56 protein-coding genes (1 of these 56 running past the window's edge) are annotated in these 56,302 nt (G+C 64.3%); 40 read left to right on the forward strand and 16 right to left on the reverse strand.

The features are described from left to right. Window positions 1-70: 70 nt before the first annotated feature. A complete protein-coding gene (locus ENE74_RS06165; RefSeq protein ID WP_127689917.1) occupies window positions 71-2,452 on the reverse strand; it encodes a TonB-dependent receptor in 2,382 nt (793 codons plus the stop codon). Between the two features lie 202 nt (window positions 2,453-2,654). Here ENE74_RS06165 and ENE74_RS06170 point away from each other — a divergent pair, with 202 nt between their 5' ends. From ENE74_RS06170 to ENE74_RS06225, 12 genes are all read left to right on the forward strand, one after another. Further along, on the forward strand, window positions 2,655-4,712 hold the full coding sequence (locus ENE74_RS06170) for an alpha-glucosidase (protein ID WP_127689919.1): 2,058 nt from the start codon (window positions 2,655-2,657) through the stop codon (window positions 4,710-4,712). Window positions 4,713-4,723: 11 nt separating this feature from the next. Beyond that, window positions 4,724-5,740 (forward strand): LacI family DNA-binding transcriptional regulator, encoded by a 1,017-nt coding sequence (locus ENE74_RS06175; protein ID WP_127690564.1) that lies wholly within the window; start codon window positions 4,724-4,726, stop codon window positions 5,738-5,740. Window positions 5,741-5,757: 17 nt separating this feature from the next. After that, window positions 5,758-6,675: an aldo/keto reductase gene (locus tag ENE74_RS06180; RefSeq protein WP_241241857.1), complete on the forward strand. Its 918-nt coding sequence runs from the start codon at window positions 5,758-5,760 to the stop codon at window positions 6,673-6,675. Beyond that, complete coding sequence (locus tag ENE74_RS06185; protein ID WP_127689921.1) at window positions 6,672-7,751, forward strand: LLM class flavin-dependent oxidoreductase; 1,080 nt, start codon at window positions 6,672-6,674, stop codon at window positions 7,749-7,751. Before ENE74_RS06180 ends, ENE74_RS06185 begins: the two co-directional genes overlap by 4 nt. A gap of 175 nt (window positions 7,752-7,926) precedes the next feature. Further along, complete coding sequence (locus ENE74_RS06190) at window positions 7,927-9,408, forward strand: glycerol kinase (protein WP_127689923.1); 1,482 nt, start codon at window positions 7,927-7,929, stop codon at window positions 9,406-9,408. Between the two features lie 667 nt (window positions 9,409-10,075). Continuing rightward, on the forward strand, window positions 10,076-11,932 hold the full coding sequence (locus ENE74_RS06195; RefSeq protein WP_420902575.1) for a ribonucleoside-diphosphate reductase subunit alpha: 1,857 nt from the start codon (window positions 10,076-10,078) through the stop codon (window positions 11,930-11,932). A 40-nt stretch (window positions 11,933-11,972) separates the two neighbouring features. Next, window positions 11,973-12,401, forward strand: coding sequence for a plasmid mobilization protein (locus ENE74_RS06200; protein ID WP_164847386.1), 429 nt, complete (start codon window positions 11,973-11,975; stop codon window positions 12,399-12,401). After that, on the forward strand, window positions 12,398-12,589 hold the full coding sequence (locus tag ENE74_RS06205) for a hypothetical protein (protein ID WP_127689929.1): 192 nt from the start codon (window positions 12,398-12,400) through the stop codon (window positions 12,587-12,589). The genes ENE74_RS06200 and ENE74_RS06205 overlap by 4 nt, the downstream gene beginning before the upstream one ends. Before the next feature lie 47 nt (window positions 12,590-12,636). Continuing rightward, entirely contained in the window at window positions 12,637-13,689 is a 1,053-nt protein-coding gene (locus tag ENE74_RS06210) for a ribonucleotide-diphosphate reductase subunit beta (protein WP_127689931.1), read from the forward strand. Next, window positions 13,690-14,073 (forward strand): GrlR family regulatory protein, encoded by a 384-nt coding sequence (locus tag ENE74_RS06215; RefSeq protein ID WP_127689933.1) that lies wholly within the window; start codon window positions 13,690-13,692, stop codon window positions 14,071-14,073. 40 nt (window positions 14,074-14,113) lie between these two features. Further along, window positions 14,114-14,761: an MT-A70 family methyltransferase gene (locus tag ENE74_RS06220; RefSeq protein ID WP_127689935.1), complete on the forward strand. Its 648-nt coding sequence runs from the start codon at window positions 14,114-14,116 to the stop codon at window positions 14,759-14,761. Continuing rightward, window positions 14,758-15,498 (forward strand): BglII/BstYI family type II restriction endonuclease, encoded by a 741-nt coding sequence (locus ENE74_RS06225; protein ID WP_241241858.1) that lies wholly within the window; start codon window positions 14,758-14,760, stop codon window positions 15,496-15,498. Before ENE74_RS06220 ends, ENE74_RS06225 begins: the two co-directional genes overlap by 4 nt. Window positions 15,499-15,663: 165 nt before the next feature. Here ENE74_RS06225 and ENE74_RS06230 read toward each other — a convergent pair whose 3' ends face one another. Beyond that, a complete protein-coding gene (locus ENE74_RS06230) occupies window positions 15,664-15,978 on the reverse strand; it encodes a hypothetical protein (RefSeq protein ID WP_241241859.1) in 315 nt (104 codons plus the stop codon). Window positions 15,979-16,173: 195 nt separating this feature from the next. Here ENE74_RS06230 and ENE74_RS06235 point away from each other — a divergent pair, with 195 nt between their 5' ends. Together ENE74_RS06235 and ENE74_RS06240 are read left to right on the forward strand one after the other, a co-directional pair. Beyond that, window positions 16,174-16,473, forward strand: coding sequence for a glycine zipper 2TM domain-containing protein (locus ENE74_RS06235; protein ID WP_127689937.1), 300 nt, complete (start codon window positions 16,174-16,176; stop codon window positions 16,471-16,473). Between the two features lie 132 nt (window positions 16,474-16,605). Beyond that, window positions 16,606-16,986: a PH domain-containing protein gene (locus ENE74_RS06240; RefSeq protein WP_206517657.1), complete on the forward strand. Its 381-nt coding sequence runs from the start codon at window positions 16,606-16,608 to the stop codon at window positions 16,984-16,986. Window positions 16,987-16,999: 13 nt separating this feature from the next. Here ENE74_RS06240 and ENE74_RS06245 read toward each other — a convergent pair whose 3' ends face one another. After that, window positions 17,000-17,335, reverse strand: a complete 336-nt coding sequence (locus ENE74_RS06245) for a DMT family protein (RefSeq protein WP_127689939.1) — start codon at window positions 17,333-17,335, stop codon at window positions 17,000-17,002. Window positions 17,336-17,513: 178 nt separating this feature from the next. Between ENE74_RS06245 and ENE74_RS06250 the strand changes: the two genes are divergently transcribed. Next, window positions 17,514-18,803, forward strand: coding sequence for an adenylosuccinate synthase (locus ENE74_RS06250; RefSeq protein ID WP_127689941.1), 1,290 nt, complete (start codon window positions 17,514-17,516; stop codon window positions 18,801-18,803). Here the strand turns inward: ENE74_RS06250 and ENE74_RS06255 are convergent. Together ENE74_RS06255 and ENE74_RS06260 are read right to left on the reverse strand one after the other, a co-directional pair. Next, window positions 18,781-19,977, reverse strand: a complete 1,197-nt coding sequence (locus ENE74_RS06255) for an FAD-dependent oxidoreductase (protein WP_127689943.1) — start codon at window positions 19,975-19,977, stop codon at window positions 18,781-18,783. The genes ENE74_RS06250 and ENE74_RS06255 overlap by 23 nt on opposite strands. Window positions 19,978-20,033: 56 nt before the next feature. Further along, window positions 20,034-21,152: a DUF3667 domain-containing protein gene (locus ENE74_RS06260; protein WP_127689945.1), complete on the reverse strand. Its 1,119-nt coding sequence runs from the start codon at window positions 21,150-21,152 to the stop codon at window positions 20,034-20,036. A gap of 107 nt (window positions 21,153-21,259) precedes the next feature. Here ENE74_RS06260 and ENE74_RS06265 point away from each other — a divergent pair, with 107 nt between their 5' ends. The 16 genes from ENE74_RS06265 (at window position 21,260) to ENE74_RS06340 (ending at window position 37,244) form a co-directional block, all read left to right on the forward strand. Further along, entirely contained in the window at window positions 21,260-22,525 is a 1,266-nt protein-coding gene (locus tag ENE74_RS06265) for a glutamate-5-semialdehyde dehydrogenase (RefSeq protein WP_127689947.1), read from the forward strand. Between the two features lie 78 nt (window positions 22,526-22,603). Beyond that, window positions 22,604-23,644, forward strand: coding sequence for an aldo/keto reductase (locus ENE74_RS06270; RefSeq protein WP_127689949.1), 1,041 nt, complete (start codon window positions 22,604-22,606; stop codon window positions 23,642-23,644). 154 nt (window positions 23,645-23,798) lie between these two features. Beyond that, window positions 23,799-25,106 (forward strand): chromate efflux transporter, encoded by a 1,308-nt coding sequence (gene chrA, locus ENE74_RS06275; protein ID WP_127689951.1) that lies wholly within the window; start codon window positions 23,799-23,801, stop codon window positions 25,104-25,106. Between the two features lie 36 nt (window positions 25,107-25,142). Further along, complete coding sequence (locus ENE74_RS06280) at window positions 25,143-25,772, forward strand: nicotinate-nucleotide adenylyltransferase (protein WP_127689953.1); 630 nt, start codon at window positions 25,143-25,145, stop codon at window positions 25,770-25,772. Window positions 25,773-25,782: 10 nt separating this feature from the next. Then, on the forward strand, window positions 25,783-26,202 hold the full coding sequence (gene rsfS / locus ENE74_RS06285) for a ribosome silencing factor (RefSeq protein WP_420902565.1): 420 nt from the start codon (window positions 25,783-25,785) through the stop codon (window positions 26,200-26,202). Between the two features lie 129 nt (window positions 26,203-26,331). Then, entirely contained in the window at window positions 26,332-26,754 is a 423-nt protein-coding gene (locus ENE74_RS06290) for a 23S rRNA (pseudouridine(1915)-N(3))-methyltransferase RlmH (RefSeq protein ID WP_127689955.1), read from the forward strand. Window positions 26,755-26,773: 19 nt separating this feature from the next. Then, window positions 26,774-27,991: a murein hydrolase activator EnvC family protein gene (locus ENE74_RS06295; protein ID WP_241241860.1), complete on the forward strand. Its 1,218-nt coding sequence runs from the start codon at window positions 26,774-26,776 to the stop codon at window positions 27,989-27,991. Window positions 27,992-28,071: 80 nt separating this feature from the next. Further along, window positions 28,072-29,883 (forward strand): DUF885 domain-containing protein, encoded by a 1,812-nt coding sequence (locus ENE74_RS06300; protein WP_127689959.1) that lies wholly within the window; start codon window positions 28,072-28,074, stop codon window positions 29,881-29,883. A 120-nt stretch (window positions 29,884-30,003) separates the two neighbouring features. Further along, window positions 30,004-31,359, forward strand: coding sequence for a S41 family peptidase (locus ENE74_RS06305; RefSeq protein ID WP_127689961.1), 1,356 nt, complete (start codon window positions 30,004-30,006; stop codon window positions 31,357-31,359). A gap of 151 nt (window positions 31,360-31,510) precedes the next feature. After that, a complete protein-coding gene (locus ENE74_RS06310) occupies window positions 31,511-31,996 on the forward strand; it encodes a disulfide bond formation protein B (RefSeq protein ID WP_127689962.1) in 486 nt (161 codons plus the stop codon). Next, the gene (locus ENE74_RS06315) at window positions 31,993-32,538 is read left to right on the forward strand and encodes a demethoxyubiquinone hydroxylase family protein (protein ID WP_127689964.1); all 546 of its coding nucleotides are present in this window, start codon (window positions 31,993-31,995) and stop codon (window positions 32,536-32,538) included. Before ENE74_RS06310 ends, ENE74_RS06315 begins: the two co-directional genes overlap by 4 nt. Before the next feature lie 12 nt (window positions 32,539-32,550). Continuing rightward, window positions 32,551-33,072 (forward strand): hypothetical protein, encoded by a 522-nt coding sequence (locus ENE74_RS06320; RefSeq protein ID WP_127689966.1) that lies wholly within the window; start codon window positions 32,551-32,553, stop codon window positions 33,070-33,072. A 124-nt stretch (window positions 33,073-33,196) separates the two neighbouring features. Continuing rightward, window positions 33,197-33,547, forward strand: coding sequence for a hypothetical protein (locus ENE74_RS06325; RefSeq protein ID WP_420902576.1), 351 nt, complete (start codon window positions 33,197-33,199; stop codon window positions 33,545-33,547). 154 nt (window positions 33,548-33,701) lie between these two features. Next, on the forward strand, window positions 33,702-34,214 hold the full coding sequence (locus ENE74_RS06330; RefSeq protein ID WP_164847387.1) for a Csu type fimbrial protein: 513 nt from the start codon (window positions 33,702-33,704) through the stop codon (window positions 34,212-34,214). Window positions 34,215-34,225: 11 nt separating this feature from the next. Then, entirely contained in the window at window positions 34,226-34,909 is a 684-nt protein-coding gene (locus ENE74_RS06335; RefSeq protein WP_127689972.1) for a fimbrial biogenesis chaperone, read from the forward strand. Further along, window positions 34,881-37,244 carry a fimbria/pilus outer membrane usher protein gene (locus ENE74_RS06340; RefSeq protein ID WP_164847388.1) on the forward strand — a complete coding sequence of 788 codons (2,364 nt, stop codon included), beginning with the start codon at window positions 34,881-34,883 and terminating at the stop codon, window positions 37,242-37,244. The genes ENE74_RS06335 and ENE74_RS06340 overlap by 29 nt, the downstream gene beginning before the upstream one ends. Here ENE74_RS06340 and ENE74_RS06345 read toward each other — a convergent pair. After that, the gene (locus ENE74_RS06345) at window positions 37,241-37,558 is read right to left on the reverse strand and encodes a FecR/PupR family sigma factor regulator (protein ID WP_241241861.1); all 318 of its coding nucleotides are present in this window, start codon (window positions 37,556-37,558) and stop codon (window positions 37,241-37,243) included. The genes ENE74_RS06340 and ENE74_RS06345 overlap by 4 nt on opposite strands. Further along, entirely contained in the window at window positions 37,536-38,126 is a 591-nt protein-coding gene (locus tag ENE74_RS06350; protein ID WP_127690570.1) for a sigma-70 family RNA polymerase sigma factor, read from the reverse strand. Before ENE74_RS06350 ends, ENE74_RS06345 begins: the two co-directional genes overlap by 23 nt. A gap of 474 nt (window positions 38,127-38,600) precedes the next feature. On the opposite strand from ENE74_RS06350, the gene fghA reads away from it, so the two are divergent. Further along, entirely contained in the window at window positions 38,601-39,437 is an 837-nt protein-coding gene (gene fghA, locus ENE74_RS06355; protein ID WP_127689977.1) for an S-formylglutathione hydrolase, read from the forward strand. Window positions 39,438-39,733: 296 nt separating this feature from the next. On the opposite strand, the gene mmsB is transcribed toward fghA, so the two are convergent. The 5 genes from mmsB to ENE74_RS18385 all read right to left on the reverse strand — a co-directional run bounded on the left by mmsB (window position 39,734) and on the right by ENE74_RS18385 (window position 44,522). Next, window positions 39,734-40,612 carry a 3-hydroxyisobutyrate dehydrogenase gene (gene mmsB, locus ENE74_RS06360; RefSeq protein WP_127689979.1) on the reverse strand — a complete coding sequence of 293 codons (879 nt, stop codon included), beginning with the start codon at window positions 40,610-40,612 and terminating at the stop codon, window positions 39,734-39,736. Between the two features lie 159 nt (window positions 40,613-40,771). Next, window positions 40,772-41,548, reverse strand: a complete 777-nt coding sequence (locus tag ENE74_RS06365; RefSeq protein WP_127689981.1) for an enoyl-CoA hydratase-related protein — start codon at window positions 41,546-41,548, stop codon at window positions 40,772-40,774. After that, window positions 41,545-42,636 (reverse strand): enoyl-CoA hydratase/isomerase family protein, encoded by a 1,092-nt coding sequence (locus tag ENE74_RS06370; protein ID WP_127689983.1) that lies wholly within the window; start codon window positions 42,634-42,636, stop codon window positions 41,545-41,547. Before ENE74_RS06370 ends, ENE74_RS06365 begins: the two co-directional genes overlap by 4 nt. Before the next feature lie 220 nt (window positions 42,637-42,856). Further along, window positions 42,857-43,999 (reverse strand): acyl-CoA dehydrogenase family protein, encoded by a 1,143-nt coding sequence (locus tag ENE74_RS06375; RefSeq protein WP_127689985.1) that lies wholly within the window; start codon window positions 43,997-43,999, stop codon window positions 42,857-42,859. Window positions 44,000-44,027: 28 nt separating this feature from the next. After that, window positions 44,028-44,522, reverse strand: a complete 495-nt coding sequence (locus tag ENE74_RS18385) for a hypothetical protein (RefSeq protein WP_206517658.1) — start codon at window positions 44,520-44,522, stop codon at window positions 44,028-44,030. 84 nt (window positions 44,523-44,606) lie between these two features. On the opposite strand from ENE74_RS18385, the gene ENE74_RS06385 reads away from it, so the two are divergent. Continuing rightward, window positions 44,607-44,918: a GIY-YIG nuclease family protein gene (locus ENE74_RS06385; protein WP_127689987.1), complete on the forward strand. Its 312-nt coding sequence runs from the start codon at window positions 44,607-44,609 to the stop codon at window positions 44,916-44,918. Between the two features lie 43 nt (window positions 44,919-44,961). Here ENE74_RS06385 and ENE74_RS06390 read toward each other — a convergent pair whose 3' ends face one another. Then, a complete protein-coding gene (locus tag ENE74_RS06390; protein ID WP_127689989.1) occupies window positions 44,962-46,464 on the reverse strand; it encodes a CoA-acylating methylmalonate-semialdehyde dehydrogenase in 1,503 nt (500 codons plus the stop codon). Window positions 46,465-46,710: 246 nt separating this feature from the next. Here ENE74_RS06390 and ENE74_RS06395 point away from each other — a divergent pair, with 246 nt between their 5' ends. The 5 genes from ENE74_RS06395 to ENE74_RS06415 all read left to right on the forward strand — a co-directional run bounded on the left by ENE74_RS06395 (window position 46,711) and on the right by ENE74_RS06415 (window position 51,970). Continuing rightward, window positions 46,711-47,604, forward strand: coding sequence for a LysR family transcriptional regulator (locus ENE74_RS06395; protein ID WP_127689991.1), 894 nt, complete (start codon window positions 46,711-46,713; stop codon window positions 47,602-47,604). Window positions 47,605-47,650: 46 nt separating this feature from the next. Beyond that, entirely contained in the window at window positions 47,651-48,274 is a 624-nt protein-coding gene (locus tag ENE74_RS06400) for a class I SAM-dependent methyltransferase (protein WP_127690572.1), read from the forward strand. Continuing rightward, window positions 48,271-49,446 (forward strand): BaiN/RdsA family NAD(P)/FAD-dependent oxidoreductase, encoded by a 1,176-nt coding sequence (locus ENE74_RS06405; RefSeq protein ID WP_127689993.1) that lies wholly within the window; start codon window positions 48,271-48,273, stop codon window positions 49,444-49,446. Before ENE74_RS06400 ends, ENE74_RS06405 begins: the two co-directional genes overlap by 4 nt. Window positions 49,447-49,616: 170 nt before the next feature. After that, a complete protein-coding gene (locus tag ENE74_RS06410; RefSeq protein WP_127690573.1) occupies window positions 49,617-51,503 on the forward strand; it encodes a DEAD/DEAH box helicase in 1,887 nt (628 codons plus the stop codon). 11 nt (window positions 51,504-51,514) lie between these two features. Then, complete coding sequence (locus tag ENE74_RS06415; protein WP_127689995.1) at window positions 51,515-51,970, forward strand: YaiI/YqxD family protein; 456 nt, start codon at window positions 51,515-51,517, stop codon at window positions 51,968-51,970. A gap of 99 nt (window positions 51,971-52,069) precedes the next feature. Here ENE74_RS06415 and ENE74_RS06420 read toward each other — a convergent pair whose 3' ends face one another. Continuing rightward, entirely contained in the window at window positions 52,070-53,218 is a 1,149-nt protein-coding gene (locus tag ENE74_RS06420) for an alpha/beta hydrolase (RefSeq protein ID WP_164847389.1), read from the reverse strand. Between the two features lie 146 nt (window positions 53,219-53,364). Between ENE74_RS06420 and ENE74_RS06425 the strand changes: the two genes are divergently transcribed. Then, window positions 53,365-54,312, forward strand: coding sequence for an ABC transporter ATP-binding protein (locus ENE74_RS06425; RefSeq protein WP_127689999.1), 948 nt, complete (start codon window positions 53,365-53,367; stop codon window positions 54,310-54,312). Beyond that, complete coding sequence (locus tag ENE74_RS06430) at window positions 54,309-55,079, forward strand: ABC transporter permease (RefSeq protein WP_127690001.1); 771 nt, start codon at window positions 54,309-54,311, stop codon at window positions 55,077-55,079. The genes ENE74_RS06425 and ENE74_RS06430 overlap by 4 nt, the downstream gene beginning before the upstream one ends. Window positions 55,080-55,203: 124 nt before the next feature. Here the strand turns inward: ENE74_RS06430 and glpX are convergent, their stop codons facing one another. After that, the gene (glpX, locus tag ENE74_RS06435; RefSeq protein ID WP_127690003.1) at window positions 55,204-56,175 is read right to left on the reverse strand and encodes a class II fructose-bisphosphatase; all 972 of its coding nucleotides are present in this window, start codon (window positions 56,173-56,175) and stop codon (window positions 55,204-55,206) included. Window positions 56,176-56,261: 86 nt separating this feature from the next. Further along, window positions 56,262-56,302 carry the 3' portion of a homoserine dehydrogenase gene (locus ENE74_RS06440; RefSeq protein ID WP_127690005.1) on the reverse strand. It continues 1,303 nt past the right edge of the window, so 41 of the gene's 1,344 nt are visible here — the last part of the coding sequence; its start codon lies off the right edge, out of view; its stop codon occupies window positions 56,262-56,264.

Here is a 56,302-nt window from a genome sequence, read left to right on the forward strand (position 1 = left end):
CAGAGGCCGCCAGCCCGGCATTGCCGGAAGCGCGTGATAGCGTCGCGCCTCCGGCAATTGCGTCCTTGTATCAGCGTTCGCTGCCGAAATTGACCTTGGCGGTCACCCCGAAATAGCGATCCGCTTCACGCGGAATGATGTAACGATAGGAACCGCCAGGGCCGCCCGAGACGATCGACGAGGCGAAGCTCTGGTCGAACAGATTCTTCACCTGCGCGCGAACGCTCCACCCGTTATCGGCATCGACCAGACCGGCGCTGACATCGACGATGCCATAGCCCTTCACCGTGGTAGCCGCGCGCACCGCGGCATTTGGGCTGAGCTCATAGAGCTGGCTGGACTGATAGCTGCCCTGCGCGCCCAATTCGACATTGGCAAAGCCGCCCGTCTCGATCGTGTAGGTTGCGCCCAGCGAGCCTTTCCACTTCGGCGCATTGGCCAGCCGCGTGCCGTTGGGCACCCGCTGCGCTTCGGTCGCGCCGGGGGGCAGGCGGAACTGGTCAACCTTCGCGTCAGTATAGGCGAGGCCGCCGCTGATGTTGAAGGCGCGGCTTGGCTGCCACAATATGTCCGCTTCCACGCCGCGCGTCGATACGCTGCCCGCGTTGGTCAGCCGCGTAACCACCACGCCCGCCACCAGATCGGGGTTGTTCGCCTGGTAATTCTTGTACTTGGCGTAGAAACCGGTGAGGTTGAGGATCAGCGTGTTGTCGAGGAAGCGGTTCTTCAGGCCGACTTCATAGGCATCGACGGTTTCCGGCTCGATCACCCCTGCGCCATTGGTGTTCAGGTTGAAGAACAGATTATAGGCCGGGCCCTTGTACCCGCGCGTGTAGCTGGCATAGCCCATGGTGCCGTCGCTGATGTCATATTGCAGCGCCGCCTTGCCCGACCAGTTGTCGTTCACCTTCTTCAGCTTCACGGGCTGGCCGTTCGACACGCCTGCGACCGGGCTGCCGTTGTTGTAGATGCCTGCGTCGAAATTGCCGTTCACGCCCGGTCCCGCAAGCCGCGTCGTGCGCAGGATGTTGCCGTCAAGCTGATCCGCCGTGTAGCGCAGGCCGCCAATGGCACGGAACCGGTCCGACACGTTGAACGTCAGCTGGCCGAATGCCGCCATGTTGGTGAACACCGATCCGTAATCGGTCGATCCGAAGGGGTTGGTGAAGGTGGAAACGCCCCCTGTGGTCGCGCAGGGCACGAGGCCCGGGGCGACCGCAGGCAAGGTGGAGGCAGTGCAGACGATGACGTCGCGGCTGAAAACCCGCTGCGATTCGGCGCGCGAGTAATAGAGGCCCGCGACATATTCCAGCACGCCGCCGGCCGGAGACGCGAGGCGCAATTCCTGGCTGAACGTCTTGGACGTCTGCGGGCCGACATCGTGCAACTGGTTGAGGCCGACATAAGGCCGGTCGAGCCAGTCGCCGTCGCGGATTTCGGTATTGTCCCAGTTGCGATAGGCGGTGATCGAGGTGATGATCTGGTTCCCCAGTTCCGCGTCGATCTGCATCGACACGCCCCAGCTTTCTTCCTTCGTCTGGGTCAGCAGATTCTGGTTGATCCGGCGCGTCTCGTCGCCTGAAATGTTGGTGCCCGACAGTGCCGTCGCGGCGGCATTGCTTGGCGTGGTGCCGATGATTTCGGCGCAGCAATCGTCGTTCGCCTTGCGCCAGTCGCCGCGCAGAATGACGGTTACGGCATCGGACAGATCGGCTTCGATAACACCGCGCACGCCATAATGCTTGTATCCGTTCACCGTGCGGTTGAGCGCGATGTTGCGGATATTGCCGTCATATTCGCTGTAAAAGCCGGTGAAGCGCGAGCGAACGTCCTGGCCCAGCGGAATGTTGATCGTGGCGCGGGCGCGATATTCGTCGGCATCGAAATAGCTGGCTTCGATGGTGCCGCCGAATGTGTCCTGCGGGGCCTTGGAGACCATGCTGACGACCCCGGCCGACGCGTTCTTGCCAAACAATGTGCCCTGCGGACCGCGCAGCACTTCGATGCGTTCGATATCGACCAGATCGCCGAAGCCTTCGCCCGCGCGGCTCAGCACCACGCCGTCGATGACCGCCGCGACCGAAGGCTCCGCCGCGATCGAAAAGTTGATGGTGCCCACGCCGCGCAGGAACAGGGCCTGGTTGAGGCTGGTGCCCGATTTGCGGAAGTTCAGCGAAGGGACCAGATATTGCGCGTTTTCAAGATTGACGCCGCCCTGTGCGGCAATCGCGTCGCCGCTCACCACCGAAACCGACAGCGGCACGTTCTGAAGATTTTCCTCGCGCTTCTGGGCGGTTACCACGATGTCGATGCCGGTCGATTCCTCTGCGGCACCGGCGGGGGTTGCGGGGTCCTGCGCCAGCGCGGGCTGCGCCAGAGCGGTCAGGCTGACGCCTGCCATCGTTGTCAGAAAAATGGAACGGATATGCGGGGCACAGGTGCGGCTAATCATGGGATCCTCCCGTTTTGCGTAGATTATGCTCTTTATCCGGCATTCTCATGCCGGTTTGGAGCAGTAATAAGAGTGTCGCGGCGCCATTGTCAATCTTGAACAGGGGGAAGGACTGTGGCATTGTCCATCGCTGTCATAAATATGTGACACCCGGCAGGGGCGGCCGCGCTGCCTGATCGGGCTGTCGATCGAGAGAGGTTCCATGGCGACTATCGCGCCGATCGTCCGCATTACCGATGATGGCTTCGCGCTTTGGCAGGGCGACCGTCTGGTGGCTGCGCACAGCGCCGACATGCCGATGGTGACGGTCGGCCGCGGCACGGCGGATATCGAGATGTTTCGCGGCAATTTCCGTCTCTCCGATCATGTGGAAACCCGCACCCCGCTCGCCCATGCGCGCGTCATCGAGGCGCAAGGGGACGATGCCCCGGTGCGGATCGATCTTGCCGAGAGAGAAGGAGCACCGGTGGCGCTGTCGCTGGTCGTCCAGTCCGACGCTCTCCTGCTAGAATCGCATGACAGCGCCGTCAATCGCTGCTGGCTAAGATTTTCTACTGATGGAGTAGAGAAAATCTTCGGGCTGGGCGAGCAGATGTCCTATCTCGATCTGCGCGGGCGCGTGTTTCCGGTCTGGACGTCCGAGCCGGGAGTCGGGCGGGACAAGACGAGCGCCTTCACGCAGGCGATGGACGCAGCGGGCAATGCCGGGGGCGATTACTGGACCACCAATTATCCGCAGCCCACGATCCTGTTTGAGCGGGGCACCGCCCTGCATGTCGACACCCATGCCTATTGCGCGTTCGATTTCATGGCAGCGGATCATTTCATCATCGAATGCTGGGACATTCCGGCAAAGATCGAACTGTTCGCCGCACCGACGATGGCCGATCTGGTGTCCGCGCTTTCCACGCGGTTCGGGCGCCAGCCGCTGCTGCCCGAATGGGCTAACGGCGGCACGATCGTCGGCCTGAAGCAGGGGGAGGCGAGTTTCGCGCGGCTGGAGCGGATGATCGACGCGGGCGTGCCCGTCACCGGACTGTGGTGCGAGGACTGGGTGGGGCTGCGCATCACCAGCTTCGGCAAGCGATTGTTCTGGGACTGGCGGTGGAACCGCGACCGTTATCCCCATCTCGACCGGCGCATCGCGGCGCTGGCGGCAAAGGGGGTGCGGTTCCTCGCCTATGTGAACCCCTATCTGGCGATCGACGGCGCGCTCTATCAGGAGGCCCTCGCCGCAGGCTATCTCGCGCTGCGCCAGGATGCCGACATGCCCTATCATGTCGATTTCGGCGAGTTCGACGCGGCCATCGTGGACTTCACCAATCCCGATGCGGCCGAATGGTTCGCGGACCGGGTGATCGGGCGGGAAATGCTCGATCTTGGTATCATGGGCTGGATGGCCGATTTCGGGGAATATCTGCCCACCGATGTGCGCCTGTTCGACGGGATGGACCCGATGCTGGCGCATAATGCCTGGCCGACTTTGTGGGCCAAGGTGAATGCCCGCGCGCTGGAATTGCGCGGCAAGACGGGCGAGGCGGTTTTCTTCATGCGCGCGGGCGGTACCGACGTCGGGCATTATTGTCCGCTGCTCTGGGCGGGAGACCAGTCCGTCGATTTTTCCCGGCACGACGGTATCGGCACGGTCATCACCGCCGCGCTGTCGGCGGGTCTCGTCGGCAATGCCTACAGCCACAGCGACATCGGCGGTTACACCAGCCTGATGGGGAATGTCCGCACCGCCGAGCTGCTGATGCGGTGGAGCGACTTGGCCGCGTTCACCCCGGTCATGCGCACGCACGAAGGCAATCGCCCGGACGAGAACCTGCAAGTCGATTCGACGCCCGAACTGCTCGACCATTTTGCCGCGATGAGCCAGCTGCATGCGGACCTTGCGCCTTACACCCGCCTGCTATGCGAAGCGGCGCGGACAACCGGACTGCCCTTGCAACGCGCGCTGTTCCTGCATCATGAAGAGGCGATGGACAGCGACACCCTGCAAACCCACTATCTCTATGGCCGCGACCTGCTGGTCGCACCTGTCATAGAAGCCGACGCCACCCGATGGACCTGCCATCTGCCGCAGGGGACGGACTGGGTGCATCTGTGGACAGGCGCGCATCATGCGCCCGGCAGCGTCACGGTGGACGCGCCGATCGGCCGCACCCCCGCCTTCTATCGCGCCGACAGCTCCCATGCCCCTTTCTTCGCGGATATTGCCACGCGCCATGTCGCCCGGCTGGAAGCGATCGGCCTATGAACGAACGGCCCATGAACGAGCGCGCCACCATCCGCGACGTCGCCGAAGCCGCCGGCGTGTCGGTCAAGACCGTTTCGCGCGTTCTCAACAAGGAACGCTATGTGCGGGAGGATACGCGGGTGAAGGTGGAGGAGGCGGTGCGCAGCCTGCGCTTCAGCCCCAGCATCGCCGCGCGTGCGCTGGCGGGGCGCAAGTCCGGGCAGATCGCGCTGCTCTACGACAATCATTCGCCCTATTATATCCACCAGATCCAGGAAGGCGTGTGGGAAGCCTGTCGTGAGGAAGGTGTGCGCCTGCTCGCCCAGCCGGTCGATGTCGCCTCGCCCGATGTTGCGCGCGAAGTCGGCGGGCTGATCGACGAGACGCATGTCGATGGGATCATCCTGTCCTCCCCCGTCACCGATTGCGCGGCGGTGCTGGCGGAGCTGGAGCGGCGCGCGATCCCGTTCGTCCGCATATCGCCGGGCACCAACCATGCGATCACCTCGTCGGTGTTCATCGACGATGTGCAGGCGGCGGACGACATGACGTCCTATCTCATCAACAACGGCCATCGCCGCATCGGCTTCATCATCGGCCATCCCAACCATATGGCCAGCAACGAGCGGCTGTTCGGTTATCGCCGCGCGCTCGACCGGGCGGGGATCGACTATGAACCCGGCATCGTCTTTCCCGGAGAGTTTGATTTCGCCAGCGGCGTCAAGGCGGCCGAGGCCCTGCTGGCCATGGCCGATCCGCCTAGCGCGATTTTCGCCAGCAATGACGACATGGCCGCCGGGGTGCTGGCCGTCGCGCACAAGAGCGGGATCATCGTGCCGGACCAGCTTTCGGTCGCGGGCTTTGATGATACCGTGCTTGCGCAGGTCGTCTATCCGCCGCTTACCACCATTCGCCAGCCGACGCGCACGCTGGGCCAGACCGGCACGCGCCTGCTGTTCAGCATGGGGCCGGGGGCGGAGCATCGCCGCCTGCCACACGCGCTGATCGAGCGACAATCCACCCGCGCCATTCCCTTTCCCCGACCCTGAAGGATCGACATCACCCCATGACCAGTTCCGCTTTTCTCCCAGCCCCCCTCAGCCAGCGTCCGCTTGGCCAGTCCGGCCTGACCGTCAGCGGGCTGTCCTGGGGCATGTGGCGTTTCAAGGGCGATGACCTTGCCGCCGCCCGCGCGCTTGTCGATGCCGCCCTCGAATCGGGTATCACTTTGTTCGATACGGCGGATATCTACGGGCCGGACAATGGCGAAGGCTTCGGCGCGTCGGAGCGGCTGCTCGGCCGGGTCTTTGCGGCGGACAGGGGCCTGCGCGACCGCATGGTGCTGGCGACCAAGGGCGGTATCGTCATCGGCACACCCTATGACAGCAGCGCCGATTATCTTCAGTTCGCGATCGACGCCTCGCTCTCCCGCCTGGGTGTCGATCATGTCGACCTGTGGCAGATTCACCGCCCCGACATCCTGACGCACCCGCAGGAAATCGCGCGCACGCTGGAGGATGCGCACAAGGCCGGAAAGATCGGCGCAGTCGGCGTATCCAATTTCACGGTCGCACAGATCGAGGCGCTGACCCATTTCCTCCCCATGCCGCTTGCCACCACCCAGCCGGAGTTTTCCGCGCTCACGCTCGCACCGATCGTGTCGGGCGAGCTGGATGTGGCGATGCGGATGGACATGGCGGTGATGGCCTGGTCGCCGCTGGGCGGCGGGCGCATCGCTGATCCGCACAGCGAGCGCGAACGTGCGGTCGTTGCCGCCCTGCGCCGGGTGGCCGAGCGTTACGGCGTTTCCGTCACCGCTGCGGCCCTCAGCTGGATCATGGCGCATCCCGCGCGCCCCATACCGATCGTCGGATCGCAGACGCCCGCGCGCATTCGCGAATCCGCCGACGCCTACAAGGTCCGCTGGACCCGTGCCGAATGGTACGCCGTCCTGACCGCATCGAGAGAGGAACCGTTGCCATGAATGATGCCGCCACCAAATCCTGCGAAGTAAGCTGGTTTTCGGCGCTGTGCGACGACGACTATGAATTTCTGGGGCAGCCCGACCCGAAGCTGGCATCAAGCTGGGAGCATTGCCGCGATATCGTGATGCAGGCCGACAGCGGGGGCTTCGACAATATCCTGCTGCCCTCCGGCTATCAGCTGGGCATCGACACCACCATCTTCGCAGGTGCGATCGCGCCGCTGGTGAAGCAGATCCGTCTGCTGATGGCGGTGCGTATCGGCGAGGACTGGCCGCCGCAGCTGGCCCGCCGCATCGCCACGCTCGACCGCATCCTGGGCGGACGGCTGACCGTCAATATCATCTCGTCCGATCTGCCGGGCGACACGCTCGAAAGCAATCCGCGCTACGCGCGCACGCTCGAAGTGATGCAGATCCTGAAGACGATGCTGAACGGCGAGCATCTCAATCATCAGGGGGAGTTCTACACACTCGATCTCGATCCACCCAAGATCACGACGGTTTCCGGCAAATGCCCGCCGCTCTATTTTGGTGGCCTCAGCCCCGCCGCACGCGATGCCGCTGCCCAGGGCTGCGACGTGTACCTGATGTGGCCCGATACGATGGACAAGGTGCGGGACATCATCGCCGACATGACCGCGCGCGCCGCCAGTTACGGGCGCACGCTCAAGTTCGGCTATCGCGCGCATGTGATCGTTCGGGAAACCGAGGCGGAGGCGCGCACCGCAGCGACTCGCCTGCTCTCCAAGCTGGACGACGATGCCGGTGCCGCGATCCGTGCCAAGTCACTCGACAGCCAGTCGGTCGGCGTGACGCGGCAGGCGGAACTGCGCGCGGCGGCGGGCGAAGAAGGCTATGTCGAGGATAATCTGTGGACCGGGGTTGGCCGGGCACGGTCGGGCTGCGGCGCGGCGATCGTCGGCGATCCCGATCAGGTGCTGGCCAAGCTGCGCGCCTATCAGGACGAAGGGATCGAAGCCTTCATCCTCTCCGGCTACCCCCACGCCGCCGAATGCGACCTCTTCGCGCGGCACGTCTTGCCGAAGCTGGAGCATGGACCGCTGGTTCTGGGGTAACCGACAGACCTGCCCTTTTCACACCGTTCCTCCCCAACACCGTTCGGTTCGAGCTTGTCGAGAACTGTTCTCGATACGCCGTCGCGACAAGCTCGACAGCTACTCGAACCGAACGGGGAATGGGGCGGGAGAGTGGGAAAAGGGAATATCGACCGACGACGAGAGGATAACCAAAATGACCCAATCCATCCTCGTCATCGACGAAGGCACCACCTCCACCCGCGCGATGCTGTTCGCGCCGGATGGCGCGTGCCTCGGCACCGCGCAACGCCCCCTGACGCAGCATTATCCCGCGCCGGGCCGCGTCGAACATGACGCCAACGAAATCTGGGCGCTCACGCTGGAATGCGCGCAGGAGATGGTGACGAAAGCAGGCGGCCCGGACCGCATCGCCTGCATCGGCATCACCAATCAACGTGAGACGGTCGTTTTCTGGGACCGCCGCACCGGGCAAGCCGTCGCGCCTGCCATCGTCTGGCAGGACCGCCGGACCGCGGAAACCTGCCATGACCTCATCGTCGCGGGCCACGAACCGATGGTGCAGGACCGCACCGGCTTGCTTCTCGACCCCTATTTCTCCGGCAGCAAGATGGGCTGGGCGCTCGCCAACTGGCCACAGCTTAACGAACTGGGCGATAATCTCGCGGTCGGCACCGTCGAAAGCTATCTCGTCTATCGCCTCACAGGCGGTGTCCACATCACCGACGCCACCAACGCCTCACGCACCGCGCTGATGGCGATAGAGCAGGGCGGCTGGGACAGCGCATTGCTCGACCTGTTCGGCGTGCCTGCCGCCTTGCTCCCCGAAATCGTCGATTGCGCCGGTGCGTTCGGCACCACCCAACCTGATCTCTTCGGCGCACCCATCCCGATCACCGGCCTCGCGGGCGATCAGCAGGCGGCCTCCATCGGGCAGGCGTGCCTTGCCCCCGGCCAGACCAAGGCGACTTACGGCACCGGCGCGTTCATCCTCACCAACACCGGCGCGCAGATGCCGCGTTCCAAAAATCGCTTGCTCGGCACCATCGCCTCGCAAATCGGCGGAGAACGCTGCTTTGCCCTCGAAGGATCGGTGTTCGTCGCGGGCAGCGTCGTTAAATGGCTGCGCGACGAAGTGGGCCTGATCGACAGCGCGGAGGAAACTGCCGCGCTTGCCGCCTCCGTCCCCGACAATGGCGGGGTCAGCTTCGTGCCTGCGCTCTCCGGCCTCGGCGCGCCCTATTGGCGGCCCGATGCGCGCGGGGCGATCACCGGCCTCAGCTTCTCGACAGGTCGCGCGCATATCGTCCGCGCCGCGCTGGAGGCGGTGACGCACCAGTCGCTTGACCTCAAGGCGACCTTTGCCGCCGACGGCGCGGTCTGGGCGGACCTCAGGATCGACGGCGGTATGGTCAGCAACGACTGGCTGGCGCAGGACCTCGCCGACATGCTGGAGCTGACGGTGGAGCGGCCGCACTTCATCGAGACCACGGCGCTCGGCGCGGCGATGCTGGCAGGCGTCGGCGCGGGACTGTTCGCGGACCTCGAATCGGCCTGCGCGATGCGCGGGCCGACCCATGGCTTCACGCCGGTGGCCAACCCCGCTGCGGCCTCCCGAGTCCGCGCCTGGGAAGTCGCCGTCGCCGCCGTGCTGGAGGCGGCAGGGGGGCGGGAATAAATCATTCTAAGCCCCTCCCCTTCAGGGGAGGGGTTGGGGTGGGGGCTGTCCGTTACCGCTTACGCTGTTGGCGATCGCTTCCATCCCCCACCCCCGGCCCCTCCCCTGAAGGGGAGGGGAGACCACAACCTCTGCCGCCCCAATTCCGCGTCAACCGCTATTTATTTTCTTTTCGCGCAGTCGCTCTTGCCTTTTGCGGAGGCGAGGAAAGTCCGCGCGTCGCGCCGATAAAGCGAGAGATTCCAGCGACGAAACGAATCAGCGGCGCGACGAACCGAGTCCCTAAAATGTCATTTACCCTCTTGCGGTCCGGCGCGGCTGTGGCACTATCCCTTGTATCAGGGACGACGGGGGTCACCCTATAGATAGTGTTTGGTCGCGCCGGGGCGATTCGGCGGATAGAGCGGTTTTCGCTTTTTCCGGTGGCGTCTGGCGGGTCTTCCCCGTCCCTGTTCGAGATGGATCATGCTATGATGGGCGCTTGGCCCGTCGCTCTTGACCGAATCGAACGGAACGTGAACATTGAGAGGCAAGGCGGGCGATGGATTTTCGGGACAGTCAGGATACAGGTGCAGGCGACGTGGCAACAATAATGGAAGATCTGGTACAGGCCGCTGCGGCAAGCGCCGCCGTGGCCGCGCCCAAGGCTGACCGGCCGCAGGGCGACATGCCCAAGTCGGAGGCGCCTGCGTCGTCGCCGCTGTCCTCCCATGCCATTCAGGCGCGACGCTTCCCGGTCACGACCGACGCGTCGCGCGATGCGCTCCTGACCGAGTTCGGCAAGGAAACCCTGCGCGACCGCTATCTGTTGCCCGGCGAAAGCTATCAGGATCTGTTCGCGCGCGTCGCAGCCGCCTATGCGGACGATGCCGATCATGCGCAGCGCGTCTACGACTATGTCTCGCGCCTGTGGTTCATGCCCGCGACGCCCGTTCTGTCGAACGGCGGCACGGGCCGCGGCCTGCCCATCTCCTGCTATCTCAACAGCGTGGACGACAGCCTGGAAGGCATCGTCAACACCTGGAACGAGAATGTCTGGCTCGCCTCGCGCGGCGGCGGCATCGGCACCTATTGGGGCAATGTGCGCGGCATCGGGGAGCCGGTCGGCCTCAACGGCAAGACCAGCGGCATCATTCCCTTCGTCCGCGTGATGGATTCGCTCACCCTCGCCATTTCGCAAGGGTCTCTGCGGCGCGGGTCCGCCGCCTGTTATCTCGACATCAGCCATCCGGAAATCGAGGAGTTCCTCGAAATCCGCAAGGCGAGCGGAGACTTCAACCGCAAGGCGCTGAACCTGCATCACGGCGTCCTCCTGACCGACGCCTTCATGGAGGCAGTGCGCGACGGGGCGGAGTTTCCGCTGCGCAGCCCGAAGGATCAGTCGATCCGCGCCACCGTGGACGCGCGCGCGCTGTTCCAGAAACTCGTCGAGACGCGCCTTGCCACCGGTGAGCCGTACATCATCTTCGCCGATCAGGTGAACCGCTCGATGCCCAAGCATCACCGCGATCTGGGCCTCAAGGTCTCGACATCGAACCTCTGTTCGGAAATCACGCTGCCCACCGGGCGCGACCATCTGGGCAATGATCGCACGGCGGTCTGCTGCCTCTCTTCGCTCAACCTGGAAACCTGGGACGAATGGAACGGCGACAAGCAGTTCGTGGAAGATGTGATGCGCTTCCTCGACAATGTGCTGCAGGATTATATCGATCGCGCCCCGCCCGAAATGGCGCGCGCCAAATACAGCGCCAGCCGCGAACGCTCGGTCGGCCTGGGCGTCATGGGCTATCACAGCTTCCTTCAGGCGCGGATGATTCCGTTCGAAAGCGCGATGGCGAAAAGCTGGAACCTCAAGATCTTCAAGCACATCAACGCGCAGGTCAATGAAGCCTCGATGATGCTGGCGCAGGAGCGCGGGCCGTGCCCGGACGCCGCCGACATGGGTGTGATGGAGCGGTTCAGTTGCAAGATGGCGATCGCGCCCACCGCATCGATCAGCATCATCTGCGGCGGCACCTCGGCCTGTATCGAGCCGATCCCGGCCAATATCTACACGCACAAGACGCTGTCGGGCAGCTTCTCGATCAAGAATCCCTATCTGGAAAAGCTGCTGCGCGACAAGAGCAAGGACTCGACCAACGTCTGGAACACGATCCTGGAAAATGGCGGATCGATCCAGCATCTCGACTTCCTGAGCCAGGACGAGAAGGACGTGTTCAAGACCAGTTTCGAGATTGATCAGCGGTGGCTGCTCGAACTGGCGGCCGACCGGACGCCCTATATCGATCAGGCGCAGTCGCTCAATCTGTTCATCCCCGCGGACGTCGAGAAATGGGACTTGCTGATGCTCCATTTCCGCGCATGGGAACTGGGCATCAAGTCGCTCTATTATCTCCGCTCCAAATCGGTGCAGCGTGCGGGCTTTGCGGGCGGCGTGGAAGCGGACAATACGCCCGACCTCAAGAAGATCGAGCTGAACGCCGGGGAAACCACGGATTACGACGAATGTCTGGCTTGCCAGTAAACATTAGCATGCTTATGTTAATGTTCATATGGAGGCCCGTATGAAAACCGACCGTCTCACCTTGCTTATCAGCCCGTCGGACAAGGCGGCGATCAACGCGCGCGCCGATGTGCTGGGCATATCGGTCAGCGAACTGGTCCGTCGGGCGGCGCTGGATTATGACCCGGACGAGGCGGCGGCGCGCGCCGAGCTGGATGTGCTGTTGCCGCAGGTGACGGCGGCAGTGGCGCGCATGCATGCGACATTCGACCGTATCGAAGTCAACAGCGCGCGGCACCGGGAAGAGATGGCCTATCTCCGTTCGGACGAATATCGCGAAAAGCTGCAAAAGGACGTTTGGGCCGATCCGCGCATCGACTGGGACTGGATTGACGCGCTGCGCGCCGGTGCCCTGCATGCGAAGCCGCAACCGGCGTATGGAAAAGCGGATGCCAGGAAAACTGATGCCAGACAGGCGGATCTGGCATGAGCTGGCTCAATGATACGCTGTCCGCGCTCCGCCAGGTCGTCCTGCTCGAACATCGCGTATCCGATCTGGAACGCGACATGCGCGAGGCGCAGCAGGATATCGCCGGGCACGACCGGCGCGTCCAGCAACTCGAAACGGTGATTTTCGGCCCGGTGCCGCCCGACCGGCTGCGGCTGCGCGGGCAATGAGCGGCGCGACGGCTGTTTTCAATAATTTCTGCATTACGGAGTAACCCATGTCCCTTCTTCAAGCCTCCAAGCAGTACAAGCCCTTCGAATATCCCTGGGCGTTCGAGTTCTGGAAGCGGCAGCAGCAGATCCACTGGATGCCCGAGGAAGTGCCGCTGGGCGAGGATTGTCGCGACTGGGCGCAGAAGCTGTCCGATCATGAGCGCAACCTGCTCACGCAGATTTTCCGCTTCTTCACCCAGGCCGATGTCGAGGTGCAGGATTGCTATCACGACAAATATGGCCGCGTGTTCAAGCCGACCGAAGTCAAGATGATGCTGACCGCGTTCAGCAATATGGAAACGATCCATATCGCCGCCTACAGCCATCTGCTCGACACCATCGGCATGCCCGAAAGCGAATATGGCGCGTTCCTCGAATATCAGGAAATGCGCGACAAGCATGATTATATGCAGCAATTCGGTGTCGACAGCGACGAGGATATTGCCCGCACGCTCGCCATGTTCGGCGGCTTCACCGAAGGGTTGCAGCTGTTCGCCAGCTTCGCGATGCTGATGAACTTCCCCCGCTTCAACAAGATGAAGGGCATGGGGCAGATCGTCACCTGGTCGATCCGCGACGAGACGCTGCATTGCGAAGGTATCGTCAAGATGTTCCACACCTTCGTGCGGGAACGCGACTGCCTGACGCGGGCCGTGCGGGAGGACATCATCGACTGCTGCCAGAAGACCGTGCGACTGGAGGATGCCTTCATCGATCTCGCCTTCGAAATGGGGCCGGTGCCCGGCATGACCGCCAAGGAAATCAAGCGGTACATCCGCTTCATCGCCGACTGGCGGCTGGGGCAACTGGGCTTCCAGCCGATCTACATGATCGAGGATCACCCGCTCCCCTGGCTCGCCCCGCTGCTGAACGGCGTGGAGCACGCCAATTTCTTCGAAACCCGTGCGACGGAATATTCGAAGGGTGCGACTCGCGGCAACTGGAACGAAGTGTGGAACAGCTTCGACCGCCGCATGAAAATCAGGGCAATCGACACCGTGGAAGCCAACGACCAGGGCGACGACATGTTCAAGGCAGCAGGGATCGCGGCGGAGTGAGTGAGCGACTCGGGAGAAACAGAAGTGCTTGAGGGCCTTTGGATTGTCCGCTTTCTCGAACCAAATGACCCCACGGCTGATCTGAACGGTGGTGTAGCTGTCATCGAAAGCGGTAAGATTTTTGGCGGAGACAGCGGCTATTTTTACGTTGGAGAAATTGAACCTACCTCCAACGCAGTATGGCAAATGAAGCTGCAAATCACGAGACATGATCAAAACATTGAGAGTGTTTTTGGAGACGTAGATCAATTTTCGTTGATAGGTAGCTCGAAACAGATTGCGGACGATGACCAAGGCCGTCGCCGATTGCGTGTCGAACTATTTCTGCTGAACGGTGAGCAGGGTTTGGTAGCCGAGCTTAAGAAGGTAGCAGAGTTACCTTAATTATCTTGACTGTAGATCGAGACGTGTTCAAGATCCCTATATGTTCTCATCACCTGATCCTCTGGACGCTCATATAGATTTGCTTTCTACAGCGCGGGGACAGCGTTTCGGCACCATTCTCGCCGATCCTCCGTGGCAGTTCCAGAATCGCACCGGGAAGGTCGCGCCAGAGCACAAGCGCCTCAATCGCTATGGCACCATGACGCTGGATGACATCTGCGCGCTTCCTGTGGGAGACATCGCGGCTGATCCTTCGCATCTATATCTTTGGGTACCTAACGCACTTCTGCCCGAGGGGCTGAAAGTAATGGACGCCTGGGGCTATCGCTACATATCCAATATCGTCTGGCACAAGGTCCGAAAGGATGGGGGCTCGGATGGTCGTGGCGTCGGTTTCTATTTCCGTAATGTTACGGAGTTGCTGCTGTTCGGCGTTCGGGGGAAAAACGCCCGCACGCTCGATCCGGGTCGTAGTCAGGTCAACATGATGCAAACTCGAAAGCGTGAGCACAGTCGCAAACCTGACGAGCAATATGACATCATCGAAGCCTGTTCCTGGGGGCCACGCCTCGAAATGTTCAGTCGCGGCGCGCGCAAGGGCTGGACAGTGTGGGGCAATCAGGCTGACGATGATTACAAACCCACATGGGACACGTACAGCTACAACAGTGCTATCGCCGCTGAATGATGTTTGAGCGTCTTGTCGATAACGGCTTTGAAGTACTGTGCACCAATCATGCCGAAGCGATAGTTCTGCATGATTTTCCGGATCTGGTCGGGGAACTTGAAAATGCGCTTCTGGGTATTTCCCTGCCGATGACGGAAATAATCGGTGGGGGCGGTGGCGAGGCAAAAATGACGCAACGTTTGCGTCGAGGTCTCGCAGATTTGCATTGGAGAAAGCACAAGTTTGAGTTGACCAAGACAGTCGACGGCGTGGCGAAGGAATCTATAAGCCATGAGATCGATCACGTTCGCCGTGCGGATAACGGCACCTTCGCTCTGGAAATCGAATGGAACAACAAGGATCCCTTCTTTGATCGGGACCTCGAAAACTTCAAACGGCTCCACGCCGAAGGTGCAATCAGTGTAGGCGCGATCATTACGCGCGGGTCTGAAATGCAGGCGACGATGCGCGAAAAGGTTGAAAGATTTGCTGTCAACCGCGCGATTCAAGATTTCACGGCTTTGATGGATTTCGGAGCCGGATCACCGACTGTGCCGCAGAGGCGACAGATTGAGAGCGACATGGCACGCGGCATCTCCTTCGCAAAGGCCTGGTCGAAAAAGTTCACTTCTGACAAGTTCGGTCAGGCAACAACGCATTGGTTGAAATTGCAGGATCGCGTCGCACGCGGTGTAGGTAACCCATGCCCTCTCATTCTGATCGGCCTACCTTCGTCAATCATCGATATGACTGCATAGATATCTTCTTGAACTTGCCTCAACGCTAACTCAGAAAATAGAAAAGCCCCGATTTCTCCGGTTTACAACGCCGCAACTTCCGCAACTTCATGATCGTCCGCACCGCGCCCTTCGGGGCAAAGGAGCGGTGCGGCAGCGGCATCGCCTAAGGGTAATGTGGGCCCCTCAATCATCCTCATCATCGTCCGTGTCGCCCAATATGTCTTCCTCGTCGTCCATCATCGGCTCGCCGGCAAAGGCGCCGTTGTCGATACGGCCGCTGCGGACCATCGCGTTCATGGTGTCGACCAGGTCGGGCGTGTCGTCGGGCATTACTGCGCCGCGGTCATCGCCGCCGCCGCGCTCGGTCTCGCCACCCGGCTCGGTGCCGCGATGCAGCGCGTCGGCGGCGACATCCTGCGCCTGTCCGTCGTCGCGCTGCTCGCTGTTGTCGGGGTCGGATATGTCGGTGGGGGGAGGCATATCGCGCGGCGCGGTCATCGGACGGTCCTTTCAGCGGGGATCATGGCGGAGAAACGCCCCGCCGCCCCGGCCTGTTCCACGCTCTTGTGTCCGCCTCACAGGCCTCCAGCGGCAAGATGAACGCCGCCCGTCCGCCCGGTTATGTTGCGTTCATGCAACCACTGGTCGCACCGCCCGTTTGGCATCCATCGAGGATCAATGAGGAGACACATCATGAAAAGATTTCTGCTGGCCATCACAATGGCCGCCACCAGCCTGACCGCCGTTCCCGCCATGGCGCAGGGACAGGGCTGGCAGAACCGCAACGCCCGCATCTATCGCGGCGGCGACGGTCGCTATTATTGCCGCCGCCAGGATGGCACCACTGGCCTCATCATCGGCGCGGCGGTCGGCGGTCTGCTCGGCAATCGGATCGACAACGGCAATTCCAGCCTGCTGGGCACCTTGCTCGGCGCAGGCGGTGGCGCGTTGCTGGGTCGGGAAATCGATCGCGGTAATGTCCGCTGCCGCTGAGTTTGCGGTCTACCGGGCGGGCGGGCAGGGGATGTCCGCCCGCCGCACTTTAGACGTCTCTTGCGCCCGGCCCAATGGTTGCGGCACAAGGCGCAAGATGGCTAGCTGCAACGACATCGCCGGGGGGAATGCATGACGGCAACGGAAAACTGGCTCTATGATCGGCATCCGGCGATGTTTCGCAGCAATCCGTTGCTGTTCATCCTGCTGCTGGTGTCCGTCATCGGCATCCCCGGCCTTGTCATCTGGTGGCTGAAAAGCATCAGCGAGCGGTTGGCCGTCAGCGACAGCGAAATATTGCTGGAACGCGGCCTGCTTTCCAAACAGCGTACGCAGCTTTCGCTCGCTTCCGTTCGCACCGTGCGCGTGACGCAAAGCGTGTTCCAGCGGATGTTCGGCATCGGCAATGTCGAGATTTTCAGCGCGGGCGATTATGCCGAAATCGCGATAAAGGGCATGCCCGATCCCAATCGCGTACGGGATCTGGCGGCGCGGCGAGAGGGGAAGCCCTGACCGGAATAGTGATTCACTTCCCGACGAACAAAAACGCCACCGCCGCCATGATGCACGCGAAGGCGGCGCAGTGCCGCCATCCCAGCGGCTCGCCCAGCACCGCGACCATGAACCCGGCAAACACGATCAGCGTGATCGCCTCCTGCGTGATCTTGAGCTGTGCGCCGCTCCATCCCTGCGCATAGCCGATGCGGTTGGCGGGCACCGCCAGACAATATTCGAACAGGGCGATCCCCCAGCTTATCAGGATAACGGCGATCAGCGGTTTTCCCGCGCCGCCTTTCAGATGCCAGTACCAGGCAATCGTCATCATGATGTTCGATCCGATCAGCAGGGCAACGGGCAGCATGCGGTGATCCTTTGTGTCTGGCATCTGGGTCGGGCTTGCCGATATTCCAGCTTCGTCGCCCGGATGCAAAGCCGGCAATGGGGCAGCGTTGCGCAGAGCATTGCGATGTCGGCTTTTGAACCCTAGAGGGGCCGGGTCTTTTCCTGCCCTGGCAGGATTCCACCTTAAGGAACTGCAAGTGGCCAATGTGACCGTGATCGGTGCCCAATGGGGCGATGAGGGCAAGGGCAAGATCGTCGACTGGCTGGCCGAGCGCGCCGATGTCGTCGTGCGCTTTCAGGGCGGCCATAATGCCGGACATACGCTGGTAGTGGGCGAGAATGTGTACAAGCTCTCGCTGCTCCCTTCGGGCATCGTGCGCGGTACGCTGTCGGTCATCGGCAACGGTGTGGTGCTCGATCCGTGGCATTTCCGGGATGAAGTGGCGAAACTGGCCGGACAGGGCGTCGTCATCACGCCGGACAATCTCCAGATCGCCGAAACCTGCCCGCTCATCCTGCCCCTGCATCGCGATCTCGACGGGCTGCGCGAGGATGCGAGCGGCGCGGGTAAGATCGGCACGACCCGGCGCGGCATCGGCCCCGCCTATGAGGACAAGGTGGGCCGTCGCGCGATCCGCGTGTGCGACTTGGCGCATCTGGACGATCTTGGCCCGCAGATCGATCGGCTGACGGCGCATCACGATGCGTTGCGCGCGGGCTTTGGCGAAGCGCCGATCGATCGCGACGCACTGATGGCGCAGCTGCGCGAAGTGGCCGATTTCATTCTTCCTTATGCCCGGCCGGTCTGGCTGACGCTCAACACTGCGAAGGCACAGGGCAAGCGCATATTGTTCGAAGGGGCGCAGGGGGTGCTGCTCGATGTCGATCACGGCACCTATCCCTTCGTCACTTCGTCGAACACGATCGCCGGAACCGCGGCGGGCGGATCGGGCCTCGGCCCGTCGGCGGCGGGCTTCGTGCTGGGCATCGTGAAGGCCTATACCACGCGTGTCGGCTCAGGCCCGTTTCCGACCGAGCTGGAGGACGAGACCGGCCAGCGGCTGGGCGAGCGCGGGCATGAGTTTGGAACCGTGACGGGCCGCAAGCGTCGCTGCGGCTGGTTCGATGCCGTGCTGGTGCGACAGTCGGTCGCCGTGTCCGGCATCACCGGCATCGCGCTGACGAAGCTCGACGTGCTCGACGGATTCGATACGCTCAACATCTGCACCGGCTATCGCATCGGCGACACGCATTATGACTATCTGCCCGCACACAGCCAGGATCAGGCGCGCGCCGTCCCGGTCTACGAAAGCATCGAGGGCTGGCACGACACCACGGCGGGCGCACGAAGCTGGGCCGAGCTTCCGGCCCAGGCGATCAAATATATCCGCCGGATAGAAGAGCTGATAGGCTGCCCCGTAACCTTGGTGTCGACGTCGCCGCAGCGGGACGACACGATATTGGTCAGGGATCCGTTCGCGGACTGACGGCAGGCACCGGCCGTTCGTAGAGTTCTGCGAGCAACGCCACCGACGCGAACGCCGCGCCGATGTCCACCGTCTCGTTCGTGTCGTTGAAGCCGAAGCCGTCGTTCGGCCCCATGTCCTGCACGACGATGCCGTCGCGGCGCGCGAGCACGCTCACGCTCTTGTAGTTGAGGCCATAAGTGACGCCAGCCTGCGGGATCAGCCAGGCGATCTGGCCGCGCACCGGCACGATGCTCTCGTCCGCCCACAAGGCGCGTGCGCCATAGCCGGTGCAGTTGATGATCGTCTTCTGCTTCAGGCGCGTCAATTCGGTCGGGCTGAAAAAAGTCACCGGCTCGATCCGCCCGCCCGCCATCAGAAAATCTGCGGTCAACTGACGGGCGAGCATGGCGATGTTGAAGCTCATGCCGCTGTTGCGCATGACCGTTGGCGTGGGGAAAGGGTGGCTGCCGGGCGGCAGGAGCTGGCTGCGCGGGCTGATGTCCGCGATCCGATCGCCCATGTGCAGAAAGCCGGTGACTTCCTGCGCGCGATAGAAGCCGCGCGCCTGTTCGGGCGGCAGGTCCGACACGGTGTAGCGGTCGGTCCATTCGACCGGATCGCCGGGCGCGCCCAGATAGCTCTGGAACGTCGCGAAGGACCGCCGCGTCATCGCCTCCCACCGGTCCGCAAAACCGGCATCAACGGCATTGGCCATGGCGACGCGCGAATCGGGCGACCATGTGCCCGTTGCCCAGGCGGAGCGGACATTGGGGAACTGATCCTTCGTATAGATGGTGACACGCGCGCCTGCGCGCTGCGCCGTTAGCGCCGCGGTCAGGCCCAATGCGCCCGCGCCGATCACCGCAATGTCCCTGTCGCCTGCCTGCATCGCCAGGCGCACGGCGACTTCGGCCGAACCCCAGGACAGCGACCAGCCGCTGCCGCCATGGCCATAGTTATGGACGACCAGCTTGCGGCCCACCCGCTCGCTTTCGATGCGTGGTCCCGCCGCGCGGAAGGGGCGCAGGCAGACGGTGGTGCGAAATATCCGGTCGGGCAGCGCGCGGATGGGGATGAGGGGCGGTACGGGATCGAACAGCGTCGATGCCCGGCCGACGCCGCCAAAGGGCAGGCCCGCCAGAGTGGCAAGGCCGCCGGTCAGCAAGCGGCGGCGACTGGTCTCATGCAGCATGGACACTCCTTCACGCTCCCCATGATGGACGAACAAGGTGCGGGTTTTCCGCCAGCCTAGCCGGTCAGCCCCAGCAGCACGAGCAGGACTGCGAAGATCGCGAGCACGATGAAAGTGAAGTTGAGGAGGAAGAACAGGCGCACCGCCGCGCCCGTCCGCGAAAGGGCATAAGTGCCGCGCAACTGCTTGTACATATGGATGGGCGGCAGCACGATCAGCGCGAACGTGGCCGTGCCCGATGGTACGCCGAGCACGATGACCAACGTCGTCGCCACGATCAGCAGCAGCATGAAGCTGATCGAATAAGTCGCGAAAATGGCATGGTCATACAGGTGGATGTCCCGTCGCCAGAAAAACAGCAACCACAGGAACGGGATGCTGAGCGGAATGAGCGCCCAACTATATTTATAGCCATTGGACTTGAGCTTGTAGATCAGCAGGCTCGGGTTGCTGCTGGCTTTCAGGAGTCCGTTCTTGACGGCCGTATTCAGCTGTTCATTGCCCAGCTCGACCTGGAAATTGTCGGCTTTCAGGACTTCGCCGCTGCTTTTCGTCTGGATGAGGCCGTTCATGTCTCCGGCCAGCAAAAGCTCCAGACGGCGCTTCTCGTCCGTAAGCTCGGCACGTTCCTTTGTCAGTTTTGCCTGCGTATCCTTGCTTGTCGCCGGGCTGCGTTGCAAGCGGTCGATCGTCTTCAGCCGCTCGTCGGCGACCTTGACCTCCTTCTGAAGGCCGCTTTTCATGTCGCCGGTGCTGTTCGATCCGGTGTTGAGCAAGGCGCCGCCGGTATAGGAAAAGACCGCGAAAGTCAGGAACACGCAGAAGAGAAACAGCGCCATCGGCGAGACGAAACTGGCCCGTTGCCCGTCGATGTAGCGACGCGTCAGGCGGCCGGGGCGAAAAACCAGCTCGGGCAAGGTCCGCCAGATCTTCCCCTCGAAATGGAAGACGCCATGCAATATGTCGTGGCCCAGCGACCCCAGGCTGCGATGGAGATGCGCGGCCTGCCCGCACTGCGCGCAAAAGGTCCCGGTAAGTGCCGCGCCGCAATTGGCGCAGGCCCCATGGCCCTGCGCGCTCTTGCCGTGCGCTCCGTCGCGGCTTTCCCGTTCCACAGCGCCCGCGATGACCCCGCCGGTCAGTGCGTCGCCTGCTGCCTCGATTTCCCCCGACATGGCCAAAACCTATCATGCGGCGGAGGCTTGGCAACGGCTTTATTGTTACACTACACCGCTGTTGCGAGACTTTTCCTGCGGCCCTTTTTCATGATAGGCAGCGCATCATGAACGATCTGACCCAGACTCCCGAAATGCTGATCGCCAACCTTGGCGCGCGCGCGCGCAAGGCGTCCGCGCTGCTGGCCCAGGTCAGCGACGCACAAAAGGCGCAGGCGCTGACGCTTGCCGCACAGGCCCTGCGCGATGCCGCCCCGGCGATTGCCGCAGCCAATGCGCGCGACATGGAAAATGCCGCCGCCAACGGCCTGTCGCCCGCGATGCTCGACCGGCTTCGGCTGGACGCAGGCCGCATTGCCGCCACCGCCGACGGCGTCGATCAGGTCGCAAGCCTCCCCAATCCGCTCGGCAGCATCATTGATCGCAGCGAACGGCCCAACGGGCTGGTGCTGGAACGGGTGCGCGTGCCGCTCGGCGTGATCGGCATCATTTATGAAAGCCGCCCGAATGTGACGGCCGACGCGGCTGCGCTCTGCCTGCGCGCGGGCAATGCCGTCATCCTGCGCGGCGGCAGCGAAGCGGTCGAGAGCAATCGCGCGATTCACGCCGCCATGCTTTCGGGCATCGTCGCGGCGGGCCTGCCTGCCGATGCGGTACAGATCGTGCCGACGACCGATCGCGCGGCGGTCGGCGCGCTGCTCAAGGCGGCGCAGTTCGTCGATCTCATCATTCCGCGCGGCGGCAAGAGCCTGGTCGCCCGCGTGCAGGAGGAAGCGCGCGTTCCCGTGCTCGCGCATCTTGACGGCATCAACCACAGCTATGTCGATGCCGCTGCCGATGCCGACATGGCTTGCGCGCTGGTCGTCAATGCGAAGATGCGGCGCACCGGCATCTGCGGCGCCACCGAAACCGTGCTGATCGACCGCGCCTTTCCGGCGGCGGCGCGGGTGGTCGCGGCGCTGCTCGACGCCGGATGCGCGGTGCGCGGCGATGCCGATGTGCAGGCGCTCGACAATCGGGTGACGGCGGCGCGCGAAGAGGATTGGGACACCGAATATCTCGACGCCATCGTCTCCGTCCGCATGGTCGATGGCCTGGATGACGCGCTCGATCACATCGCCGCACATGGCAGCCACCATACCGACGCGATCATCACGCAGGATGGCGAGCGCGCGGAACGCTTCCTCAATGCCGTCGATAGCGCCATCGTCATGTGGAACGCCTCCACGCAGTTTGCCGACGGTGGCGAGTTCGGCCTGGGGGCGGAGATCGGCATATCGACCGGCCGCCTGCATGCCCGCGGCCCGGTCGCGCTGGAAGGGCTGACGACCTACAAATGGCTGGTCCGCGGCATGGGACAGGCGCGCCCCTGACGGCTCCCGGGGTGTAAATGGGGCGCTGACTTCCTATCTGACAGGCAGCGTCCCCGCATCCCCCTCGGAGATTTCCCTATGCGCTACAACCGCTTTGGCCGCACTGGCCTGTTCGTGTCCGAACTGTGCCTTGGCACCATGACCTTTGGCGGTGCCGAAGGCAGCATGTGGGGCAATATCGGCCGCCTGCAACTCGATGATGCCAAGGGGATCGTGAAGGCAGCGGTCGATGCGGGCATCAACTTCATCGATACCGCCAATGTTTATGGCAATGGTGCCTCCGAACAGATTCTGGGTGAAGCGATCACCGCGCTGGGTCTCAATCGTCAGGAACTGGTCATCGCGACGAAGGCGTTCGGGCCGATGGGCGAAGGGCCCAACAGTCGGGGCAACTCGCGCTATCACATCATGGATCAGGTGAAGGCCAGCCTGAAGCGTCTGGGCACCGATCATATCGATCTGTATCAGATTCACGGCTGGGACGCTGCAACGCCGATGGAGGAGACCATCCGCGCGCTCGACGATCTCGTGCGGCAGGGGCATGTCCGCTATGTCGGCGTCAGCAACTGGCCGGCTTGGGCGGTTGCCAAGGCGCTGGGCATTTCCGAACGTCTCAATGCGGCGCGCTTTGAAAGCGTGCAGGCGTACTACAGTATCGCAGGGCGCGATCTTGAACGTGAACTCGTGCCGATGATGCAATCCGAACAGGTGGGCCTGATGGTCTGGTCGCCGCTCGCTGGTGGCCTGCTGTCCGGCAAATACAGCCGCGACGGCGCAGGCGATGGGCGGCGCGACGCGTTCGATTTTCCGCCCGTGAACAAGGACAAGGCGTTCGACGTGATCGATGCGATGCGCGTGATCGCCGATGCGCGCGGGGTCTCTGTGGCGCAGATCGCGCTCGCCTGGCTGCTGCACCGGCCGGTCGTGACCAGCGTGATCGTGGGCGCCAAGCGGGTGGAGCAGTTGACCGATAATATCGGCGCTACCACCCTTGTTCTGACGGCGGAGGAGATCGCAACGCTGGATGCCGTCAGCGCACTGACGGCGGAATATCCCGGCTGGATGCTGGAAACGCAGGGTAAATATCGCGCCGACCAGCTTCATCCCGCCCCGCGCTGAACGGTTCGCGCTTGATCCTGCACGCCTGTCGCAATATCGGTAGGGGCGCGGGGCAAAGCGACCTCCCGCATATAAGTGCGTCTCTCCTGCCGGAAGGCGCGCTCAAGCGTTGCTCTTTTCCGCCCGCTGGCCCGCGCCTTCGGGTGCAGGGAGCATGTCTATGCAACTGGTCCAGCCCAGCTTTCCCCAATTCCTGTCCGTCTTCACGCGTATCGGTTGCCTCAGCTTTGGCGGCCCCGCCGGGCAGATCGCGCTGATGCACCGTGAACTGATCGACGAGCGGCAATGGGTGGAGGAAGGCGCGTTCCTCCGCGCCCTCAATTTCTGCCATCTGCTGCCGGGGCCGGAGGCGCAGCAGCTTGCGACCTATATCGGCTGGCGGATGTTCGGCGTGCGCGGCGGTCTGGCGGCGGGTCTGCTGTTCATCGTGCCGGGCGCGCTGGTGATGCTGGCGCTGTCGCTGCTCTATGTGCAGGCGACCGGCCTGTCGGGGTTCGAGGCGGCGATGGCCGGGGTGAAGGCGGCGGTCATCGCCATCGTGCTTCAGGCGCTGCTGCGGATTGCGAAGCGCGCGCTCAAGACGCGAGCTCAGCACTGGCTGGCGGTCGCGGCCTTCGTTGCGCTCTTCCTGTTCGATTTGCCCTTTCCACTGGTCATCGCGGCCGCCGCGCTTGTCGGACTGCTGACGGGCTCTGCCGACGGGCCGCATGCCACGGCATCGCCACCGGCCGATTCGGGTCGCACGCTTCTGACCCGGTCGGTGGGTGCCGCCGTCAAGGGCGCGCTCCTCTGGGCCGCGCCGTTCCTGCTGATCTTCGCGACGCTTGGGCCGGATCACATATTGGCGGATATCGCGACTTTCTTCTCCACCCTCGCGCTGGTGACCTTCGGGGGGGCCTATGCGGTGCTGGCCTATATGGCGCAGGCGGCGGTGCAGGACATGGGCTGGCTTTCCGCCGGGCAGATGGCCGACGGGCTGGGTCTTGCCGAAACGACGCCGGGGCCGCTCATTCTGGTGACGCAGTTCGTCGGCTTTCTGGGCGCATGGAACGCGCCTGCGCCGTTCAGCCCGGTGGTCGCGGGCATCCTTGCCAGCATCGTCGTCCTATGGGTCACGTTCGTGCCCTGCTTCATCTGGATATTCGCGTTCGCGCCGTGGATCGAGCGGCTGGAACATGCGCGCCGCCTCCACGCCGCGCTGGCCGGGGTCACGGCGGCAGTGGTCGGCGTAATCGCGAACCTTGCACTCTGGTTTGCGCTGCATGTGCTGTTCACCCGCGTCACGCCCTTTGCCGCCGGTCCCATCCGAACGCAAATGCCCGACGTTACGAGTTTCGATCCCGTGGCGGCGGCACTGGCGGCGGGCGCGATCGTCCTGATGCTCCGTTTCGGGCGTGGTCCGGTGACGGTGCTGGGGTTGGCGGTCCTCGCAAGTGTGGCGTGGCATGTCATAAGCCGCTGATTGCCGACTGCCTGCCAGTCTGCCAAAGCGGATGGCATGGCCCGGATCGGCATATTGGGTGGTTCCTTCAACCCCGCGCATGGCGGGCATCGCGCGATATCGCTGTTCGCTCAGGACGCGCTTGGGCTGGACGAAGTCTGGTGGCTGGTTTCGCCGGGCAATCCGCTGAAGCCCGCGCAGGATATGGCACCATTGCCCGCGCGCCTCGCCAGCGCCCGGCGGCAGGCGCGCCGCGCGCCGATCCGCGCGACCGCGATCGAGGCGCAGCTTGGCACGCGCTATACCGTCGATACGTTGCGGGCGCTGGTGCGGCGCTATCCCAAGCATGATTTCGTCTGGCTGATGGGCGGCGACAATCTGCGCCAGTTCGGCGCGTGGAGGGACTGGCGCGGCATAGCGCGCATCATGACCATTGCCGTCATCGCCCGACCGGGCTATGCTATGAGAGCAAATGGCTCTTTGGCCATGGCATGGCTGCGGCGCTTCGTCCGGCCCGCGTGCCAGAGCAGACACTGGACGGACTGGAGACCGCCGGCGCTTGTGCTGTTGCGCTTTCGCCCTGATCCAAGATCGGCAACCCTGCTGCGGCAGGCGGACCCCCTCTGGCATCGCGAGTTTACAACCCTCCGCGTGCGCGATCCGCTCACGCGCGCATTGATTATTTGAAGGAGCAGCATTGCCCAGACCGACCCCCGCCAACGATACGGCGCCGCATCCCGCGATCCCCGATCGCCCTTATGCCGACACCGAATCCGTGGCCGCCCTGCACGCCCTTGTCATGCAGTCGCTTGACGACGACCAGGCGCAGGACATCATCTCGATCCCGCTCGAAGGCAAAAGCAGCATCGCCGATTATATGGTGATCGCCAGCGGCCGCTCGTCGCGCCAGGTCGCCACCATGGCGCAGAAGCTCGCCGAACGCGTGAAGCAGTCCACGGGACGCGGCGCGCGGCTCGAAGGATTGCCGGTCGCCGACTGGGTGCTGATCGATGCGGGTGACATCATCGTCCATCTGTTCCGCCCCGAAGTGCGCAGCTTCTACAATCTGGAACGCATGTGGGGCTTCGTGGACGCACCGGTCGCGGGCACGGCCTGATTTCCTTCGGTTCAGGCCGAGCACGACCTCATCCCCGTTCGGTTCGAGCTGTCGAGAACCAAGCGCGTCGTTCTCGACCGGCTCGAACCGAACGGAGTCAGAGGACGGCACTAACCGGGAAACTGCCTCATGCTGCTGCACATCATCGCTCGCGGCAAGATAGGCCGGTCCCCCGAAGCCGATCTGGTCGATCGCTATTTGAAGCGCGTAACGCTGCCCACGCGCATCACCGAACTGCCCGATCGCGACGGCAAGCTGCCCGCCGCAGCGCCCGGAACCGTCACGGTCATGCTGGATGAAAAGGGCCAGCCGCTTTCCTCGCTCGCCTTTGCCCGGCGGATCGAGGGATGGCGCGATGGCGGCATCCGCGAATGCCGCTTCCTGATCGGCGCGGCGGACGGCTTTGACGATGCCGCGCGGGATGGCGCGGACCTGCTGATCGCCTTCGGCGCGATGACCTGGCCGCATATGATGGCGCGGGCGATGCTGGCCGAGCAATTGTGGCGCGCCACAAGCATCCTTGCCAACCACCCCTATCATCGCGAAGGATAGCGCGATGAAACGGGGGCGGATGCGTAAGGCCTTGGGGGCGATGCTGGCACTGGCCTGCTGCATCGTCGCGGGGCAGGGCGGGGCGCAGGACGTCGTGCTGCCCGGCACCGCGGCCACCAGCCTGCGGCAGGAAAGACAGGCGCTGGAGGCGGCCCGGCGTCAGGCGGCGCAAGCCGCGGCGCGTTCGGCCCGGCTGGAGGCGCAGGCGAACGCTGCCACGCAGGAGGCTGACCGCGCCAGCCGTCGCGCCGCCGCGCTTGCCGCGCGCATCCAGCAATCCGAAGCCGATATTCAGGCTGCGCAACTGCGCGTTGCCGTCATCGCCCGGCTGCAACGCGTGCAGGCCCGGCGTCTTGCGGCACGGCAGCAGCCGATCGTGCGCCTGACGGCCGCCTTGCAGATGCTGGCGCGTCGCCCGGCCGCGCTCGCGATCGCGCAACCCGGATCGGTCAGCGATGCCGTCCATATGCGGCTGGTGCTCGACGCGGTGCTGCCTGTCATCCGCCAGCGTACCGCGGGCCTCCGCGCGGAGCTGACGCGCAGCCGCGCGCTGCGTCGCGATGCGGAGCGGGCAGCGAAGGCGCTGGAGGACAGCCGGACGCAGCTGGCGGTGCGGCAGGGCGATCTGCGACGGCTGGAAAGCGCCCGGCGAATGGCCTCGCGCGGCTTCCGGTCGAGTGCCGCGCTGGAGGCGGACCGCGCCATCGCGCTGGGGGAGCAGGCGCGCGACATCGTCGATCTCATGGACCGGCTGGAGGAGGCAGGCGTCGTGCGCGCGCGGCTGGCGCAACTGCCCGGTCCTGTGCCCCGCCCTGTTCAGCCGATGCGGGCCGGTACGCCCCGCGCCGATACCCCTCCGGCGCAGGCCCGCCTGCCCGCCTATCGCCTGCCGGTCGTGGGGCAACTCGTCACCGGCTTTGGCGAACTGGCGCCCAGCGGATTGCGCGCGCGAGGCCTGACGCTTGCGACGCAGCCAGGCGCGCAGGTGGTCGCCCCGACATCGGGCCGCATCGCCTTTGCCGATTATTATCGCGGCTTCGGGCAGATTCTCATCATTGATCATGGCCAGGGCTGGACGACGCTCATCACCAGCCTTCACCGGCTGTCGGTCGCGGTCGGCGACAGCGTAAGGGCGGGAACGCCTGTGGGGGTCGCGGCACCATCCGCCGCATCCGTCACTGTAGAGCTGCGCCGCAATGGCCAGCCGGTGGATATCGTCCCGCTGCTGCGCGGCTGATCGGCGCAATCGTAAATGCCTGCTGGACGTCCGTAAAACAGCGGCTAAGCTAAACGCATCAATATATTGGAGAAGTTTCCATGGATCGTCGTGCCTTCCTGCTGACCAGTGGCGCAGCCGCGCTAGCCGCCGGTGTAGAGCCGGTGTTTGCCCAGGCTGCCGCAAACGCCGATGCGGCGCTCAACACGGCCTTCGACGCGATATTCGACCGCTATCTCGACAATGCGCCGACGCTCGTCACGTCGCTGGGTCTCGACAAGGGCGCGCGGGCGGCCGCGAAAAGCCAGCTGGGTGACAACAGCGCGGAAGGGCGCCAGAAGGATCTGGCGCTGACCCGCGCGGCGCTGGCGCAGCTCGAACCGTTCAAGACCCGGCCTTTGTCGGAAGCGGGCGCGCTCAATCTCGAAGTGGTGCTCTACACGCTGGCGCAGGATGTCGTAGCGCCCGAACAGTTCGGCCTGTCCTCGGTCATCCGCCCTTATCGCATTTTCCAGCAGGGCGGCACTTACTTCAGCACGCCCGATTTTCTGAATACGGCGCACAGTATTGCCAATGCGGCGGATTGCGAAGCCTATCTGGCGCGGATGGATGCCTTCGCGACCAATCTCGACAATGACACACAGGTTCAGAAGGCGGAGGCGGCGCGTGGCTATCTTGCGCCTGCCTGGTCGCTCGACCTGACCCTTGGCCAGCTTGCCAAGCTGCGGGAGGCGGGGGCGGCCGACAATGTGCTCGTCCAGTCGCTCGTCAAGCGCGCGGCAACGGCCGGTGTCGCAGGCGACTGGCAGACGCGCGCCGTCAAGATTCTGGAAGGCCGCATCCATCCGGCGCTCGACCGGCAGATTGCGCTGATCGGGCAATTGCGGCCGACGACCGCGGCCGGCGACGGGGTGTGGCGCGTGCCGCGCGGTGCCGATATCTATGCCGCCGCGCTCAACCAGTCGACCACCACCGATTTCACGCCCGACGAAGTGCATCGGATGGGGCTGGAGCAGGTCGCCGACCTTTCGGCGCAGCTCGACGCCATTCTGAAGGGGCAGGGCATGACGAAGGGTTCGGTCGGCGCGCGGCTGGCGCAGCTCAACGTCGATCCGGCGCAGCTTTATCCCGATACCGCGGCCGGACGCGAAGCACTGATCGCCGATCTCAACATCAGCTACAACGCGCTGAAGGCCAAATTGTCGCAGGCGTTCGCCACGGTGCCCGATGTGCCGCTGGAAATCCGCGCGGTGCCGGTGGAGATTCAGGACGGCGCGTCCAACGGCTATTATCGCCGCGCGCCGCTCGACCAGTCGCGCCCCGCGCTCTATTTCATCAATTTGAAGGATGTCGGCGACTGGCCGAAATATACGCTGCCCTCGCTCACCTATCACGAAGGCGCGCCGGGCCATCATCTCCAGAACAGCATAGAGGCGTTCGCGGGCAAGCTGCCCCGCTTGCGCTCGCGCGGCGGCTTCAGCGCCTATGGCGAAGGCTGGGCGCTCTATGCCGAACAGGTCGCCGAAACGCTGGGCGGCTATGCGACGCCGCTGGAGCGCGCGGGCTATCTGCAATCCTTCCTGTTCCGTGCCGCGCGGCTGGTGATCGATACCGGCATTCACGACAAGCAGTGGAGCCGCGAAAAGGCGACGGCCTATATGGTGGAAACCACCGGCTTCGCACAGCCGCGTTCGCTGCGCGAAGTGGAGCGATATTGCACCCAGCCGGGGCAGGCGACGAGTTACAAGGTCGGCCATGCCGCATGGCTGCGCGCACGGGACAAGGCGCAGAAGGCGCTGGGCGAACGCTTTGACGTCAAGCAGTTCCACGAGGTGCTGAAGGAAGGACGCATGCCGCTTTCCATCCTGGAGCGGCGGATAGAGGCATGGACGCGCAAAGTGCTGGCGGGCTAGGCTGTTCGCGGCTTCTCGGCCGCTCGTCGATGGGATGCGACGTCTGTCGAGCCCGCCTTTGCGCCTTTGGACGATTGCGCCTATATTGACAGTGGAAATCCAGCAGGACTCACGCACCTCATGACATCGACCTTCCTCAAAAGCGCCGCCGCCCTCAGCGCGCTTGCGCTCATTCCCGCCGCCACCGCCGCATTGGCAGAAGCGGAAGGCAATAGTTACAAGGCGCTCGACGAGTTCATGGACGTGTTCCAGAAGGTGCGCAGCGACTATGTGGAAAAGGTCGAGGACGACAAGCTGATAAAGGGCGCGATCGAAGGCATGCTCGCCAGCCTCGATCCGCACAGCAGCTTCCTGGACGCGCGCGATTTCGCCAATCTGCGCACCCAGACGGAAGGCAATTACGGTGGTCTTGGCCTGTCCGTGACGCTGGAGGACGGCGCGGTCAAGGTGATCGCGCCGACCGAGGATACCCCGGCGTTCCGGGCGGGCATCAAGGCGGGCGACTATATCACGCATCTCGACGGCCAGCTCATCTATGGCGGCACGCTGGACGAGGCGGTCGAAAAGATGCGCGGTGCGCCCGGCACGTCGATCAAGCTCACCATCGTGCGCCCCGGTCGCGACAAGCCGATCGACGTGGCCCTGACGCGCGAAATCATCGAGCTGAAGCCGGTGAAGTGGGAAGTGAAAGACAATATCGGCATCATCAACATCGTCAGCTTCTCCGCCAACACCGGCGCGGACGTGCGCTCGGCGATCCGCAGCATCGACAAGGCGCTGGGCCACAAGCCGACGGGCTATGTGCTCGACCTGCGCTCCAACCCCGGCGGCTTGCTGGACGAGGCCGTCTCGGTCAGCGACGTGTTCCTGGAGCGTGGCGAGATCGTTTCGCAGCGGGGCCGCGCGAAAGGCGACGTCGAACGCTATTATGCGAAGCCCGGTGACGATGCGAAGGGCCTGCCCGTCATCGTGCTGGTGGACAGCGGTTCCGCCTCCGCTTCGGAAATCGTCGCGGGCGCACTGCAGGATCAGCATCGCGGCCTGGTGATGGGCGAACGTAGCTTCGGCAAGGGCAGCGTGCAGACGCTCCTGCCGCTGAGCAGCACCACGGCGCTGCGGCTGACGACGGCGCGCTATTACACGCCGTCGGGCCGCTCGGTGCAGGAAGGCGGCATCGAGCCGGATATTCGCGTGCCGCAGCTGTCCGACGCCGATTACAAGGCCCGCCCCAAGTTCCGCGAAAGTGACCTGCGCCGCCATCTCATCAACGAAATGAAGATCGACGACAAGACGCTGGAAGAAGACACCAAGGATGATCCGCGTTTCGCGATGACGGCCGAGGAGCTGAAGAAGAAGGGCATCGACGACTTTCAGCTCTATTATGCGATGCAGACCATCGGCCGGGTCGGCGGTGCGAAGCCGCCGGTCATGGCCCGCGCTACCCCGGCGGCACCCCGCAAACCTGCCACCCGCTGAGGATGATAACGGCTTTGTCCGTCATCCTGACGAAAGTCAGGATCCATTGGCGCTATGTCCGTGGCCGATTGCGCCTGTTGCGCGAAGGGATGCTGGATCACGTTCAGCATGACGCATATGGCGAAACGTTTTTTGCGGGGAGCCGGCTGGCATGACGCCCCTCTCCACCGCCCGCCTCATCGCCATCCTCGCGCCGTCCGCACTGCTCGGCGGTGCGCTCGTCTCGCAATATGTCGGCGGACTGCATCCGTGCGAGATGTGTCTGTGGCAACGCTGGCCGCATCTTGCCGCGATTGTGCTGGCGCTGCTGGCGATCATCCTGCGGGGTCGCGCCGCGACCAGCGCGACGCTGACGGCGCTGGCGGCCCTTGCCATCGCGATCAGTGGCGCGATCGGCGCGTTCCACGCAGGCGTCGAATATGGCTGGTGGGAAGGGCTGACCGCCTGTTCCACCATGCCGATGGGGAATAGTGCCGCCGACATATTGGATACGATCATGGCCGCACCGCTGACGCGCTGCGATGTCGCCCCATGGTCCCTGTTCGGCATTTCACTGGCAGGCTATAATGCGCTCTTGTCTCTGGCCGCCGCCGTCGCCACCTTGGGGATGCTGAGCAAGGCACGGAGGCGCGCATGACTGTCGCGAAGGACTATCCCCGGCCGGGTCACCGGCCCGATACTGCCGCGATGCTGCGCGTCGATCAGGCGGGGGAATATGGCGCGACGCGCATTTACGCGGGGCAGCTTGCCGTCATGGGTGACCGCCATCCGCTTGGCCGCGTGATTGCCGGCATGGCGGCGCAGGAGGAGCGGCATCGGCGCACTTTCGACCGGATGATTGTCGAACGCGGTGTGCGGCCCACGGTCCTCCAGCCGTTCTGGAACGTCGCGGGTTATGCGCTGGGTGCAGTCACGGCGGCGCTGGGGCCGGAAGCGGCGATGGCCTGTACGGCCGCGATCGAGACGGAGATCGACCGTCATTATGCGGCGCAACGCGTCGCATTGGGGGAAAGCGATCCGGAACTATCGGGCGCCATCGCGGATTTTCAGGCCGAAGAAGTCGAGCATCGCGACGCTGCGGTGGCGCATGGTGCGGAAAAGGCCGTCGCCTATCCGCTGCTGGCGGGCGCAATACGGCTGGGATGTCGGGCCGCGATCCGGCTGTCGGCGCGGATTTAAGGGATGATTGCCATGACACGCCTGCCCATGATCGCCTTGTCGCTATTCGTCTGCGCTGCGCCGGCGCTGGCGCAGACCGCGCCCACCGCGCTGACCGGACCGGACAATGAAAAGGTCAATCTCGTCATCGTCTATGGCGATGATCCCTGCCCGCAGGCGACCGGTGAGGAGCTGGTAGTCTGCGGCCGCAAGGAGGAAAAGGACCGCTATCGCATTCCCGAGCCGCTGCGGGGTGACCCCAATGCCCCCGCCAATCAGGCATGGGGCGAACAATATCGGTCGCTGGAATATGTCGGCCGGTCGGGCATCGACAGTTGCACCCCTTCGGGCATTGGCGGGTTCACCGGCTGTTTCCAGAAGCTGGCCCGCGCGGCGAAGGAAGAGAAGCGACAGGCCGACAATGCAAGCTGGGCCGATCTCGTCGCCGCCGAACGCGCCCGACGCCTTTCGACCATCGATGCGGATTCCGAAGCGATCGAGGCCCGCGTGAAGGCGGAGGAAGCCGCCCGTGCCGCCGCCGCGCCGCCCAACTGAGGCAATCCGCGATCATCGCCGCATTTCCGGCCATCGGCCACCGCCATACAGCCGCCGTTCAGCCGCATAAGCGGATGTCTGTGACATGATGAAAACAGCGGTCGCCTTGCTCCTGCTCAGTTCCATGCCGATAGGGGCAACGGCGGTCTTTGCGCAGCCGCCGGAGCGAATCACCAATCTCGTGGTGTACGGCGAAGAGACCTGCCCCGTGGCAGAGGGCGACGAAATTGTTGTTTGCGCGCGCAAGCCCGAATCCGAACGCTATCGCATTCCCAAGACATTGCGGGAAAAGCCCGCAGTGTCCGGTGGCCCCGGCTGGGGCAGCCAGGTTGCCAATATGGAAGCGGTTAGTCGGCAGAATCTGCCCAACAGTTGCTCTGCCAATGGCAGCAACGGCTTTACCGGCTGCACCGCCGCCATGCTGCGGCAATGGTTCGCCGAGCGCAGGATGCAAGAATCCGCGGGAATCCCCTGATCCGGCGGTCGGTGCCCCGAGTCCGATCGATCCACTCCGCTTCCTATTCGCCGCCATTCGATCCATCGTGGAGCAACCATCGGGCTTTGGTTAAGAGCCGCAGCCTAGCCTTGTCCCACAGGCGCCCGAATGGGGCGCAATGATGGAGATGAGGATGCGTAACGCTTCGTTAGCCTATCGCGCGGTCCCGATCGGACTGGGAATCGCCGCCACTTTTTGCCTGCCGCAGGCAGCCCATGCGGCCAGCACGAGCGGCCTGATGCCCGTCAGCGCGCTGTCGCTGGCGGCCTGTGTCGTCGTGCCGACGCCGATGGTCTTTGGAACATTGTCGCAGCTTGACGGCAATCCCAATGACTCATCGGCGCTGGTGACCGTCACCTGCACGCCCGGCACGACGTTCGACGTCGGGATGAACGATGGTCTCTACGCCAGCGGCGGCGTCCGCCGGATGAAGGCGCTGCTGACGGCCGATTATGTCGAATACCGGCTGTATTCCGATGCGGCGCGCAGCGTGCCGTGGGGTAATGTGATCGGCACCAATACGGTGTCGGGCACCGCCGGGCTGCTGCCTTCGGTCATGACCGTCTATGGCCGGGTGCCCGGCAGCGCCCCGCTCGCGCCGCTCGGCAGCTATGCCGATACGGTGACGGTCACGGTCACGTTCTGAGGGCATGTGACGTGTCCCGCGTCCTGTCCCCTATGGTCTGCGGCTGCGCGCTGACGCTGGGCCTGGCGCATCCGGCGCGCGTCGGCGCGCAGGGGCTGGCGGTGACGCCGACATTGATCGAGATTCCCGCTGGCCGGTCGAGCGCCGCCATCGAAGTGCGCAACCGAGAAGCCAACGCCGTCGCGGTGCAGTTATCCGCATTCTCCTGGAGCCAGCCGGGCGGCCTGGATGTGCTGATGGACGATCCGCAGCTTCTGGTCAGCCCTGCGATCGCCACCATTGCGCCCGGCGGTGTGCAGACGTTCCGCATCATCGTCCCGCGTGGTGCGCGCCCGATCGAACGGAGCTGGCGCATCATTCTTGACCAATTGCCGCGCCCCCAGCCCGTGTCGCCGCCGCTGTCCGTGCGCCTGCGTCTGTCGATCCCGATCTTCGCCGCGCCCGATGGTAAGGCCGCGCCCGACATTCGCTGGCACACGGCGGACGGCGTGATGATAGCGCGCAACACGGGCAATCGTCGCATCCGCTTCGGCGCGCTTGCGATCGATGGCGTACCGCTGGCGGCGGGATCCTCGCCCTATCTGCTGCCGGGGGCTGAGCGCCACTGGATGGTCGGCCCGCGCCGTCCGGTCCGGCTTGCGGCCCAGACCGACAGCGGAGCGATCCATGCGATGCTCGCGCCTTCCGCGCCCTAATCGACCGCGGTCTGGCTTTGCCGGGCTGCTCGCCTGCGCGCTGCTCGTCCCCGGCGCGGCACGGGCACAGAACGAAGGCGCAGGGCTGCGCGCGCTGCTGCTGCGCGTGAACGATGTCGAGGCCGTCGAGCCGGTGCGTGTAACGGTGGACGGTGCGGCGATATGGGCCGATGCCGATGCGTTGCGGCAGGCAGGCGTCACCGTTTCCGCCGGACGCAAAGGCCCGGTCGATCTGGCGACGCTGCCCGATACCACAGCCGTGATCGACGATGCCTCGCAGCGCCTCGACATTCGGCAAAGGCGCAGCAATCGCCTGTCCCTGACCAGGTCAGTGCATGCCGAGGCGATGGCCCTGCAGCCGTTGTCCCCCGCTCGCGCGGCGATCGCTTTGTCCTATGATCTGACGGCGGTGGTCGGCGCGGATGATCGCCCAACCTTGTCGGGCTATGTCGAAACGCGAATGTTCGCAGGCGGCGCACAGCTTGCCTACGGCCTGCTGCTTGCGCCGGGCCGGACCGGCGGCACCCGCCCGATCCGGCTCGACAGCGCGCTGGTCCTCACCGATCCGGCGCGGCTGTTTCGCGCCACCGTCGGCGATTTCATCGGCACCGGGCTGCGCTGGTCGCGATCGGTGCGGGTGGCAGGCATCCAGATAGGGAACGACTTCGCGCTGCGGCCCGATCTCGTCACTTATCCGCTGCCCAGCATCGCAGGCGATGTCGCGGTCGCCTCGACGATCGATGTCATCGCGCAGGGCGGCCGCAGCGTGGCGCAGGCGCAGGTCGAACCGGGCGATTATCTGCTGTCGGGCATTCCGGTGCCGACCGGCCATGGCACCTTGGGGATCGTCGTGCGCGACGCCTCCGGGCGGCAGAGCCTGCGCACCATCGATCTTTATGGCGCGCCACAACTGCTGGCGCCCGGCCTCATGGAAATCGGCGGCGACATGGGGGCGGTCCGGGCTGGCTACGGCCGGCGCGATGCGGATTATCGGGGCTTTGCCGCCAGCGTGACGGTGCGCCGCGGCATCACGCCGTGGCTGACGGTGGAGGGGCATGGCGAAACGACCGAAGCCTTGCGGCTGGGCGGAGTGGGCGCGATCACAGCGCTGGGCAGCTTCGGCGTCCTGTCGCTCGATGCGGCTGTCAGTCAGGTGAAAGGGGCGGCAGCGGAGGGGACGGGTGCGGGCGGCCACCAGATCGGCATCGCCTTCGAACGCGTCGCGCGGCCGTTCAGCTTCTCGCTGGCGGCGCGCCATGTCTCAAGAGGGCATCGCGATACCGCCAGCGTCAATGGCGACGCGCCGCCGCGCAGCACCCTGTCGGCGCAGGTGGGCATGGATATGGGACCGCTCGGCAGCGCCAGCATCGGCTATACGCGTCTTGCGTCCGTCACCAACGGCAGCTTCAGGCTCGATCGGCTGTCGCTGCTGACGGCCAGCTACTCGGTCCATCTGGGCGAGGGTATCAACCTGTTCGCGGCGGGCTTGGGCGACTTCGGGCGTACAGAGGCGCACAGCCTGTCGCTGGCTGTGACCATGGCGCTCGGCGGCGCGCGGATGCTGACTGCGGGCTATGACATGCGCGCGGGGATGGACAGCGCGATTGCCGACTATCGCAACCCCGCGCTGTTCGTCGGCGATCTCGGCTATCGGCTGGCGATGGCGCGCGGCGCTGCGGCGCGGCTGCTGGCGGAAGTGGACTATCGCGCCATGCCCGCGCGCCTGTCGCTGGGGGTGGACCGCATCGCCGGGCGGACAAGCGCCCGGCTTGCCGCGCGGGGCGCGCTTCTGCTGATCGACGACGGCATATTCTTCGCCGATTCGCTGGCGGGAGGCTTTGCGATCGTGAGCGCCGGGGCACCCGACGTCACCATATTGCAGGATCATCGTCCGGTCGGTCGCACGGGGCGCGACGGCCGCGCGCTCGTCACCAATCTGCGGCTCTATCAGGATAATCTGCTGGCGATCGACCCGCTCGACCTGCCGCCCGACGCCCGCGCCGGGGCGACACGCATGATCGTGCGGCCGGGCGAGCGGGGGCCGGTTATGGCGCGCTTTGCGGTTGACCGGCGGGCAGCGGCCAGCGCCTACCTTATCGATGCGGCCGGGGTGCCCGTGAGCGCAGGCAGCACGGCGCAGCTGAATGGGGGAGAGGAGATGCCAGTGGGCTATGGCGGGCTGGTTTGGCTAGACGGGCTGCTGGCGGAGAATGACATCCGCGTGACGGACACTGCCGGGGGAAACTGCGTCGCCACCGTGCATCTGACGGCGCAGCAGATGGCGGACTTCGCGCAGGCACCCCGCCTCGGCAACCTTCAATGCCTGCCGCTTTAGGGTAATTTGCTGCTCTGGCAGCGCGCGGACGCGAGGGCGATGTCGGTCTGCGATGGCGCGGCGGAGCTTGCGAGGAGCAGCGATGCAGCGGCGACGCCGCCCAGCATGAAGCTGCGCACATGGTGCCGCCGATAGGAAGGGGCCGCAGCGCCATCATCGACGGACAGTCTTGATGTATTTGCCAGGCTGCCTGCCTGCTCCCAGGCGCACTCCGCCCGGGCGAAGGCGACGGCATGGCGGGGATCGGCGGCGATCCAGTCATGAATGCGCGCCTCTTCGGCGCTGTCGGGATCAGACAGCAGCCGAACGAGCAACTGCGCGGCTGTTTCCTCGATCTGCGCCTGCTCTGGTCGATGCACGTTCCAGACTCGTCTCTTCTTGTTGTGACCAGGCGCGCATAACGATCGCGATGGCTTTGGCCAGATGTTTTTCAACAGTAGAAACGGACAGCCCCATTTCCTCCGCTATCTCGCCCATCGATTTTTCATGAACACGGCGCAGGATGAAGACGCGGCGGCATTGTGCGGGCAGGGCGGCGACGATCGCTTCCACCTGACGGAGGGCATCGCGGGCGTGCAACTGGCCCTCTAGTCCCATGTCCGATTGCAGCATTTCGAGGTCGGCGATCGTCTCGAAGCTGACGATCTTGTTCCGGCGCGCATTATCGATCACCAGATTGCGCGCGATCGTGAACAGATAGGCGCGCCCCGCTGTCACCAGTTCCCATCGTTCGGTGGCATAGGCCCGCGCCAGCACTTCGGCGACGGTATCCTCAAGTTCCTGCGTCGGGGGCAATATGCGCCGCAGCCGATTGCGCAGAGCCGCCTCATGCGGCAGCAGCACCGTTTTGAACCATTCCAGTTTCGCGCGTACCCGATCCACACCAGCCCCCTGTGTGTTGCCTTCGATAATTCGAGCCTCTCCGGGATTTTTTCGTTGGGTTGATTGAACCATGGAACGCCGGGACTGTCCAATATCGCTGCGCCGGTTTTCGGGTACAAACGCCCCCTTGACGAATGAAATTATCGGGTTGCCGGATTCTGGCCGGAAGATTCTTGTCGTCATTGACGATTCTTTAGGGAATCTTTGCGTGAGAGGGCGATGCCTGCCGCTGCCGCGGGAAGAACCGGATTTTTCTCGCAAACGCAAAAAACTGCCTGTTCGCAGGAAAAAATCGTCGAACGCTCGGCCAAGGAAACGATCGGCAAGTCCATTGTCCGCCATGTTTGCGATTCGTTCCCTGAGTGGTTTTTGTGGCGATGCCTATGCGCTTTCGCCTCGACAAGCGGGGTCGCGCACGGCACCTGTCGCCGGACCGCGCCGCCGGTGCGGATCATGGTGACTACAGGATGTCGGATGATCGAAACCCTTTCCACCAACCGGGCCTTTGGCGGCACCCAGGGCGTCTATCGCCACGCGAGCGCGCAAACGGGTACGCCGATGACATTTTCGGTGTTCGTGCCCGATCATGCGCCCGGTGCGACGCTGCCCGTCGTCTGGTATCTCTCCGGTCTCACCTGCACCCACGCCAATGTGACGGAAAAGGGCGAGTTCCGCCGGGCGTGCAGCGATCTGGGCCTGATGTTCGTGGCGCCGGATACATCGCCGCGCGGGAGCGACGTGCCGGACGACGAGGCCTATGATTTCGGCCAGGGTGCCGGTTTCTATGTCGATGCGACGCAGGCACCCTGGGCCACCCATTTCCGCATGCGCAGCTATATCGAGCAGGAGCTGCCCGCAATCATCGCGGCGCAGTTTCCCGCCGACATGGCACGGCAGGGGATCATGGGGCATTCGATGGGCGGCCATGGTGCGCTCACGATCGCGCTGCGCAATCCAGGACGTTTCGCGGCCGTCTCTGCCTTTGCGCCGATCGTCTCGCCGCTCCATTGCCCTTGGGGGGACAAGGCGCTGACCGGCTATATCGGCGCGGACAAGACGGCCTGGCGTGCATATGATGCCTGTGCATTAATTGCCGATGGTGCGCGGGTGCCGGACATTCTCGTCGATCAGGGCGGGGCGGACAATTTCCTCACTGACCAGCTCAAGCCCCATCTGCTGGTCGAAGCCTGCGACGCGGCGGGCATCCCCCTCACGCTCACTATGCGCGAGGGCCATGACCACAGCTATTATTTCATCTCGACCTTCATGGAAGGTCATCTGCGCTGGCATGCGGAACGGCTGCGGGCGTAGAAATCGTCCTGCAAAGGTAACAAAGGTAACGGGAAACGCGCATTTCGCACGCAGAACATGGCTTTTTGCGTGGTGCGAAAACGGGTTGAAACGCGGATGGAGGACGGTGATGGCCATGGCGGCAAGATGCCATGGCGGACCAATGTAGGACAGTACAGCCGGTCCAAAGCCGTCATCCTGACGAAAGTCAGGATCCATTGGTGCTATGTCCGGGCCGTTATGGCAACCGAGCTGCTAATGGATGCTGACTTTCGTCAGCATGACGGGGGGAGGGGCCGACTGTGGCAACCATTTCCCTATCCCAGCATCTTGATGATCGACGAGAAGTCCTTGCCGCCTTGTCCGGCATTGGCAAGCGCCTGATAAAGTGCCTCGGCGGCATTGCCCATCGGTACGCTGGCATCGACCGATTGTGCCGCCTGCGTCGCCAGCTTCAGGTCCTTCAGCATCAGCGCCACGGCAAAGCCACCCTGATAATCATTGTCCGCAGGCGTGGCGGGGCCGACGCCCGGCAGCGGGCAATAGCTCGTCATCGACCAGCTCTGCCCCGAAGAGACACTGGATATGTCGTAGAAGGTCTGCGGATCGAGGCCGAGCTTCTGCGCCATGGCAAAGGCTTCGCAGGTGGCGACCATGGTGGCGCCCAGCAGCATGTTGTTGCAGATTTTTGCCGCCTGGCCGTTGCCCGCGCCGCCCGCGTGAATCACGGCCTTCCCCATCGCCGACAATATCGGTTGCGCGCGGGCGAACGCCGCATCCGTGCCGCCGACCATGAAGGTCAGCGTGCCGCCCGCCGCCGCCGCGATGCCGCCGGAAACGGGCGCATCGACCATGGCAAAACCCTGGTCCTGCGCTGCCTCGATCACGCGCCGCGCCGTCACGACATCGATCGTCGAGCAATCGAGAAACAATGCGCCGGGCTTTGCCGCGCCGAAGACTTCGCCGGTGTAGACGGCCTCGACATGCTTGCCCGCGGGCAGCATCGTTACCACCGCGTCGGCGCCGGTCGTGGCGTCGGCGGCGCTCGATGCGCGGGTGCAGCCTGCTGCCTGCGCCTTTGATAGCGCCTCCTCGGACAGGTCGAAAGCGCGGACGGCATAGCCGTTCTTCACCAGATTGGCGGCCATCCCGCCGCCCATATTGCCTAGGCCGATGATGGCGATCGTCTGGGTCATGATGCGTCCTTTTTCCTTCTAAGGCCCCTCCCCTTCAGGGGAGGGGTTGGGGTGGGGGATGTTCCGAATGGCGGTGTTACGGTCCCCACCCCCGGCCCCTCCCCTGAAGGGGAGGGGAGATTAGTCTGTGTCTCTTCCTCAAGGGGAGAGGGAGTTTTTTTACCGCCCCTTCCACACGCCGGGGCGCTTTTCGACGAAGGCGGCCATGCCTTCGGTCTTGTCCTCGGTTGCGGTCAGGATCTGGAACAGGCGGCGTTCGGTCAGCAGGCCCTGGTTGAGGCCCGTCTCGAACGCGATGTTGACCATTTCCTTGTTCACCATCGCCGCCATCATCGGCATCGCGGCGATTGCGGCGGCCACCTTCAGCGCCTCTGCCACCAGATCGGCGGCGGGGACGATGCGCGAGACGAGGCTGGCACGCTCCGCTTCGGCGGCGTCCATCATCCGGCCGGTCAGGCACATGTCCATGGCCTTTGCCTTGCCGACGGCGCGCGTCAGCCGCTGCGATCCGCCCATGCCCGGCGCGACGCCCAGCTTGATCTCAGGCTGGCCGAACTTTGCGGTATCGGCAGCGATGATGAAATCCGCCATCATCGCCAGCTCGCAGCCGCCGCCCAGCGCGAATCCCGCGACTGCCGCGATCCAGGGCTTGCGTGTCGCGCACACTTTGGACGTCCATTCGGAAAAGAAATCGTCCAGGAAAAAGTCGGCGGCGGGCTTGTCCGCCATTTCCTTGATGTCCGCGCCGGCGGCGAATGCCTTTTCGCTGCCGGTCAGCACGGCGCACCGCTGCGACGGATCGGCATCATAAGCGGCGAACGCGGCGATCAGATCCTTCAGCACCTGCCCGTTCAGGGCGTTCAGCGCCTGCGGGCGGTTGAGGGTAATCAGCGTGACGGCATCATGCTGTTCGACGAGGATGGTTTCATAGCTCATGCGATTGTTGCTCCAGCATTGGGGAGGGGTGTCCATTCCTTCTCCGGCGGCAAGGGCGCGAAGAGGGCGTCGATCATGGCGTCGGTCACGTCTTGCGGCGTCGCGGGGTTCCAGCGCGGCGCATTGTCCTTGTCGAAGATCACGGCGCGCACCCCTTCGACGAAATCCGGGCGGCGGATGACATGATGACCGATGCGATATTCGTTGCGCATATTGTCCGCGAAATCGGTGCACTGCGCGCCTTCGCGAAGCTGGCGCAGCGCGACTTTCACCGTCTGCGGCGATTTGGTGGCGAGCACGGCGCGCTGCTTGTGCGCCCATGCGCCGTCGTCGGCCTCAAGCGCGGCCAGAATGTCCTCATAGCGGTCCGCCGCGAACAGCCGGTCGATGTCGGCGCGCTGCGCATCGAGTGGCGCGGGCGGGGGCACCTGATGCGCATCGTCCAGAATGGCGGGCAGGCTGGCAGGATCGGCGAGGATGCGCGCCTTCACATCGTCCAGCACCCCGCTTGCCACATAATGCGTCGCCATGCCGATCGACAGTGCGTCGGCCCCGTCGATCCGCGCGCCGGTTGCCGCCAGCCAGTAGCCGACCCGGCCCGGCAGGCGCGGCAGGAACCAGCCGCCGCCGACATCGGGGAACAGGCCGATGCCCGTTTCCGGCATCGCAAAGATCGTCCGCTCGGTCGCGACGCGATAGCGGCACGGCGCGGCAATGCCCACGCCGCCGCCCATCGTGATCCCATCCATGAACACGACAATCGGCTTGGGGTAGACGAACAGCAGATGGTTCATGCGATATTCTTGGAAGAAGAAAGCCTCGGCCTCGACGCAATCGGTCTTGGCGCTGCGGGCGATCAGCGCGATGTCGCCGCCCGCGCAGAAACCGCGTGACAATTTGGGATCGCCATCGGGTGCGGGCGCATGATCGATCATGACCGCGACGATCGCGTCGTCATCGCGCCAGGCGAGCAGCGCGGCGGTGATGGCGTCCACCATCGCGGGCGTCAGCGCATGGATCGCCTTGGGCCGGTTGAGGCGGATACGCCCGACGCCATTGTCGACGGATGAAACTATGTCAGCGGTCACGCCTGATGCTCCAACGCCAGAATAGCACGGGGTTCGCGCGGAGACGCAGAGACGCGGAGACGTTCCGGCCTGTCACATCGCCGTTCTCCTGCGCAAGCAGGAGTCCAGGGTTTCGAGGTTTGACCAAGCAACACTGGACTCCTGCTTGCGCAGGAGAACGGGAGCGTTACCGACAGATATATCTCCGCGCCTCCGCGTCTCTGCGCGAACTGAAGCATCCTCACTGCCGCACCAGCTCCCGCCCGATGATCATCCGCATCACCTGATTGGTGCCTTCCAGGATCGAATGGACGCGCAGATCGCGCCAGAAGCGTTCGACCGGATAGTCCATCAGATAGCCATAGCCGCCATGCAGTTGCAGCGCGCGGTCGACCACTGACGAACCCGTGTCCGTGGCAAGGCGCTTGGCCATCGCGGCAAAGCGCGTCTTGTCCGATGCGTTCTCCGTCACCTTGACGGCGGCGGCGTAGAGCAGGGTGCGCGCGGCCTGCAACTCGGTCTCCATGTCCGCCAGCGTGAATTGCGTGTTCTGGAAGTCCGCGATGCTCTGGCCGAACTGCTTGCGGTCCTTGGTATAGCCGATCGCCTCGTCGAGGCAGCGTTGCGCGCCACCCAAGGAGCAGGCGCCGATGTTGAGACGCCCGCCGTCCAGACCCATCATCGCGATGCGGAAGCCTTCGCCTTCGTCGCCGATGCGGTTCTCGACCGGCACGCGCACGCCATCGAAATTGACCTGTGCGGTCGGCTGCGAATGCCAGCCCAGTTTGCGCTCGTTCGCGCCGAAGCTCACGCCTGCCATGTCCTTTTCGATGACGAGGCAGCTTATGCCCTTGGGACCATCCTCGCCGGTGCGGACCATGACGACATACAGCTCGTTCTCACCGCCGCCGGAGATAAATTGTTTCGATCCCGTAACGATATAATGGTCGCCGTCGCGAACCGCTTTCGTCTTGAGCGCGGCAGCGTCGGAGCCGGACCCTGCCTCGGTCAAACAATAGCTCGCAAGGCGATCCATGCTGATGAGCGAGGGCAGATATTTGTCCTTCACCGCCTGCGCGCCGAAACGGTCGATCATCCATGCGGCCATGTTGTGGATGGAGATGAAGGCGCTGGTCGATGGGCAGCCATAGGCCATCGCCTCCATGATGAGTGCCGCTTCCAGCCGCCCGAGCCCGATTCCGCCTGACTCCTCGGAAACATAAATGGCGCCGAAGCCCAGTTCCGCCGCCGATTTGATGGTGTCGCGCGGGAAGATATGCTTCTCGTCCCATTCGGCGGCGTGCGGGGTGATGGCATCGGCGGTGAAACGGCGCGCCAGCTCCTGGATTTCGCGCTGGTCGTCGGTCAGGTCATATTGGCTCATGATCGGTCGGATGTCCTGTCTGGGTCATTCAGTCGCACTTGGTGTGGCGGAAGGTCGCGGCCGGGTCCTGCTCGGTGCGCACGAGCACGGTGCCCGCCTCCGCGAGCGACAGCGTCATCGTCTTGGTCCAGCTCTGCCCTTCGCCGGTAAAGGCGAACGTGGCTTTGACTTCCGTTGGCGATATCGCTTCGATCGTTTCCAGCTTGCCCATGGATTCGTAAAACTTGAGGGCATCGGGGCTGACGGTGACAAGGCCCTTGGTGTCCGATCGGCTGGTATCGCAATCATTGGGCACCATGCCCCAGCGACCCAGGAAGGCGGTCGGGATAGCGGTGATTGGCGCGCTGGCATCATCCGGTGGCGTTGCGGTGTTCGCGTCGGGCTCGCCAATGGTCTCGACACTGTTGACGGCGGCGGCGCTGTTCGCGGCATTGTCCGCCACAGGCGCGTCGGCCGGTTTCTGACATGCCGCGAGCGTCAGCGTGGCGGCGGTGGCGAGCAGCAGTGGGGTCAGGTTCCTCACAGGTTTCTCTCCAAAAGGCGCTTGTATAGATCAGTCACATCGTCATGCTGACGAAAGTCAGCATCCATTAGCCGATCCTTATCCATGACGCGCGACCCTTGTGTCTACATCCTTGCAAGCGCCCGTCACGGCACCTTGTATATCGGTGTTACGTCCAATCTGATGCAAAGGCTGCATCAGCACAGGGAAGGCCGCATCGAAGGCTTTACCAGTCAGCACAACGTCAAACGCCTCGTGCATTATGAAATGGCCGACACGATGGAAGCGGCCATCCTGCGTGAGAAGCAGGTCAAAACATGGCGTCGTGACTGGAAAATCGCGCTCATCGAAAAGGACAATCCGTTCTGGGAGGATTTGGCGGTGAGTCTGGGTTTTCCACCTTTGTCGCAGGCATAGCGGCTAATGGATCCTGACTTTCGTCAGGATGACGATGAAACACTCAACCCATTGTCGGGATGACGAACGCATTGCTACCATCGGCGCTGCCGTCGGGCCAGCGTTGGGTGATGGTCTTGACCTTGGTCCAGAACTTCACGCCTTCCATGCCATGCTGGTTGGTGTCGCCGAAGGCCGAGCGTTTCCAGCCGCCGAAGGTGTGATAGGCGACCGGCACCGGGATCGGCACGTTGATGCCGACCATGCCGACATCGACGCGCGCGGCAAACTCCCGCGCAGCATGGCCGTTGCGCGTGAAGATGGCGACGCCATTGCCATATTGATGCTGGCTGGGCAGGGCGAGCGCCTCCTCGAAACTCTCGGCGCGCACGATCTGGAGCACGGGGCCGAAGATTTCCTCCTTATAGGCTTCCATCGTCGGCTTGACGTGATCGAACAAAGTCGGGCCGACGAAGAAGCCGTTCTCATGGCCCTGCAAGGTGAAGCCGCGCCCGTCTATCACCAGCTCCGCGCCTTCGTCGACGCCGGTCTGGATCCAGTTTTCGATCTTCTGCTTGTGCGCGGCGGTCACGACCGGGCCGTAATGCGCTTCACTGTCAGTCGAGATGCCGACGCGCAACGCGTTGATCGCGGGGATCAGCTTTTCACGCAGCGCGATCGCGGTCTTCTCGCCCACCGGCGTTACCACCGGCAATGCCATGCAGCGTTCGCCCGCCGAACCAAAGGCCGCGCCGGAGAGGTCGTTCACCACCTGGTCGAGATCGGCGTCGGGCAGGACGATGCCGTGGTTCTTGGCCCCGCCCATCGCCTGCACGCGCTTGCCCGCATCGACGCCGCGCTTGTACACATAATGGGCGATGTCGGAGGAGCCGACGAAGCTGACGGCCTTGATATCGGGATGGTCGAGGATCGCATCGACCATTTCCTTGTCGCCCTGCAACACTTGCAGGATGCCGTCCGGCAGGCCCGCTTCGCTGAACAGTTCCGCCAGCCGCACGGGTACCGAAGGATCGCGTTCGGAAGGCTTCAGGATGAAGGCGTTGCCGGTGGCGATGGCGACGCCGGACATCCAGAGCGGGATCATGCCGGGGAAGTTGAACGGCGTGATGCCCGCGCCGATACCGAGCGGCTGGCGGAAGGAATAGACGTCAATACCGGGCCCCGCGCCCTGCGTATATTCGCCTTTCAGCACATGCGGAATGCCGCAGCAGAACTCGATCACTTCCAGGCCGCGCTGAATGTCGCCCTTGGCGTCCGCGATCACCTTGCCATGTTCGGACGACAGCAGATGCGCCAGCTCGTCCATGTTCTTCTCGACCAGCGCCTTGAAATTGAACATCACGCGGGCGCGGCGTTGCGGATTGGTGGCGGCCCAGCCGGGCTGCGCCTGTTTCGCCACGGCGACCGCGGCATCGAGCACCGCGCGGTCGCCGAGCACCACGCGCGCCTGCACACCGCCGTTGTTGGGATCGAAAACGTCGCTGAAACGGCCCGTTGCGTCAGGCAGCACGACCGATGTGGCCAGCTTGTGCGTGATCTCGCGCATATCGCGTCATCCTCTCGATTCGGAAACTTTATGGCGGGCCTTTTGTATCATTGCGATATTGCATGCAATGGGGCAGATATGCAGTACGATGCTGCAATTTTGCAGTTTCTATAGCCCCTATATCCGTTCGCCCTGAGCGAAGTCGAAGGGCTTCGCTGAGCCGTAGGCGAAGCATCCTTCACTCCGTTCAGGATAGCCCTTCGACAAGCTCAGGGCGAACGGATGGGCGATCAAAGGATCATAATCATGTTCGATTGGGATGACCTGCGCATCTTTCTCGCCGTCGCGCGCGCGCGCAAGATGGCGCCCGCCGCGCGCGCGCTGGGCATCGACGCGACCACGATCGGTCGTCGGCTTTCGCGTCTGGCAGAGGCGCTGGGCGCGGATCTGTTCGAAATCGCGGGTGGCGAGCGCAGCCTGACCGAACGGGGGCAGGCGCTGTTCCGCCATGCCGAAGCGGTCGAAAGCGCAGCGCTGGCGGCCATGGAGGATGTGACGGGGCAGCAGCGCAGCCTCTCCGGCCAAGTGCGGCTTTCGGTCGCCGAGGGCTTCGGCACGTGGATACTCGCGCCCGGTCTCGCCGCCTTCCATGCGCAGCATCCCGGCATCCGGCTCGATCTCATCACCGCGTCGGGCTTTCTCAATCCGTCGAAGCGGGAGGCGGATATGGCCGTCATGCTGGCGCGACCGCAGCGCGGCCATCTCTCGGTGCGCCGACTGGGCGACTATCGGCTGCATCTTTATGCCTCCGCCGACTATCTGGCGCGCTCGGGCACGCCACAGGATCGCGCGGCGTTGCGCCGCCATGTTCTGGTCGGCTATGTGCCGGAGTTCATCTTCTCCCCGGAGCTGGATTATCTGGGGGAAGTGGAACCGGGTCTGGAAGCCGGACTGCGCTCGACCAGCATCAACGTGCAGCACCGGATCGTTGCCGAAGGGGCGGGCATCGGCGTCCTGCCGGACTTTATCGGTAGCCGTGACGAGCGGCTTATCCCCTTGATGCAGAACGATATCGAAATCATCCGCAGCTTCTGGCTGGTCACGCACCAGGACTTGCGCCGTCTTGCGCGGATCGATGCGGTGGCGCAATGGCTTCAGTCGCGCGTCGCGACGCTTGGCGTTCCGCCTTCGTCACGGTAAGAGGGCGCATAACCGGGGTCGCCGACGGAGCGTTCGCATCTTGCCAATCCATCCCAAGTTCAAGCGTCCGCGCGCCGTCGCGCTCGAGGACGGGCGTACGCCCGCGACCGAATATCTCGATTTTCTGGCGGCGTGGGTGAAGAAGCCACGGCAGACGGCCTCCGTCGTGCCGAGCAGCCGTTATCTCGCGCGGCTGATGGTGCGCGATATCGATCCGGCCGACGGGCGCGTGATCGAGCTGGGCGGTGGCACCGGCGTTTTCACGCGCGCCATCCTCGCCACTGGCCTGTCGCCCGAAAAGCTGGAAGTGGTGGAAATCAACCCCGGCTTCGCGCGCAGCCTGCGACGGCATTTTCCGGCAGTTTCCATCCTCGAAGTGCCCGCGCAAAGCGTGTCCGGTCATGCCGCGGGCGAACGGGGCAGCTATCAATGCGTGGTGAGCGGCCTGCCGCTGCTCGCGATGGACAAGGGGCTGCACCGGGCGATCCTGGCCGAGGCGTTCGTGATGCTGCGGCCGGGCGGCAGCTTTGTCCAGTTCACTTACTCGCTGCGGCCGCCGGTGTCGCAATCGGTGCTCGATGCGCTTGACCTGGATGTGACGCGCGTGGGCCAGACGGTCCGCAACTTCCCCCCCGCCACGGTATTCCGCTTCACCCGTCGCGGCGAATGAGCGAACACTATGACGCGATCGTGCTTGGCGCGGGTGGCGCCGGGCTGATGTGCGCGGCTGTGGCGGGACAGCGGGGCAGGCGGGTGCTGGTGATCGACCATGCCGATGCGCCGGGAAAGAAGATCCTGATATCCGGCGGCGGACGCTGCAATTTCACCAATGTCCACACCGCGGCGGATCGCTATCTGTCGGCCAATCCGCATTTCGCAAAGTCCGCCCTGAGCCGCTACACGCCCGCCGATTTCATCGCGCTGGTGCAGCGGCACGGCATTGCCTTTCACGAAAAAACGCTGGGGCAACTGTTCTGCGACGGGTCCGCGCGGCAGATCGTGGCGATGCTGCTGGCGGAATGTGCGAAGGGCAGGGTGGACATCGCGCTGGGCGAGGCGATCATCGCGGTCGATCATGCCGATGCGCGCTATCGCGTGAAGTTCGGCAGGCGGACGGCCAGCGCGCCCGCGCTGGTGATCGCGACGGGCGGACCGTCGATCCCGAAAATGGGCGCGACCGGCTTCGCCTATGATCTGGCCCGGCAGTTCGGGATGAAGGTGGTGGAGCCGCGCCCCGCGCTGGTGCCCTTCACTTTGGGCGGAGAGGATGTGCTGTTCCGCGATCTGTCGGGCGTGTCCGCAGAAGTCGTCGCGCGCTGCGGCAAGGCGGCGTTCCGGGAGGCGGCGCTGTTCACGCACAAGGGGCTGTCCGGCCCGGCGATCCTGCAAGTCTCCTCCTACTGGCGGCATGGGCAGCCGATCGGCATCGATTTTCTGCCCGCGCACGAAAGCGGCTGGCTGCTGGCGGCGAAGCGGGAAAGGCCGCGTGCTACCCTAAGGTCGGTCCTGTCGGCGTTGCTGCCCGACCGGCTGGCGGAAACGCTGTCCGACCGTCTCGCCCTGACCGGCGATCTTGCCAGTCAGACGGACAAGGCGCTGGCCGCCGCTGGACAGCGGCTCTCCGCCTGGACCTTCCATCCCAACGGCACCGAAGGCTTTGCCAAGGCGGAAGTGACGCTGGGCGGCATCAGCACGGCGGACCTTTCCTCGCAGACGATGGAATCGCGGCGAAATCCGGGGCTTTTCGCGATCGGCGAGGCCGTTGACGTGACTGGTTGGCTGGGGGGCTATAATTTTCAGTGGGCATGGGCTAGTGGGGTCGCCGCCGGGCAGGCTCTTTAGCGCACGCTGCCCCGGAGTGATTTAAGGCCGGAAAAGCGATTTCCGTTCAGACCTGATCGTCTGACACCATGGAAATTGCTGAAAAACATAAGAAAATTGGGGAACCGGCCGTTCCGTATCACGATGACCAATATGCCGTTGCGGCGTGCCAAAAGCGATTCGAGTTGAAAATGCCCTTCAGTACCCTGCCCCGTCTCCTTGCCGAGGCGCTTGCCGCCCGTGGCTATGCCGCGCCCACGCCCGTCCAGGCCGCCGTTCTCGAACCCGAAGCAATCGGCCGCGATCTTGTCGTCTCCGCGCAGACCGGATCGGGCAAGACCGTTGCCTTCGGCCTGGCCATGGCGGGCGAACTTCTGAACGCCGAAGGCTTTGCGATGCCCACGCAAAAGCCGCTCGCGCTCATCATCGCGCCGACCCGCGAACTCGCCCTTCAGGTCAGCCGCGAACTCATCTGGCTCTACGGCCCGACCGGTGCGCGTATCGCCACCTGCGTTGGCGGCATGGATGCCTCGAAGGAAAGGCGCAATCTTCACCAGGGCGCGCAGATCGTCGTCGGCACGCCGGGCCGCCTGCGCGATCATCTGGAACGTGGCGCGCTCGACCTCGCCGAGTTGCGCGCCGCGGTGCTCGACGAAGCCGATGAAATGCTCGACATGGGGTTCCGCGAGGATCTGGAGCAGATCCTCGACGCGACACCCGAAGGCCGCCGCACCCTGCTGTTCTCCGCCACCATGCCCAAGCCGATCGTGGCGCTCGCCAAGCGCTATCAGCGCGACGCCCTGCGCATCTCGACCGTGGGCGAGGATCGCGGCCATGGCGACATCAGCTATCAGGCCGTGACGGTCGCGCCCGCCGATATCGAGAATGCCTGCGTCAACTTGCTGCGCCTGCATGAGGCGGAGACGGCGATGCTGTTCTGTGCCACCCGCGACAATGTGCGGCATCTCCACGCCGGGCTGACCGAGCGTGGCTTCGCCGTGGTCGCCTTGTCGGGTGAGCATAGCCAGAACGAACGCAACGCCGCGCTGCAAGCCCTGCGCGATCGTCGCGCCCGCGTCTGCGTCGCCACCGACGTCGCGGCGCGCGGCATCGATCTGCCTACGCTCAGCCTTGTCATCCATGTCGAGTTGCCGCGCGACGCCGAAACGCTCCAGCACCGTTCGGGCCGCACCGGGCGCGCGGGCAAGAAGGGCACGGCGATCCTGCTGGTCCCCTATCCGCGCCGCAAGCGCGTCGAATCGATGCTGCGCGGTGCGAAGATCAATGCCGAGTGGATCGGCGCGCCGACGCCCGAGGACATTCGCCGCAACGATCGCGAACGCCTGATCGCCGCCTTGCTCGAACCCGTCGAAGTCGACGAGGAAGATCGCGCGCTCGCGCAGCGCCTGCTGGCCGAACGCAGCGCGGAGGACATCGCCGCCGCGCTCGTCCGCGCGCATCGCGCCAAGATGCCTGCGCCGGAGGAACTGATCGATGCCAGCAGCGGCCCTGCCCAACGCGGCGAACAGCGACAGGAAGGCCCGCGTCGCGGGTTCGAGGATACGGTCTGGTTCCGCATGAATATCGGTCGCAAGGACAATGCCGATCCGCGCTGGCTGTTGCCGCTCATCTGCCGCCGCGGTCATGTGACGCGCAGCGAGATCGGCGCGATCCGCCTTGCCGCCAGCGAAACCTTGTTCGAGATACCGCGCCCCGTCGCTGCCCGCTTCATCGCGGCGGTCAAGCGCACCGTGTCGGACGATCCCGATTGCGAAGGCGCGGTCATGATCGAGGAAGTGCAGGGCACGCCGCGCATGGAAGCCAAGCACAACCGGCGCAACGACGGTCCGCCGCCGCGCCGCTATGACGCGCAGCCGACCGAGCGGAAGCAGCTTGGCGCAAGGCCTTCGGGTGGCGGATTTGGCGGCGGCGCCGGTCGCGGCGGTCCGGGTGGCGGCAAGCCGTTCGGTGGCGGCGGTCGTCCCTCCGGTCCCGGCGGCGCACGTCCGCCGTTCAAGGGCAAGCCCGGCGGTGGCAAGCCCTTCGCCGGCAAGCCGCGCACGGGACGTCCGGGCTAAGCCACAGCCGCATGCCTCACATCCTTGTCGATGCCGATGCCTGTCCGGTGAAGGACGAGATATACCGCGTCGCCTTTCGCCATGACGTGCCGGTCACCATTGTGAGCAACAGCCCGATCCGCATCCCGGCGCATGCGCTGGTGGACCGGGTCGTGGTAAGCGACGGCTTCGACGCGGCCGACGACTGGATCGCGGAGCGGGCGGGGGCCGATGCGGTCGTCATCACGGCCGATATCCTGCTGGCCGATCGATGCCTGAAGGCGGGCGCGAGCGTCATCGGCAACAATGGCAAGCCGTTCACGCATGCCAGCATCGGCGGCGCGATCGCCACCCGCGCGATCATGGCGGACCTGCGCGCGGACGGCAGCGCGATCGGCGGCCCGCCCCCTTTCAGCAAGGCGGACCGATCGCGCTTCCTCCAAACCCTCGATGAGGCGCTGGTGCGGATGAAGCGCGGTCGGTCGTAGTCATGGTTGCTTGGCGAAAACCGGGGTCCAGGGTCGCACACAAATGCACTTGCTGCTCTGGACCCCGGTTTTCGCCGGGGAACGGCCCATCAGGGGATGTTACCCCGACGTCGTTACCTTCGCCTTCTTTCCCTTGGTCCTGGCGCAGCCTTCGGTCGGGCACAGCCGCCATATGCCGTCCCCCACCGGATCATCGTCGATCCCGCTGACGGCGGGCAGACGTCCGGGCAGGGGGCCGCTTTTGCCTTGCAGCGCCTGTTTCAGATCTTCGGCCGCCTGCGGACTGTCGAGGAAATCGTTATGCCCGAGGTCGCTCTTGCTCACCCAGCTGGTGTCGACCACGTCGAGTACGGGGGATGGCTTGGGGTAGCAGCGGGCGAACTTGTCCTTGCCGAAGCAGAAAGGGCTGCCAAGGCGCGGGTAATGATGGATGCGGCGCGATATCCCGATCGCGCTGTCCTTGGCGGACAGATAGACGGTATAGTGCCGTTCCCCGCTGACGACACCGGCGCGGCCGGGAATGCCCTGGATGATCTGCGAAAAGCGGTCGCGGTCCACGTCCGGCGAGGCCAATATCACGGTCCTGACCTTCGCGAGGCCCGCCGCATCGAGCACTTCCATCGCATCGATGACGCTCCGGCTGCCCATGCTGTGCCCGACCAGCACGATTTCGTTGACCGCCGGGTCGCGGGCCAGTCGCCGGATCATCACGTTCAGATAGGCCTGCGTCCAGTCGACATTGGTTTCGTCCCACGGATATTTGAGGACGGCGTCCTGCGACGGCCAGGCAAAAAGGATGGCCGGGCCGCGGAACTCTCCTGCCGCGCGCATCATGCGCAGGCGCACGGCCGGCGAGGCGAAATTGTTGTTGTATCCGTGCACGAACAGCAGCACCCGCCCCTGACCGCGCGCCAGTTGCGCCGCCAGTGTCGTCCACCAGTCCTCTTCGTTCGCCAGATTGGGCGTCACGGGGTCGCCCGGCTTCACGGCGGCATCGGCCTCGTACCAGCCCAGCCGCATCACATCGCTGCGTTCGACCGACATGGTGAAGCTGCCCGCGCGGCAATCGGGCAGGCGCGTGGTCGCAAACAGCAGCGGGCCGCCGCCATCATCGGTCGTCGGCATCGGGATCGGGCTTGCCCGGCAATCCCGCACCCACTGCGCGGGATCGGGCGGTGGCAGCGACGCCGCACAGCCTGACAGGACCAGCAGGAGCAGCGGGACAAGACACTGGGAAAGGCGCTTCATGACACAATCATCCGCATCGCTATCGTCCACCGGGCTGTTGTCGCTTTCTGTGCGTCTGGCAAGCCATTGCGTCCGGGCGCAGGGCTTGCAAACGGCACCCGGCCCCTTACGTTCGCAACCAGCACAGAGGGGGCATTCGCCACGGCATGGCATCCATCATTTCCATCAGCGGCCTGACGAAACGCTATGCGTCGGGGCATGTCGCGCTGCACGGCGTCGATCTGGAGATCGAGGAAGGCGAGATTTTCGCGCTGCTTGGCCCGAACGGCGCGGGCAAGACCACGCTGATTTCGATCATCTGCGGCAACGTCACCGGCACGGAGGGCAGCGTCACTGTGGCCGGGCACGATATCGTGCGCGATTATCGCGGATCGCGCCGTGCCATCGGGCTGGTCCCGCAGGAACTGCACACCGACGCGTTCGAAAAGGTGATGTCCACCGTCCGGTTCAGCCGCGGGCTGTTCGGCAAGCCGCGCGACGATGCGTTGATCGAGAAAATCCTGCGCGACCTGTCCCTGTGGGACAAGCGTGACGCGAAGATCATGGAACTGTCCGGCGGCATGAAGCGGCGGGTGATGATCGCGAAGGCGCTTTCGCACGAACCACGGGTGCTGTTTCTGGACGAGCCGACGGCCGGTGTCGATGTCGAGCTGCGCCGTGACATGTGGGCGCTGGTGCGGCAATTGCGCGAAACCGGCGTCACCATCATCCTGACGACCCATTATATCGAGGAAGCCGAGGAAATGGCCGATCGCGTCGGCGTCATCAGCGGCGGCAAGCTGATCCTGGTCGAGGAAAAAACGGCGCTGATGCGCAAGCTGGGCAAGAAGACGCTGACCGTGATGCTGGCCGATCCGCTGCCAGCCGTACCAGCCGAGCTGGCGCAATGGGATGTCACGATCAAGGGGGACGGGCACGAGCTGGAATATGTGTTCGACACGCAGGCCGAGCGGACCGGCGTATCCTCGCTGTTGCGGCAACTGGGGGACCTGGGCATCGCCTACAAGGATCTGAACACGCGGCAGAGCAGCCTGGAGGATATTTTCGTCGGCCTCGTCCATCGCGATGCCGACGCGGCGGAGGCGGTGGCATGATCCATTTCAGCCTTAATGCCGTGAGCGCCATCTACACGTTCGAACTGGCGCGGTTCGGCCGGACGATCCTGACCAGCCTGGCGACGCCGGTCATCACCACGTCGCTGTACTTCATCGTCTTCGGCTCCGCGATCGGCAGCCAGATGAAGGAAATCGACGGCATCCCCTATGGCGCGTTCATCGTGCCGGGGCTCATCATGCTGTCGATGTTCACCGAAAGCATTTTCAACGCCAGCTTCGGCATCTACATGCCCAAGTTCACCGGCACGATCTACGAGCTGCTCTCCGCGCCGGTCTCCGCGCTGGAGACCGTGGTCGCTTATGTCGGCGCAGCGGCGACCAAATCGATGATTCTGGGTCTCATCATCTTTGCAACAGCGCATCTGTTCGTCGCCCTGCCGGTCGCGCATCCGGTGGCGATGATCGGCTTCATGATGCTGATCGCGATCACCTTCTGCCTGTTCGGCTTCATCCTGGGGGTCTGGGCGCAAAGTTTCGAGCAGTTGCAGGTCATCCCGCTGCTGGTCGTGACACCGATGACGTTCCTGGGCGGCGCTTTCTATTCGATCGCGATGCTGCCCGAACCTTGGCGCACGATCACGCTGTTCAATCCGGTCGTTTATCTCATCAGCGGATTTCGCTGGACCTTCTTCGGAAAGGGCGACGTGGCGATCGAATGGTCGCTGGGCTTTATCGCCGCGATGCTGGTGATCTGCATCGCGATCATCGGCTGGATGTTCAGCACGGGATACCGGCTGAAGAAGTGACGTCCTTCGTCACGGGAATAGCGTGGCTATAATCTGTTCTCCTGCGAAAGCAGGAGTCTAGGGTTCTGGATGCAATCGGAGCGACTCTGGGCTCCTGCTTTCGCAGGAGAACCCCTCTTGTTACTTACCCCGCCCGATGTTCGCCCTTCACCCAGCGCACCGTGCCGGAGCTGGCACGCATCACCACGCTGTCGGTCGTCATCTTGCCGCCCGGCAGACGCTTCACGCCCGCCAGCAGCGATCCGTCCGTCACCCCGGTCGCGGCGAAGATGCAGTCGCCGATCGCCAGTTCCTTGAGGTCATAGACCTTGTCGAGATCGGTGATGCCCCATTTGCGCGCGCGGCCACGCTCGTCGTCGTTGCGGAACAGCAGGCGTCCCTTGAACTGCCCGCCGACGCAGCGCAGCGCCGCGCAGGCCAGCACGCCTTCGGGCGCGCCGCCGGACCCCATATACATGTCGATCGTGGTTTCGGGGTTGGTCGTTGCGATCACGCCCGCCACGTCGCCATCGGGGATCAGCATGATGCCGCAGCCGATGGCGCGCAGCTCCCCGATCAGCTTTTCGTGTCGCGGGCGGTCCAGCACGCACACGATGATGTCGGCGGGGGCCACGCCCTTGTGCGCGGCGACTGCCTCGACATTCTCTTTCACCGACTTGTTCATGTCGATGATGCCATCGGGATAGCCCGGTCCCACCGCCAGCTTTTCCATATAGACGTCCGGCGCGTTGAGCAGCCCGCCTTCCTCGGAAATGGCGAGCACGGCGAGCGCATTCGGCCCGGCCTTGGCCGTGATCGTGGTGCCTTCCAGCGGATCGAGCGCGATGTCGATCTTCGGACCCTTGCCGATGGCGTTGCCCACCTTCTCGCCGATGTAGAGCATCGGCGCTTCGTCCCGCTCGCCTTCGCCGATCACGACGGTGCCGTCCATGTAGAGGTCGTTGAAGGCGATTCGCATGGCTTCGACGGCGGCAGCGTCGGCGGCTTTCTCGTCCCCGCGCCCGATCAGCTTGGATGCGGCGATGGCCGCGGCTTCGGTGACGCGCACCATTTCCAGAACCAGCACGCGATCCAGAACCGAACTCGCCTTCACCATGATCGAACATCCTTTGTTGCTGCACGTGCCGATGCCGATAGGCTCTGGGCGTATGCTTGTCGAGAAGCGGATTGCCCGTCCTGACCTCAATCGAGGATATGCATCACCATCGGCTGGTCGAGCAGGC

It is taken from the genome of Sphingobium algorifonticola, from assembly GCF_004005485.1.
Taxonomy (GTDB): Bacteria; Pseudomonadota; Alphaproteobacteria; order Sphingomonadales; family Sphingomonadaceae; genus Sphingobium; species Sphingobium algorifonticola.

What these genes read in the sequence shown, in the direction of transcription:
- ENE74_RS06165 (WP_127689917.1), bottom strand. Translation starts at nt 2,452, where the DNA reads ATGATTAGCCGCACCTGTGCCCCGCATATCCGTTCCATTTTTCTGACA.
- ENE74_RS06170 (WP_127689919.1), top strand. Translation starts at nt 2,655, where the DNA reads ATGGCGACTATCGCGCCGATCGTCCGCATTACCGATGATGGCTTCGCG.
- ENE74_RS06175 (WP_127690564.1), top strand. Translation starts at nt 4,724, where the DNA reads ATGAACGAGCGCGCCACCATCCGCGACGTCGCCGAAGCCGCCGGCGTG.
- ENE74_RS06180 (WP_241241857.1), top strand. Translation starts at nt 5,758, where the DNA reads ATGACCAGTTCCGCTTTTCTCCCAGCCCCCCTCAGCCAGCGTCCGCTT.
- ENE74_RS06185 (WP_127689921.1), top strand. Translation starts at nt 6,672, where the DNA reads ATGAATGATGCCGCCACCAAATCCTGCGAAGTAAGCTGGTTTTCGGCG.
- ENE74_RS06190 (WP_127689923.1), top strand. Translation starts at nt 7,927, where the DNA reads ATGACCCAATCCATCCTCGTCATCGACGAAGGCACCACCTCCACCCGC.
- ENE74_RS06195 (WP_420902575.1), top strand. Translation starts at nt 10,076, where the DNA reads ATGCCCAAGTCGGAGGCGCCTGCGTCGTCGCCGCTGTCCTCCCATGCC.
- ENE74_RS06200 (WP_164847386.1), top strand. Translation starts at nt 11,973, where the DNA reads ATGAAAACCGACCGTCTCACCTTGCTTATCAGCCCGTCGGACAAGGCG.
- ENE74_RS06205 (WP_127689929.1), top strand. Translation starts at nt 12,398, where the DNA reads ATGAGCTGGCTCAATGATACGCTGTCCGCGCTCCGCCAGGTCGTCCTG.
- ENE74_RS06210 (WP_127689931.1), top strand. Translation starts at nt 12,637, where the DNA reads ATGTCCCTTCTTCAAGCCTCCAAGCAGTACAAGCCCTTCGAATATCCC.
- ENE74_RS06220 (WP_127689935.1), top strand. Translation starts at nt 14,114, where the DNA reads ATGTTCTCATCACCTGATCCTCTGGACGCTCATATAGATTTGCTTTCT.
- ENE74_RS06225 (WP_241241858.1), top strand. Translation starts at nt 14,758, where the DNA reads ATGATGTTTGAGCGTCTTGTCGATAACGGCTTTGAAGTACTGTGCACC.
- ENE74_RS06230 (WP_241241859.1), bottom strand. Translation starts at nt 15,978, where the DNA reads ATGACCGCGCCGCGCGATATGCCTCCCCCCACCGACATATCCGACCCC.
- ENE74_RS06235 (WP_127689937.1), top strand. Translation starts at nt 16,174, where the DNA reads ATGAAAAGATTTCTGCTGGCCATCACAATGGCCGCCACCAGCCTGACC.
- ENE74_RS06240 (WP_206517657.1), top strand. Translation starts at nt 16,606, where the DNA reads ATGACGGCAACGGAAAACTGGCTCTATGATCGGCATCCGGCGATGTTT.
- ENE74_RS06245 (WP_127689939.1), bottom strand. Translation starts at nt 17,335, where the DNA reads ATGCTGCCCGTTGCCCTGCTGATCGGATCGAACATCATGATGACGATT.
- ENE74_RS06255 (WP_127689943.1), bottom strand. Translation starts at nt 19,977, where the DNA reads ATGCTGCATGAGACCAGTCGCCGCCGCTTGCTGACCGGCGGCCTTGCC.
- ENE74_RS06260 (WP_127689945.1), bottom strand. Translation starts at nt 21,152, where the DNA reads ATGTCGGGGGAAATCGAGGCAGCAGGCGACGCACTGACCGGCGGGGTC.
- ENE74_RS06265 (WP_127689947.1), top strand. Translation starts at nt 21,260, where the DNA reads ATGAACGATCTGACCCAGACTCCCGAAATGCTGATCGCCAACCTTGGC.
- ENE74_RS06270 (WP_127689949.1), top strand. Translation starts at nt 22,604, where the DNA reads ATGCGCTACAACCGCTTTGGCCGCACTGGCCTGTTCGTGTCCGAACTG.
- chrA (WP_127689951.1), top strand. Translation starts at nt 23,799, where the DNA reads ATGTCTATGCAACTGGTCCAGCCCAGCTTTCCCCAATTCCTGTCCGTC.
- ENE74_RS06280 (WP_127689953.1), top strand. Translation starts at nt 25,143, where the DNA reads ATGGCCCGGATCGGCATATTGGGTGGTTCCTTCAACCCCGCGCATGGC.
- ENE74_RS06290 (WP_127689955.1), top strand. Translation starts at nt 26,332, where the DNA reads ATGCTGCTGCACATCATCGCTCGCGGCAAGATAGGCCGGTCCCCCGAA.
- ENE74_RS06295 (WP_241241860.1), top strand. Translation starts at nt 26,774, where the DNA reads ATGCGTAAGGCCTTGGGGGCGATGCTGGCACTGGCCTGCTGCATCGTC.
- ENE74_RS06300 (WP_127689959.1), top strand. Translation starts at nt 28,072, where the DNA reads ATGGATCGTCGTGCCTTCCTGCTGACCAGTGGCGCAGCCGCGCTAGCC.
- ENE74_RS06305 (WP_127689961.1), top strand. Translation starts at nt 30,004, where the DNA reads ATGACATCGACCTTCCTCAAAAGCGCCGCCGCCCTCAGCGCGCTTGCG.
- ENE74_RS06310 (WP_127689962.1), top strand. Translation starts at nt 31,511, where the DNA reads ATGACGCCCCTCTCCACCGCCCGCCTCATCGCCATCCTCGCGCCGTCC.
- ENE74_RS06315 (WP_127689964.1), top strand. Translation starts at nt 31,993, where the DNA reads ATGACTGTCGCGAAGGACTATCCCCGGCCGGGTCACCGGCCCGATACT.
- ENE74_RS06320 (WP_127689966.1), top strand. Translation starts at nt 32,551, where the DNA reads ATGACACGCCTGCCCATGATCGCCTTGTCGCTATTCGTCTGCGCTGCG.
- ENE74_RS06325 (WP_420902576.1), top strand. Translation starts at nt 33,197, where the DNA reads ATGCCGATAGGGGCAACGGCGGTCTTTGCGCAGCCGCCGGAGCGAATC.
- ENE74_RS06330 (WP_164847387.1), top strand. Translation starts at nt 33,702, where the DNA reads ATGCGTAACGCTTCGTTAGCCTATCGCGCGGTCCCGATCGGACTGGGA.
- ENE74_RS06340 (WP_164847388.1), top strand. Translation starts at nt 34,881, where the DNA reads ATGCGATGCTCGCGCCTTCCGCGCCCTAATCGACCGCGGTCTGGCTTT.
- fghA (WP_127689977.1), top strand. Translation starts at nt 38,601, where the DNA reads ATGATCGAAACCCTTTCCACCAACCGGGCCTTTGGCGGCACCCAGGGC.
- mmsB (WP_127689979.1), bottom strand. Translation starts at nt 40,612, where the DNA reads ATGACCCAGACGATCGCCATCATCGGCCTAGGCAATATGGGCGGCGGG.
- ENE74_RS06365 (WP_127689981.1), bottom strand. Translation starts at nt 41,548, where the DNA reads ATGAGCTATGAAACCATCCTCGTCGAACAGCATGATGCCGTCACGCTG.
- ENE74_RS06375 (WP_127689985.1), bottom strand. Translation starts at nt 43,999, where the DNA reads ATGAGCCAATATGACCTGACCGACGACCAGCGCGAAATCCAGGAGCTG.
- ENE74_RS06385 (WP_127689987.1), top strand. Translation starts at nt 44,607, where the DNA reads ATGACGCGCGACCCTTGTGTCTACATCCTTGCAAGCGCCCGTCACGGC.
- ENE74_RS06390 (WP_127689989.1), bottom strand. Translation starts at nt 46,464, where the DNA reads ATGCGCGAGATCACGCACAAGCTGGCCACATCGGTCGTGCTGCCTGAC.
- ENE74_RS06395 (WP_127689991.1), top strand. Translation starts at nt 46,711, where the DNA reads ATGTTCGATTGGGATGACCTGCGCATCTTTCTCGCCGTCGCGCGCGCG.
- ENE74_RS06405 (WP_127689993.1), top strand. Translation starts at nt 48,271, where the DNA reads ATGAGCGAACACTATGACGCGATCGTGCTTGGCGCGGGTGGCGCCGGG.
- ENE74_RS06410 (WP_127690573.1), top strand. Translation starts at nt 49,617, where the DNA reads ATGCCCTTCAGTACCCTGCCCCGTCTCCTTGCCGAGGCGCTTGCCGCC.
- ENE74_RS06415 (WP_127689995.1), top strand. Translation starts at nt 51,515, where the DNA reads ATGCCTCACATCCTTGTCGATGCCGATGCCTGTCCGGTGAAGGACGAG.
- ENE74_RS06420 (WP_164847389.1), bottom strand. Translation starts at nt 53,218, where the DNA reads ATGAAGCGCCTTTCCCAGTGTCTTGTCCCGCTGCTCCTGCTGGTCCTG.
- ENE74_RS06425 (WP_127689999.1), top strand. Translation starts at nt 53,365, where the DNA reads ATGGCATCCATCATTTCCATCAGCGGCCTGACGAAACGCTATGCGTCG.
- ENE74_RS06430 (WP_127690001.1), top strand. Translation starts at nt 54,309, where the DNA reads ATGATCCATTTCAGCCTTAATGCCGTGAGCGCCATCTACACGTTCGAA.
- glpX (WP_127690003.1), bottom strand. Translation starts at nt 56,175, where the DNA reads ATGGTGAAGGCGAGTTCGGTTCTGGATCGCGTGCTGGTTCTGGAAATG.